Genomic DNA, 56,852 nt, shown 5'->3' with positions numbered 1-56,852 from the left:
GGGCGGCACGCCGTCGAAGGCGGGGCAAAGCGCCTGGAAGGAGCACCAGCCGCACAGCTTGGAGGTCTTGGGCCGGAAGTCGCCGGACTTGCCGTCGCCTTCGATCTTGGCCCACAACTCGCCCAGATCACGCTCGAAGTACTCGAGCTCCTCGCGATGGGGAGCGAGGAACATCGAGTCGAGCACCTTGAGATACATCAGGCGCAGCTGAGAGGGAATGGTGTCAAAAAGACGCCAGTAGACGAGCGCGTAAAAGCGCATCTGGAACTGCGCGTCTTGTGACCACTGAGGCTTGGGCTTTTTGCCCGTCTTGTAGTCGACGACGCGGACCTCGCCCGTGGGCGCGACGTCCACGCGGTCGATGAATCCGCGCACGGGCACGCCGTTAGGCAGGACTGTGTCGACATACATCTCGCATTCGTGGGCGTCGAAGCCCTGTGGGTTTTCCATCTGGAAGTAGCCGCGCAGGAGCGTCCACGCCTCGTTGAGGAAGCGGGAGGTCTCACCCTCGGGTACGACCTCGGCCACCGCAGGGTCTTCGCACATTTTCTCCCACTCCGGCTTTATCCGCGCGACGGCCGCTTCAAACGTGCGCTCCTCACGCGGGGCCTGGTGAGTGTGCTCGAGCACCGCGTGGACGAGCGTGCCTTTGACCTGTGCCTCGGTCTTGGGCTCCGGCAGGCGGTCGATGGCGCGGAAGCGGTAGAGCAGCGGGCACTGCTTGTAGTCGCTCGCGCGCGAGGGGGACAGGGCCAGGGGGCGGGGTGTCGAAGAAGTCATGGTGGATCTCTACTCTAATGCGCTGCCAAACGTGGCAAGCTAGAGGGCATGAGTTACGCAGAGGATTTTATTGATTTCATTGCCGCCTCGCCGTCGAGCTACCACGCCGCCCACGAGGTCGCGCGCCAGCTCGTCGAGGCAGGCTTTACCCAACAGGACGAGGCCGCCGAGTGGTCCGCCGCACCCGGCGGGCACTTCCTCATCCGGGGCGGCGCCGTGATGGCGTGGTTCGTCCCGTCCCATGCCTCCCAAGACAGCGCCTTCAAAATCGTCGGATCCCACACCGACTCGCCGGGCCTGGCGCTCAAGCCCACCCCGGACTTCCAGAACGCCGGTTGGTCCCAGGTCGCCGTGGAGGTCTACGGCGGCGCGCTACTGCACACCTGGTTCGACCGCGAGCTCACCGCCGCGGGCCAGGTCGTCACCAAGGACGGGACGCAGCACCTCGTCACCACCGGCCCGGTCCTGCGCCTGCCCTCGCTGGCCATCCACCTCTACCGCTCCGACGAGTTCAAGCCGGACCGCCAGGCCCACATGCAGCCGGTGCTCACAACGGCTGAGGGGTCCATCCTCGACGTCGTCGCTGCCCAGGCGGGCATCCAGCGCGAGGATATCGCCGCGTTCAACCTCATTACTGCCGATGCCGCCCGCGGCGCCGTCTTCGGTCCCCGCAACGAGTTCATCGCTGCAGGCCGCATGGATAACTTGAGCTCGGTTTACGCCTCGCTCGTCGCGCTGCTGAACGCCGCGACGTCCTATGACGGCACCGACGTGCTCGTCATGGCCGCCTTCGACCACGAGGAGGTTGGCTCGTCGTCGCGCTTCGGTGCGGCGGGCCCCATCCTCGCCGACGTCCTCGACCGCACGGGCCGCGCTTTAGGGGCAGATGAGGAGGTGCTCCACCAGATGTACGCGCGTTCCTCGTGCGTGTCTGCCGATGCCGCCCACTCCGTCCACCCCAACTACGCGGGCAAGCATGACCCGGGCCACCATCCCATCATCGGCGGCGGCCCCGTGACCAAGGTCAACGGCAACCAGCGCTATGCTTCCGATGCCACCACGGTCGCCTTGTGGGAGTCCGCCTGCGCCCGGGCCGGGGTTCCGGTCCAGCGGTTTGTGGGCAATAACGATGTGCCGTGCGGCTCGACCATTGGCCCGATCACGGCGACGCGCCTGGGCATCGACACCGTGGACGTGGGCGTGCCCATGCTGTCCATGCACTCGGCGCGCGAGATGGTCGGCGTCGACGACCAAGTGTGGCTCTCCCAGGGCCTTGAGGCATACTGGGTAGGTTAGTTTCACCCATCTCGAGGAGAGAACCGCCCATGCCTTATTCCGGCCCGTTCCACTACGGCGACCGCGTCCAGCTCACGGACGCCAAGCGCCGCCACTACACCCAGGTCCTGGAAGAGGGCGGGGAGTTCCACTCGCACAAGGGCCTTATCAAGCACTCCGACATCGTCGGATTGGACGAAGGTTCCGTGGTCCGTTCCACGCTGGGCTCGGACTTCCTGCTCTTCCGCCACCTCCTCGTCGACCACGTGCTGTCCATGCCCCGCGGCGCGGCCGTCATCTACCCGAAGGACGCGGCGCAGATCCTCGTCGAGGGCGACATCTTTATGGGCGCCCGCGTCTTCGAGGCTGGCGCTGGCTCCGGCGCGCTGTCGATGTCGCTGCTGCGTGCCGTAGGTCCTGAGGGCCACGTCTACTCCTACGAGATTCGCGAAGACCACCTCGAGTTCGCCGTGAACAACGTGCAGGAATACTTCGGCGAGCAGCCCGAATGGTGGACCCCGCGCTTGGGCGACCTCGGCGACGTGAAGGTCGAAGACTTGGGCGGCCCCGTCGACCGCGTCATCCTCGACATGGTCGAGCCGTGGCACTACCTGGACACCGTGCGCGACATCCTCATCCCGGGCGGCGTGTTCATGACCTACGTGGCGACGGTGCCGCAGCTCATGAACGTCATGGAGGGCATCCGCGAGCTCAAGTGCTTCACCGAGCCGAAGGCGTGGGAGTCCCTCGTGCGCGAGTGGAAGGTCGAGGGCCTGGCCACCCGCCCGGAGCACCGCATGAACGCACACACTGCGTTCCTCGTGTGGACCCGCCGCCTGGCCGACGGCGTCACGCCGCCGCGCCCGCAGCGCCGCGCCCGCAAGTAGTCCGGCACGCCGGACGACGCAGAACCCGTAGAACCGCCGCCTGGTCTGCGGGTTTCGCGATCCTGGGCCGCCGGTCCGCCACGATAGGGGTGCCTTACCAGGGTGACGCAGCCGCGCGCTAGGGTGGAGATATGAATGACGCCACTTCCTCGCATCAGAGTAGACACGTCAGAGAGGCACGCACGGCGACCAACCTGCGCGAGTCCGCCGAGCTTAAGCGCCACATCGAGCAGTTATCCACCCGCAACACCAAACTCGCGGGCCTGCTCCACGAGGCCCGCACGAAACTGGGCGAGCTCGCCGCGGACTTGAACGCGCTGGCCGAGCCCGCTTCCACGTACGGCACGTTCCTGCGTTATTCCAGCGCACCGCGTGGCGAGGACGGCCGCCAGGACGCCGAGGTCTACACCAACGGCCGGCGGATGCGTCTTAAGGTCGCGCCCCAGGTCGAGCCGGGCAGCCTCCAGCCGGGGGAGTCCGTACGCCTGGGCGACGGCTTCATCGTCGTGGAAGCTTGCGGCATCGAGCCGACGGGCACGCTCGTGAGCCTCGTCGAGGTCCTCGACACCGAGCACGCTGTCATCGCCACCCCCTCGGGCGACGAGCACGTCGTGCTGCTTGCCCAGCCACTGCGCGGCGCCGCCCGCGCCGGGGACAACGTCCTCGTGGATCTCAAGGCTGGCGTCGCGTTCCAGGCCATTGAGAAAACCGAGGTCTCCCAGCTCTCGCTGGAGGAAGTCCCGGACGTCCACTTCGAGGACATCGGCGGCCTTGACGCCCAGATTTCCCAGATCCGTGACGCCGTCGAGCTGCCTTTCCTCCACCCGGACCTCTACCGCGAGTTCGACCTCCACCCGCCCAAGGGCGTGCTGCTTTACGGCCCGCCGGGCTGCGGTAAAACGCTCATCGCAAAGGCTGTCGCGAATTCGCTCTCGGCGTCGCTCGGCGCGTCCGCTCCGAGTTATTTCATTAACGTCAAGGGCCCCGAGCTGCTCAACAAGTATGTGGGCGAGACCGAGCGCCGCATTCGCCTCATCTTCGAGCGCGCCCGCGAGCTCGCCAGCGGGGGCGACCGCCCGGTCATCGTCTTCTTCGACGAGATGGAGTCCATCTTCCGCACCCGCGGCACGGGCGTGTCCTCGGACATGGAGACCACCGTCGTCCCGCAGCTGCTCACGGAGCTCGACGGCGTGGAAGACCTGCGCAACGTCATCGTCATCGGCGCGACCAATCGCGAAGAGCTCATTGATCCGGCGATCATGCGCCCGGGCCGTCTCGACATCAAGATTCGCGTCAGCCGCCCGACGCGGCAGGGCGCCCGCGAGATCTTCGCGCGCCACTTCCCGGACACCGTGCCGCATGCCCAGCCCGTGGACGATCTCATCGACGCCGCGGTGGGAGAGCTCTACGCCGACCGTCCCTTCGTCGCCCTGCACTTCGTGGGCGTCGACGAGCCGGGCGTGCTGCACTACCGCGACTTCGTCTCTGGCGCGATGATCGCCAATATCATTTCGCGCGCGAAGAAGCTCGCCATCAAGGAGGCCCTCGGCGCTGGCACGCCCGCCGCCATGTCCAGCGCGCACTTGCACCAGGCCATCGCCGCCGAGCAGGCCGAAAGCGAGCACCTGCCCACCTCCACGAACCCGGACGAGTGGGCGCGCATCGCGGGCAACGGCTCGCGCAGCGGCCGGTCCATTGAACGCGTCGAACTACTCGGATTCAGGAGCCCGACATGGCACAGCAACTAGAGAGCACGCGCGTCCCGCGTTTTATGGGCACGGAGACCGAATACGGCATCTCGTGCCCCACGAACCCGGCGCTGTCACCCATCGTCACCTCAACGCACGCCGTCGTCGCCTACGGCGCGCTGCACACCACCGCGCGCTCGCGCTGGGATTTTGCCGAGGAACACCCGCTGCGCGATCAGCGCGGCTTTGATCTCAAGCGCTACCAGACCGTGCCCGTGGTCGATCCCAACGCCATCGGCGTCGCCAACGTCGTGCCCAGCAATGGCGCACGTTTTTACGTCGACCACGCTCACCCAGAGTATTCCTCGCCGGAATGCCTCGGCGCGTGGGACGCGATGGTCTACGACGCGGCTGGAGACGTGCTTGCGCGGCGCGCTCTGGCCGGAGTGGCCGAGCTCTACGAGGAAAACAACTCCATCCTCCAGGGCCACGAGCCCTGCCCGCCGCTGCGCTTCTACAAGAACAACGTCGACGGCAAGGGCGCCTCGTACGGCGCGCACGAGAACTACCTCTATAACCGGGACACCGACTTTGACCGGCTCGCGCACGCACTCATCCCATTTTTCGTCGCGCGCCAGGTGCTCACCGGCGCCGGCCGCGTGGGCCTAGGCCACGATGGCGACAGGCCGGGTTTCCAGATTTCCCAGCGCGCGGACTACATCGAGCAAGAGATTTCGCTGGAGACGACGCTCAACCGCGGCATCATCAACACCCGCGACGAGCCCCACGCCGAGGCCGGCCGCTTCGGCCGCCTCCACGTCATCATTGGCGACGCGAACTGCTCGCAGACCTCGGCGCTGCTCAAGCTCGGCACGACCTCGCTCGTCCTCGACGCCATCGAGGACGGCGTGGACTTTTCCGACCTTCAGCTTGCCGATGCCGTCTCCGAGGTCGCCGCAGTCTCCCACGACGTCTCCTTGACGCACCGTCTCGTGCTGGGGGATGGCCGCGAACTCACGGCGCTGGAGCTGCTGGGGGAGTACCGCGCCCGCATCACCCCGCGCACCGCGGCGGACGAGAAGGTCATCGCCGCCTGGGACGAGGCAGCGGGCCTACTCGCCGAGGACCCGCTTAAAGCTGCGCACTTGCTCGACTGGGTCGCCAAGTGGCGACTCATCAAGGCCTTCCTCGACCGCGGCATAGACCCGGACAACCCGAAGCTCGCGGCCATCGACATCCAGTACGCGGATATCGACCCGGCGAAGTCGCTCTACCACGCGCTCGTGCGCAAAGGCCAGATGCGCACGCTCGTCACCGACGCCGAACTCGAGCGCGCCTCGGTGACCCCTCCGCGCGAGACTCGCGCCTACTTCCGGGGTCGCGTCACCGAGAAGTTCGGTGACGCCGTCGTCGCGGCCAGCTGGCAAAACGTCACGCTGCGCGCGAAGGACAGCTACGCCCTGTTCCACCTCGACGAGGTCGACGCCGCGACGGGACCTGACATCATCGCGGCCCTCGAGGACACACCCGCCGGCGATGTCCACGCCCTTCTGGGGGCGCTCGCCAAGGCTGGCCTCAACCCCGAGTATCGTCATCTATAACCCAACCTCAAGGAGAAATCATGGCTGACAAGCAATCCCAGATCTCTGGCGGCGGTGCCGGCGAGGACGACGCCCTGGAGGGGGCATCGGCAAGCCAGGCGCAGATTAATACGGCAGGCACGGACGACTTGCTCGACGAGATCGACGGCCTGCTCGAGTCCAACGCCGAGGAATTCGTGCGCTCCTACGTGCAAAAGGGCGGCCAGTAAGCCTCATGAGCGTGCATTACCGCCGGATTATGGGCGTGGAGACGGAGTACGGCATCACGGCGCGCACACCTGCGGGAAGCCGCCAACTTCACCCGGATGAGATCGCGCGCGAGCTCTTTCGCCCGGTCATCGACGAGTATTCTTCGTCGAACGTCTTCGTGCCCAACGCCTCGCGTCTCTACCTCGACGTGGGCTCGCACCCTGAGGTCGCCACGGCCGAGTGCGACTCGCTGAGCCAGCTGCTCGCCTACGAGCGCGCCGGGGACGTCATGGTCGACCGCCTCGCGCGTCAGGCCGAGGACGCCACCGGCGCGCAGGTCTACCTGTTTAAGAACAACGTGGACTCCGCGGGCAATTCCTACGGCTGCCACGAGAATTACCTCGTGGGCCGCGACCTCGTTCTGCGCGACCTGGGTCGTGCGCTCCTGCCGTTTATGATTACCCGCCAGCTCATCTGCGGCGCCGGGCTTATCCAGCCGGCCAAGGGCGACCAGCCTGCGCAGTTCCTGCTCTCGCAGCGCGCGGACCAGGTCTGGGAGGGCGTGTCCTCCGCGACGACACGTTCGCGGCCGATCATCAATACGCGCGACGAGCCCCACGGCGACTCCGCACGCTTCCGCCGCATGCACGTCATCGTTGGTGACTCGAACATGGCCGAGCCCACGTTCGCGCTGAAAGTCGGCACGACGCTGCTCATGCTTGAGATGATCGAAGCCGGCTTCGAGCTGCCTAACCTGGAAATCGTCGAGCCTATCGCCCGGATCCGCGACATTGCGCGCGACACCACGGGCCGCACGGTCCTGGAGCTCGCGTCCGGCGGCACCATCACCGCGCTCGAGGTCCAGCAGGCGCTTCACGCCCGCGCCGTCGAGTGGCTCGCGCAGCGCCCAGACGAGGGCACTCCGCGCACCGAACTCGAGCGCGTGGTTAAGCTGTGGGGCCGCGTCCTCGACGCGCTGGAATCCGGCGACCTGTCCGACGTTGCACAGGACGTCGACTGGATCATCAAACTCCAGCTCCTCGAGCGCTACCGCGATCGCCTGGGCGGGGACTGGGGCCATCCCAAGCTCGCGCAGGTCGACCTCACGTACCACGACATCCGCCCGGGCCGCGGGCTGTACTCCGTCCTGGAATCCCGCGGGCTCATTAACCGCTGGACCACCGATGCCGCCATCACCCGCGCCGTCGACACCGCCCCGCCCACCACGCGCGCGTGGCTGCGTGGGCAATTCCTCGCCAAGGCGAAGGAGACCGGCGCGAACTACACCGTGGACTGGACGCGCATGAAGGTCAACCGGCCCGAAGCGCGGGTGGAGGAATTTAGCGATCCCTTCATTTCGGCGGACGCGCGCCTCGACGCGCTGCTAGAGTACATGGACGTACACGCCCGTTAACTTGCCGAATAACGGATAACCGACGCTCCCCACCACCACTTTTCTTGGAAGGCACTCCATGTCGCGGTACGACGACGCAGTAGAACGCATGACCCGGCTCACCTTCGTGCTTCTTGGCGCGGCTGAGCATAGCCGCAACCCGGAGCGCTCCGCCGCGTGGATTATCGAACACGTCGAAGGCTATAGCGAGTCCAAAGAACCCAGCACCATGCTCAAGCGTGATGCTAAGGACCTGCACCGCGTGGGCGTGCCTATCCATCGCCGTTCTGGCGGCGGCGACGAGAACACGCTCTACCGCATCGACCGGGACAGCTACCGCCTGCCGGAAATTTCGTTTACGGCGGAGGAGGCCCTCGCGCTCTCGCTCATCCGCGGCTTCAACCAGTTTGGCGAGTTGTCCCGCTACTCCGATACCGGCTGGGCCAAGATGGCCGCCGCCGGCGTGACCTCAGCTCCTGGCGCCGAGGAGCACCCGCTTCAGCACGTCCTCGCCACCAACGACCTCAATCGTCTACGCGCCGAAGACTTCTACATGCTCGTCAACGCCGTCGAGCGTTCCTACCGCATCAGCTTCCACTACCGCGCCACGCCCACCACGCCGCTCACCAAGCGCCGGATGGATCTGTGGGGCATGGTGACCCAGGGCGGCCGCGTCTATCTCGTCGGCTTCGACATCGACCGTCAGGCCCCGCGCGCATTCCGCATCACCCGCCTGCGCGAGGTCGCCCTCCAGCGCAAGAGCCCCGAATTTACCCAGCCCACAGCGCCGCTCGACGATATCGTTGCGGACATCTTGCAGCCGCACGACCTCATCGATGCCGTCCTCGAGATCCCCGAAGGCACCGCCCAGGAGCTCGCCGTGCGCGGCACCCGCCGCCCCGACGGCCGCTACGCGCTCACGGGCGTTTCGCTCGACTGGCTTACCCGCACCGCCGTCGGTTTTGCGCCCGAAGTCGATATCCTCGAGCCCGCCGCCGCGCGCGAGCGCGTGCGCGAACTGCTCCAGGCCGCCCCAACCACTACCGAGGAGGACTAATCGCCATGTCCACGAATCTCGATAAGAACCAAACCCTGGTGCGGTGGCTCAACCTCGTGCCGTACTTCCGCAATAAGCCGGAGGCGTCCATCTTCGAAGCAGCCCAAGACCTCAACATGGATGCCAAAGAGGTCAAGAGCGCCCTCGACGCGCTCACGACCACCGGCGTTGGCTCGTACACGGAAGAGATGCTCGACCTCATCGTCGACTACCGCGGCGTCAATATCCTCAATGATCAGGGTCTGGACAAGCCGCTGCGCTTGACCCCCACGGAGGCCGGTACGTTCCTCCTTAGCCTCGAGGCCCTCGAGGCCATCCCGGGCCTCGTCGACGCCGACGCCGTGCGCTCCGCCGCGGCCAAGCTGCGTGCCGTCCTCGACGAGCGCGGCGTGGGCATCTACGACTCCGCCGCGGAGCCCGACCCTGTCGAGTCGCCCCTGCAAGCCCAGCTTGCCGATGCCCTCCGCGACGGCGTCCAAGTTGCCTTCACGTACTGGGCCGCCTCGAGCGATACCACTTCGCACCGCACCGTCTCGCCCGCCCAAATCTATGTCCGGGAGGGGGAGAGCTACCTCATCGCGTGGCAAGAGGACCGCGGCGCTCACCGCACGTTCCGCCTCGACCGCATGCGCGACCTGCAGGTGCTCGACACGCCCGCCACGCCGCACAAGGACGAGCTCGAGTTCGATGCCGAGGATCCTTTCGGCTATGACCGCTACGAAGAGGCTGTCCTCGACATCCACCCGGACGCGACGTGGTTGGCCGAACACTATGACATTGAGTTCCACATCGTCGACTCGGATGACCGCGTTGTCGAGGGTGAGTTCGCACGCGTCGTGGATTCGGCTGCCCTCGATGCCGAGCTCTCCAGCGCTGACGATGACGGTTACGACCCGGACGATCCGGATGACGCGCCCATCGATGACCCGCTGCCGCAGCTGGCTACCGCCTCCGATGGTTGGGTGCGCGCCACGATGCCCGTCGCCTCCGAGGAATGGATGGTGCGTTTTTGCTTGGGGCAAGCTGACAGATTGCGGGTAATTGGCCCCCAAAAGTTGGTTGATGCTGTTGCTCGCGCCGCGTCTGCGGCCCGCGCCCGTTATACTCAATAAACGTTTCACCCCGGTCGTCGACACCGTCATGACGCCGCCGGATTAACTACCACTGAAAGAGGTCTTGCAATGGGCAGGATTGGCGCTCCCGAGATTATCATCATCGTCCTCATCATCGTTTTGCTCTTCGGCGCGAAGAAGCTGCCGGACTTGGCCCGCTCGCTGGGCCGCTCCATGCGCATCATCAAGTCTGAGGTCAACGAGATGAACAACGACAATGATCGTCCCTCGAGCGACCTCGAGCAGAACCAGCTCCCGCAGGGCCAACAGCAGTTCCAGCAGACCGCGCAGCAGAACTTCACGCAGCAGCCCCAGGCCCAGCAACCACTGCCGCCGCAGCAGCCCAACTACGGCTCTACTGGCAATTACCAGGGCGGCGACTACGGCCAGGCGCCGCAGCAACAGCAGAACCCGAACGCCTAAGGCAGGCGTGCTCCAGTTCTCTCGCCTAGAGCTTCAGGCCTAGGCATGCTTAACGGCGCTCATCGTCACCGCGACTCCCGGTGACCGTGGGCGCCTCCTGTGTTGAAGATAAAGGTTGCCCTCCATGACCACAGCCCCGAACCCCGGTTCCGACCCGCAGCGTCCGCAGAGCCCCCGTGGCGCGAAACGCGCGGGTGCCCTCGCGCGTCTGCGCGCGGCGCGTAAGCCGAAGAACCCGACGGGGGACATGACGCTCGTCGAGCATCTCCAGGAACTGCGGCGCCGCCTCTTCTTCGCCGTGCTCTTCATCGGCATCGGCACCATCGTGGGCTTCTACTGGTATGCCCAGGCCCCGTTCGGCTGGCCAAGCCTCGGCGACTTCCTGCGCGGACCCTACTGCGACCTGCCGGCGAACCTTCGCGCCTCGTTTACCAACGACAACGAGTGCCGCCTGCTGGCCACCAAGCCCTTTGAGATGTTCATGCTGCGTCTCAAGGTCGGCGCGCTCGCGGGCCTCGTCATCTCCTCGCCGTTCTGGCTCTACCAGGTTTGGGCCTTCGTCGTGCCCGGCCTGCACAAGAACGAACGCCGCTGGACCTATATCTTCGTCTTCTTCGCCGTCCTGCTCTTCCTCGCCGGCGCCTTCTTGTCCTATTTCGTCATGAGCCAGGGCCTCGAGTTCCTCCTCTCCGTCGGCGACGAATTCCAGACCACCGCGCTCTCCGGCGGCGACTACTACAACTACTTCCTTGCGATGCTGGTCATCTTTGGCATCAGCTTCGAAGTACCGCTCGTCATCGTCATGCTCAACATCCTGGGCATCCTCGCGTACACCGCCATCCAGGGCAAGCGTCGCCTCATCATCGTCATCGTCATGATCTTCGCGGCGGTACTCACCCCGGGCGGCGAACCCATCGCGATGGTCACCATGGGCACCGCCGTGTGCCTCCTCGTCGAAATCGCCTTCCAGTTCTGCCGCATCAACGACAAGCGCCGCAACCGCGAGCGCCCCGAGTGGATGGACCTCGACGACGAGCAGGCTTCCGGCCCCATCAGCGCATCGGGCCCCATTGGCTCCGCGGGACTTGAAGCACCCCAGCCCGTCGATGCCCCCGCGCCTGTCGCTCCCTCCAGCTCCGGCTACTCCCGCGCCCAGGTCCGCCGCGAGCAGGGCCTGCCGCCCCAGTCTCCTCAGCAGATGCAGCAACCGCCGGTACCCGCGCGCCAAGCCAGCACCCAGCGACGCCCGCAGCCCGGCATGATGCCGCCGGCACCGCAGCAGCAAGCGCCGAACCAACAGGCTCCCCACCAGCAGACGCCGCAGGGGAGACAAACGCCGGACGGGGGCGCATCGGCAGGCCCGAGCATCTTTGACGACGTACTCTAAGCCCGCGCGGCGCGGGGCTGCCGTGTAGGGTGAGCAGATATGACTACCACCCACCTTGAGGCTTTCGCCGCTGGACTTTCCCATCCGCTCGATCCGTTCCAGGTGGAGGGCTGCCGCGCCATCGAGGAGGGCCATGGCGTCCTCGTCTGTGCGCCTACCGGCGCTGGCAAGACCATCGTCGGCGAGTTCGCCGTCTCGTTGGCGCTCTCGCAGGGCACGAAGTGCTTCTACACCACGCCGATTAAGGCGCTGAGCAACCAGAAGTATCACGACCTCGTCGCGGAGCACGGCGAGGACGCCGTGGGCCTGCTCACCGGCGATGTCTCCATCAACGGCAGCGCGGAGATCGTCGTCATGACCACCGAGGTTTTGCGCAATATGATTTACGCGGAGTCACCGGCGCTCGATCGACTCACGCACGTGGTCATGGACGAAATCCACTTCCTCGCAGACGCTTCACGCGGCGTCGTGTGGGAGGAGGTCATCCTCAACCTGCACCCCGCGGTCAACGTCGTGGGCTTGTCCGCTACCGTGTCCAACTCTGAGGAATTCGGTGAGTGGCTCTCCGCCGTCCGTGGAGACACGAAGGTCATCGTCTCCGAGCACCGTCCCGTTCCGTTGGATCAGTGGATGCTCGTGGGCCGCAAGATCTACCCGCTCTTCGAGCCCGAGTCCGGCGGCCAGGTCAACCGCGAGCTCGCACACCGCATCCAGCGCCTTGAGGCGGGCGACACGGATGACGGCCGCGCAGATTATCGCTCCGGCGCGTCCTTCCGTTCACGCTCCAAGCACGGCGAGGACCATGCGCCGCGGCGCTCCGGAGCCTCCCGCCAGCAGGACCGTTATCGCCCGCTAGGACGCCCGGAAGTCCTCAAGGTACTCCAAGCACAGAACATGCTGCCGGCGATTACGTTCATCTTCTCCCGCGCGGGCTGCGACGGTGCGCTATATCAGTGCCTACGCTCGCGCATGGTGCTCACCAGCCCGGAGGAGACTGAGGAAATCAAGGCCATCGTCAACTCAGGCGTCGAAGGCATCCCGGAAGAAGACCTCCAGGTCCTCGACTTCAAGCGCTGGCGGGAGGCCCTCTCGCGCGGCTTCGCCGCCCACCACGCCGGCATGCTCCCGGCGTTCCGCCACATCGTGGAAGAGCTCTTCGTCAAGGGGCTCGTCCGCGCCGTCTTCGCTACGGAAACGCTTGCACTGGGCATCAATATGCCGGCGCGCACGGTCGTGCTGGAGAAACTCATTAAGTACAACGGCGAGGCTCACGTCGACCTTACGCCAGGCCAGTACACGCAGCTCACAGGACGCGCGGGCCGCCGCGGCATCGACACACTGGGCAACGCCGTCGTCCAGTGGACCCCAGCCATGGACCCGCACGCCGTCGCCGGCCTGGCCTCCACGCGCACGTACCCGCTCGACTCGACGTTCACGCCCGGCTACAACATGGCCATCAATCTGCTGGGGCTCATGGGCTTCGACGACTCGCTGCGCCTTATCGAGCGCTCCTTCGCCCAGTTCCAGGCAGATGGTTCCGTCGTCGAGGAGGCCGCAGAAATCGAGCGCGCCGAGCAGCGCGTGCGCGAACTCCGTACGGAGCTTGCCAGTGCCGTCTCCGCCCTCGCCCCGCCCACCCGCGACGACGAGGACCCCGCGGAATTACTGGGCGAATACACGGACCTGCGCCATAAACTTACAGGCGAGGAGCGCAAGGCCGCCAAGGATTCCACGGCGCAGCGCAACGTCGAGGTAGTCAAGGTGCTCGCGCGCCTGCAGCTCGGCGACGTCATTGCGATGGCTGGGCGCAAGCACCCCATCCTCGCCGTGGTCAACACGCCAGCGAACCAGGCGCAGGACCCGCGCCCGTGGGTGACGACGGAGCAGGGCTGGTCGGGGCGCATCGATGCCTCTGGCATTGGCAATCCGCCCATCGTCGTGGGCCACATGCGCATTCCGCGCGGCATGAATAAGAACCCGCGCCGCCACACAAAGTTCTTCCAAGACCAGTTCCGCCGCAACCACTACGATCGGCCGCGCAAAATGAAAATGACAACGCGCAACCGGCCCAGCAAAAAGGTGGGGGAGTTGCGCGACGCCATCCGCCAGCACCCCGTGCACGCGTGGCCAGCGGCCGACCGCGAGCAGCTCGCGCGCCTCGCGGCGAAGCTCACCCGCCGCGAGTCCGAGCTCGCCAAGCTCAAGGGCGTTGTCTCCACGGCGCGCGACACCCTAGGCACGACGTTTACGCGCATCGTAGAGCTGCTTGCAGAGATGGACTACGTCGAGTTCGAAGGCTTCGGCGACGACCGCCGCCCGCTCGTCACGGACGAGGGCGACCGCCTGGCACACATCCACTCCGACGCCGACCTCCTCGTCGCGCAGTGTCTCAAGCGCGGCATCTGGAACGACCTGGACCCTGCGGAACTCGCTGGCGTGGCCTCGATGTGCATCTTTGAAAACCGCAAGGCCACCTCCGGCGAGCCCGAGGCCGCCACGGAGCCCATGTCCGACGCCATGAACGCCACTGTGCGCATCTACACCGAGCTCATCGCCGACGAGGAGCGCCACCGCCTGCCGCTCACGCGCCAGCCGGACGCGGGTTTCTCGCTCGCCATCCACCAGTGGACCGCGGGCGCCCCGCTGGGCTACTGCATGGCCGCGGCCAACGAGTCCGGCGCCGAACTCACGCCGGGCGACTTCGTGCGCTGGTGCCGCCAGGTCGTTGATCTTCTCCAGCAGATCGCCAAGACTGGCTACGAGGACGAAATCCGCGCCAACGCCCGGCGCGCCATCGACGCCATCCAGCGCGGCGTCGTCGCCATCGGCGCCTAAGCCGCCGGAAATCCCTCCCACACGGATAAGCCCCTCGCAGCGCTCGACCACGGTCTGAACGGATTTCTTAGGCGTCCTCGCCGGCGATGCCAATCTGGCACGTCACGCCGAAGGGGTCGACCATCCAGCCATGCTGGCCGCGCGCTGGGTCGGCGCTGAGGCACTCGTGCCACGACGCGGCCGCTTGGGCGGCATCGGCAGCCGTGGCGAAGAACGAGGCACCCGGCCGGGCTGTGCAAAGGAACGGGTCACCACGCGAGAGTCGGGGAAGGTCTCCAGGTAATAGTCGAGCGCTGCGGCGGCCTCGTCGACGGTGCGGTTCATCCAGAAGGTGGGAGTAATGATCGGCGTCAGGCATGGGCGCCTTTCATAAGGAGGAGTGCCCGGGCTGCGCGGCGCAGCGACGGAAGATGGGGTGCGACAAGACTCACGGTCGCCAGGCCGAGGTTCGTGCCGAACGGATCGAGGACGAGCGACTGCACGCCCGCCACCGTGTCGCCGAGGAGGACGGGGCCGCCGCTATCGCCTTTGACCGCGCCATGCGCCACGAGCGCGCCGTGGCGCACGCGTGTGAGCCCGTCCCGGGACACGGCCCAAGGCAGCGTCGCGACGAGCAGGCCGCGGTAGTCGTGCACGTCGAGTGCGCGCCCGCCAAAGCCGCGGGTACACGTGGTCTGGCCCAGCCGCACCCGGTCGCGCAGCAGGCCCGGCACCGCGCGCGGACCGGCGGGACGGTCAAGGAGGGCGAGCGCCAGATCCGTGCCGTTGATGACGCGCACGGCGGAAACGCGGGCAGAGACCCCGGCGCGTGTGACGCGGTACGGCCCAGGTTCCCGGAAGAAGTGTGCGCACGTGAGCACAAGCCGCGGCGCCACGTACGCGTGCGGCTGCAGGTCCGGGGCAACCAGGGTGCCCGAGCAGTAGCTCCCGGCGCGCGTGAGCCGCACGACGGGCAGGGGAGAGGTGTTCATTCCCACGACAGTACCGCGATTAAACTAACCAGCATGTCGCATGAGATTAAACCTTTTGCCCCGTCCGTCTACGCCGCGCGCGTGGCACGTGCCCAGGAGGTCCTGCGCGCGCAGGGGCTCGACGCGCTACTTGCTGCGACGGGCCCGGATTTCGCGTACCTCACTGGCTCGTGGATGACCTCCAATGAGCGCCTCACCGCGCTGGTCATCCCGGCCGAGGGGACGCCGCGTCTCGTCGCGCCGCAGACGGATGTGCTCGAGCTGCAGTCCACGGCCGTGCCTGAGATGGGCGTGGAGCTTTCCGGGTGGGCCGATGGCGAGGACCCGTACGGGCTCGCGCTGGGCGAGGCCGGCTACGCGCGGCTCGCGGTCTCGGCGTCGCTCACCGCGGACCACCTCTTTAAGCTCCAGGAACACGCGCCGGACGCGAAGCTCTCACTGGCGTCGACGGCGCTTTCAGAACTATTCATGCGCAAGGATGACGCGGAGCTCAAGCAGCTGCGCGGGGCGGCGGCCGCCATCGACCGCGTCCATGAAGCCGTTCCGGAGTTGCTGCGCGCTGGCCGCACGGAGCGCGAGGTCGCCGCGGATATCGAGGAGCGCATCCTCGCTGAGCACGTCTCCGTCGACTTCATCATCGTCGGCTCTGGGCCCAACGGCGCGAATCCGCACCACAGCTTCTCGGACCGCGTGCTGGCCGAGGGCGAGCCGGTCGTCGTCGACATCGGAGGCACGTTCGGCGCGGGCTACCACTCGGACTGCACCCGCACCTACGTCGTGGGTGGGCCCGAGCTTGCCGATGCCCCCTTCCGCGACGCCTACGCCATCCTCGCCGAGGCACAAGCAGCGGCGCGGGCGCTTGCCGCGCCGGGCGTGCGCGCCCAGGACGTCGATGCCGCCGCACGCTCCGTGATAGCCGAGGCGGGCTTCGGCGACGCCTTCTTTCACCGCACGGGCCACGGCATTGGTCTCTCGGTCCACGAGGAGCCGTTCCTTCTCGCGGGCAATGAGCTCGTGCTTGAGGAGGGCATGACCTTCTCCATCGAGCCAGGCATCTACCTCGAGGGTACGTGGGGCATGCGCCTGGAAGACATCGTGGTGACGACGGCGGACGGCTGTGAGTCGCTTAACGCCTGCCCGCGGGAGCTGCGCTAATGGGAGCGGTGCTGATCCTCGGCGGGCGCAGCGACATTGGCGGGGAGATCGCCCGGCTGCTCGCACTAGGGCGCCCGGTGGTGCTGGCTGCGCGCGGCTCGCATGGACTCGAGGCGCTGCAGCGCGAACTCACGGCGCGCGGCGCCACGGCCGTGTACATTATCGACTTCGATGCAGCGGACCTTGCCGCGCACCGTCGTGTGGTGGAGCAGGCCGTCGAGCTCGCCGGTCCCGTGACGACTGCGGTGGTAGCGTTCGGCATCCTGGGCGACCAGGAGCGGGCGGAACACGACGAGGCGCATGCGGCGGAGATCGCGACCATCGACTACGCAGCGCAGGTATCCATGCTCACGGTGCTCGCCGACATCATGGAGTCGGGCCACATCGCGGCGTTTTCGTCGATTGCAGGCTGGCGCGCCCGACGGGCGAATTACGTCTACGGCTCGACGAAGGCAGGCCTCGACGCGTTCTGTCAGGGGCTCGCGGACCGGCTGCATGGCGGGCCGCTGGCACTCATCACGGCGCGTCCGGGCTTCGTCATCGGCTCGATGACCACGGGCATGAAGCCGGCGCCGCTCTCGGTCACGCCGGACGTCGTGGCACGCGCGGTCGTGCGGGCGATGGATTCGGGGCGCAGCCGCACGCTGTGGATTCCGGGCGCGCTGCGGCTGCTGGCCTGGGTCATGCGCTGCGTTCCGCGCCCACTCTGGCGGCACATGCCCCGCTAGCCGGACCAAACCCCACCGACTCTCGCGAAATTTGTACACGATCGGCGAGTGTGGGTGGGGTTTCGTTCGCTGGGATGGCGAGGAACCTAGAGCAGCGGCGAGTTGATGTCGAAGACGAAGCCGCGTGGGGCGAGGAAGCGGACCACGACGTCTGCGTCAGCGACGGGCAGGTCAGGGAAGACGACGCCGCCCCACGGCGTGAGCACCGTGTCGACGTCCATGCGGCCGATCATCTCGGCGTACTCGGCAGGCATCGAGCCCTCGGGAAGCGCGGCGCCGAGGGCCGCATGACCGTCGGGGAGATGCTCCTCGAACCAGCCGATGGGCGGGTTCTTCGCCTCCTGCACCGGCGGGGTGGCAGGCCCCTGTCCCGCGTCGGCGTCGCCTGCGAGCAACGCGAGGGCTTCCTCGACGAGGTTGTCGAGGAGCATGCGCGCGGTAGCGCCCTGCATCTCCACCGGGGTGCGGTGCTCGCCGCGCGGGGTATAGACCGTCTGGTCCTTCGCCGGTGCGACGAGCAGGTGCGGGCGGTGACGATGCACATCACCTGTGGGGGAGCCGACGCCTACAACGAACGGGTCCGCGGCATCGCGACGTGCCAGCGCGCGGCGTGCCGGGCTGATGAGCGCGATGAGGTCCGCGTACTCAGCGGCGTCCTCATCGTCGGGGTCGGGGCGGACCTTCGGATCGAGGACAAAGCCCGGGGAGGAACCAAAGGCACCACCGTCCGGCTCGAAGTCGATGGCGTAGCGGCCGGCGAAGAGATCGTCCAGCGCCGCGCCAACGTGCTCGGCCATCTCCACGGCGGCGAGATCGAGCGAGTCAAGGAGAACGGGGACTGGGGCCTGGAGGGTCTGCGGGGCGGCGGCGCGGGCGGCATCGGGCTCCTGCACGCCGCGCAGTTCCACGGTGCCACGCGTGCCGAGATAAACCTGGCCGTCGCCATGCGTGCGGGCGAGCTCGGCGAGGGCCAGCCACTCCGGCGAGTGGAGAGCAGCGCCGGTGGGCACGAGGCGGACGGTCGATGGGGTAGAAGTGCTCATAGCGTCCCAGTCTAAGGCGCAGCCGCGCGGGGACGGTATCGGCTCGGGTGCTCGGCCGCACGCTGACAGCGAACGCGCGGGTTGCTATGCGAATTCTCTCGCCTCCAGACGCTAGGCTGGTGGGCACTATGCCAGCACTGTTCTTCTTCGCCTACTTCGTCTTCGAGACGCTCGCCTTCTACGGCGTGGCCAAGCTCCTCGGCGTCGGCTGGGCGCTCATCGCATTGTTCGTCACCATGTTCTTCGGCATGGCCGTGGCCATGTGGGAGGTGCGCCGCCTCATGGCGCGCCAAATCGTCCAGGACAAGGCCTCCGGCGCGCTGTATATGAAGCAAGAAGGCGCGGGTAAGCTCGCGGGCAACGTGGGCCTCACCATCGCCGGAGGCATCCTCCTGTCCATTCCTGGCTTCCTCACGGCCATCGTGGGCATCCTGCTGCTCCTGCCGCCGACGCGTGCACTCACGCGCAAGCTCATGGGCTTTTCTTTCATGCGCGGCGTCGAGCGCATGGGCATGCGTATCTACGAGGCATCGCCCATTCCGGACGCGCAGCACAACTCGTACGGAACGTTCGGCTCCGGCGGCTACGAGGTCATCGACGAAGAAGAAATCCATCGCTGGAGCGAGTCCGTCAATCCCGAGGACTTCGGACGTCCGCAGGATCCTGGCAACTCCAAGGGCACCGCCCAGTGAGACTCCGCGCGGCCCTCTCGGCCACGGCGACGCTGCTCCCGCGCCTGCTGCTTGCGGCGTTGGCCGGCGTCGCCGTCTATTTTTCCTACGAACCGCACGGATTATGGTGGGCGGGGCTAGGGGGCATCGGCATGCTCTGGCTCTCGTGCGTGCCTTGGCGCGGCGTGCCTGTGCGCGCCGGCCGAGCCGCCCTCATCGGCTTTGTCCATGCGCTCACGCAATACCTGCTCATGCTGCCCTGGATTGGCGAGCTGGTGGGCACAATGCCGTACGTCGCGCTCGCGCTGTGGCTGTCCGTCTACGCGCTGCTGCTCACGCCCGGCGCCGTACTGCTCGCGCGCTGGCGCTGGGGCTGGCTCGGCTTCCCGTTCTTCTATCTGGCGATTGAGCTGCTGCGTTCCTCGGTGCCTTTCGGCGGTTTTGCGTGGGTGCGGCTGGCCTGGGGCCAGATGAATGGCCCGCTGGCGAACCTCGCGGCATGGGGCGGCACAGCGCTCGTCTCGCTCGCGGCGGCACTCGTGGGTACGGGCGTAGCGGCGCTCTACCTGGCAGTGCTACGGCACGCCTGGCGCGAGTCGTGGGCTGCGGCGGCCGTCGTCCTGCCGGTGGTGCTGGGGCTCGTGGCGGGGCTGGGTGTCAACGACCCAGGACGCACAGTGGGGACGACGAAGGTCGCGGCCATCCAAGGCAATGTGCCGCGGCTGGGGCTCGACTTCAACGCGCAGCGCCGCGCGGTGCTCGCGAACCATGTTCAGGCCACGGCGAAGGCGGCGAAGGCTGACCCTGACGTGGACCTGTATATTTGGCCCGAGAATTCCTCGGACGTCAATCCTTTCCGCGACGCCGAGGCCATGGCGCTCATCCAATCCGCGGTGCAGGCCGCGGGGGCACCGATTGTGGTGGGCACGCTCACCGTGGACGAGGTAGGCGAGCGCAACACCATGCAGGTCTTCAACGCAGACGGCTCCGTGGGCGAGCACCACTATAAGAAGTACCTCCAGCCCTTCGGCGAGACCATGCCGTGGCGCAGCTTCTTCCGCACAATCACGGACCTGGTGGACCTGGCGGGAGATTTCAAGCCGGGCAACGGGCCGGGTGTCGTGCACATGGGCGGCATCGCCGTGGGACTGGCCACGTGCTACGAGGTGGCGTTCGACGCGGCGTACCGCACGTCGGTGCGTAACGGTGCGCAGATTCTCGCCACGCCGACCAATAACGCGACGTTCGGGTTCTCGGATATGACGTTCCAGCAGCTCGCCATGAGCCGCCTGCGCGCCATCGAGACGGACCGCGCGGTGGTCGTTGCGGCAACCTCGGGCGTATCCGCCATCGTCCATCCAGACGGTCGGGTCTCGCAGGAGTCCGGTATTTTCGAGCAACAATATCTCATTGAGGAACTCCCACTGCGAGAAGGAATCACGCCTGCGGTAAAATATGGCGCGTTACTGCAAGCCGTGGCCGTTCTCATCGGCCTCGCCGCGGTCGCCGCCGCGTGGCGGTCCAACCGCCTCCCGCGCACGCAGAAAACTAACGAGGAGAATTCATGACCACCATTGCACCGGAGCGCCTGGAGAAGACGCTCGTCATCATCCCGACGTACAACGAGCTCGAGAACCTGCCGCTCATTACGGGCCGTGTCCGTAAGGCCCTGCAGCAGGTCCACATCCTCATTGTCGATGACAACTCACCGGACGGCACGGGCAAGGCCGCAGACCAGCTCGCCGCCGAGGACGCGCGCCTGCACGTCCTCCACCGTGAGGGAAAGGGCGGCCTGCTGGGTGCCTACCTCGCCGGTTTCGAGTGGGGTCTCGAGCGCGACTACCAGGTGCTGTGCGAGATGGATGCCGATGGCTCCCACGCGCCGGAGGAACTCCACCTGCTCCTCGAGGAGATCGAGAAGGGCGCCGACCTCGTCATTGGCTCGCGCTACGTGCCGGGCGGCAAGACCGTCAACTGGCCGGTCAACCGCCAGCTACTCTCGCGCCTGGGCAACGTCTACATCTCGATGGCGCTCGGCGCTGGCCTGTCCGATATGACGGCAGGCTACCGCGCCTTCCGCCGTGAGCTGCTTGAGTTCCTCGACTTCGATGATCTGTCCCGCAAGGGCTACATCTTCCAGGTCGACGTCGCCAACCGCGCCATCCGCGCTGGCTACGACGTGCGCGAGGTGCCGATTACCTTCACCGAGCGCGAGCTGGGCGAGTCCAAGCTCGACGGCTCTTTTGTCAAGGATTCCCTCGCCGAGGTCACCAAGTGGGGAGTCGCGCACCGCCGCGACCAGGTCGAGGGCTACGTCAACGATTTCGGCGCCGTGGGCAAGCGCATGATCCAGGACCTGGATCTGGGTACCAAGGTGGGCAAGAAGAAGGACTACCTCGTCGGCTTCTTTGGCGAGATGCGCAAGCTCGTCGAGCACGAACTCAACAAGAAGTAACAGCGCACTGCGCAGAATTCCCCGGGCACTCGTTCGGGGATTTTTTATACCGCCAGGACGGTGAGATATGTGACACCGCGCGATATTCAGGTTGAGCGAGTCACAGTGCTAGGCTCGAGGATAGGTCGTACATCAATCGGAGTGCGACGCCACCCACACTACGGATCGTTCGGCACGTACCTGCCGATGGAGGGACAGAAAACTCATGGCAACCGTTTCATTCAAGAAGGCCTCGCTCACCTACCCGGGGGCCGCGGAGCCCACGGTCAAGGAATTTGACCTGGAAATCGCAGACGGGGAGTTCCTCGTCCTCGTCGGCCCGTCCGGCTGCGGTAAGTCGACCACGCTGCGCATGCTCGCCGGCTTGGAGCAGGTCACCAGCGGCAATATCTACATCGGCGACAAGGACGTCACGAACGTCGCGCCCCGCGACCGCGACATCGCCATGGTCTTCCAGAACTACGCGCTCTACCCGCACATGACGGTCCGCGACAACATGGGCTTCGCCCTGAAGATCGCAGGAAAGTCCAAGGAGGAAATCAACGCCCGCGTCGACGAGGCCGCGAAGACCCTGGGCCTTACGGAGTTCCTCGAGCGCAAGCCCAAGGCCCTGTCCGGTGGTCAGCGCCAGCGTGTGGCCATGGGCCGTGCCATCGTGCGTAACCCGCAAGTCTTCCTCATGGATGAACCGCTGTCCAACCTGGACGCGAAGCTGCGTGTCCAGACCCGTACTCAGATTGCAGCCCTCCAACACAAGCTGGGCGTGACGACGGTCTACGTCACCCACGACCAGACCGAGGCCCTCACCATGGGCGACCGTATCGCGGTGCTCAAGGACGGCTACCTCCAGCAGGTGGGCAGCCCGCGGGAACTCTACGACCGCCCGGACAACGTCTTCGTCGCCGGCTTCATCGGTTCGCCGGCTATGAACCTGGGCACCTTCACCGTGGGCGCCGACGGCGTGGCAACCTCGGGCGAGGCGCACATTAAGCTCTCGCGCGAGACGCTCGATGCCATGGTGCCGGAGGACAACAACAAGATCACCATCGGCTTCCGTCCGGAGGCTCTCCAGATTATCGGCGAGGGCGAGTCCACCGAGCACTCTATTCCGATCCAGCTCGACTTCGTCGAGGAGCTCGGCTCGGACTCGTACCTCTACGGCAAGCTCGTGGGCGATGGCGACCTAGGCTCCAGCGCCGAAGACGTCGCCGAGTCCGGCCAGATCGTCGTGCGCTCGGCACCGAACACCGCGCCGGCGCCGGGCAGCGTCTTCCATGCGCGCATCGTCGAGGGCGGCCAGCACAACTTCTCCGCCTCGACGGGTCGGCGCCTACCGTAAGCAACCCCTGCCCTGAAGCGCAAAGGAGGGCGCCGTGCGCGAATCGATGAATATTACGTCGTCGACCTATGCGGCGGCGCTACTTACCCTGCCCTGGGGCGTGCCGCTGGAGCAGTGGCCAGCCGAGCTCATCACGGCCCTGCCACGCGGCATTTCGCGCCACGTGGTGCGGTTTATCGAGCTCGGCGCCGCGCCGACGCAGGGGGTCGACGCGCGCACCGGCGTCGTGGCTGTTAAGGAGATTGGCGTGCGCACGGCTCACCACGAGTACAAGATGCTGCGCGAACTCCAGCGCGTGGGCGCCCCGGCAGTGGCACCGGTCGCCGTCATCACCGGCCGCCAGCCCGTTAACCCGCGCGATGGCGAGCTCACGGCGGCGCTCATTACGGAACACCTTGAATTCTCGTTGCCCTACCGCGAGCTCTTCTCGCAGGACATGGTGCCGGGCCAGCCGGAGAAACTCATTCAGGCGCTCGCCGTCCTGCTCGTGCGCCTGCACCTCCTGGGGTTCTACTGGGGCGACGTCTCCCTGTCCAACACGCTTTTCCGGCGCGACGCAGACACCTACTCGGCCTACCTCGTCGACGCCGAGACCGGGGAGTTCCAGGCCCAGCTTTCTGATGCCCGCCGTGCCTACGACCTCGACATCGCGCGCGTCAACATCATCGGCGAAATGATGGACCTCCAGGCAGGCGGGTACCTCGCCGAGGACATCGACGTCATCGCGTTGGGCACGCTTGTGGAGTCGTCCTACGAGGACTTATGGCGTGAGCTCACGGCGGAAGAAGCCATTGACGCGGGCGAACCGTGGCGGATTACCGAACGTGTCGAAAGGCTGGCGAGCCTCGGCTTCGACGTGGGGGAGTTGCGCGTCGAGACCGAGGCCGACCGCGCGAACGTCACACTCCGGCCCGTTGTCGTATCGCCTGGGCACCACCATCGCCTGCTCCTCGAGCTCACCGGCCTGTCGGCGGAGGAACACCAGGCACAGCGCCTGCTGGGGGCCATCCGCACCTTCCGCGCCTTGGAATGCGCCGAAACGGCGAGCCTCGAGCAGGCGGCGCACCGTTGGCTCACGGAGGAATACGAGCCGACCATCGCCGCCGTGCCGGAAGACGCACGCTTCAAGCTCGAGCCTGCGCAGCTCTTCCACGAAATTTCGGACCACAGGTGGTTCATGGCCGAGCATCGCGGCGCCGCCGTGCCCTTGGCCGAGGCCACGCAGTCCTATCTCATGACGGTCCTACCCAGCCGCCGTGATGAGGCGCGGCTTCTCCAGCCACCCCTCTCGGAGTGACCCGGAGTGACGACGCCGCCTTAGGATATAGCCTGCAGGAAAGTGGACACTACCGCAGGACGGTGGGATTTGTTCCGGATGGGACCGTTCCGCTCCGTATAAAAGATTTCAGACGCGAATTTACACCGAGCATTGACCGTTTATGCCCGTTCACCCCCCTATATGAGGGGCAGTTAACTGTGTTAACCTATGCAACATGTCACAAAATACCGCGCATGTTACATTCATGTTTGGCCCAGCTCAATAGAATCACTAAGCTGATTGTTGAGGTCAGTAGCACCTTGGACACCAGAAAAGTCCACACTCACGGACACAAGGCTGGGCATCGTCACCATTGGACATGTCCACACCGCGGCAAGGTACTACGACGCCACCCCGGTGGTTAGGACCAGTGACGAGCTTGACTCAGGCTCCCGCGCGACCACCAGGGGATAACTCCACAGGCATTCCGTAGCCTTGCCCGCCGAACATCGGCACCATCAGGGTAGGGCTTCACACCTAGAAAGAGGACCCGATGAAGCGTCTTACTCGCATCGCATCTATCTCCCTGAGCGCTCTGCTCGCCACCACCACCCTCGTTGCCTGCTCGTCGGGCGATTCGGGGGATGACTCCGGCTCCGTCTACTTCCTGAACTTCAAGCCGGAGCAGGACGCCGCCTACCAGGAGATCGCCAAGGAGTACACCGAGAGCACCGGAGTGCCCGTCAAGGTCGTCACGGCGGCATCGGGAAGCTACGAGCAAACGCTCAAGGCAGAAATCGGCAAGGATGAAGCCCCGACTCTCTTCCAGGTCAACGGCCCCGCCGGCTTCATCACGTGGCAGGACTACATGGCTGACATGTCTGACACCAAGATTGCCCAGGAGCTCACCGAGGACGTCCCGGCGCTTCAGGATGACGAGGGCACCACGAAGGGCGTGCCGTTCGCCGTCGAGGGCTTCGGCATCATCATCAACCAGGAGATCTTCGACAAGTACATCGCGCTGCCCGGCGCGAAGATCAAGTCCACGGACGAAATCACGAGCTTCGACAAGCTCAAGGAAGTCGCGGACGACATGCAGGCCAAGAAGGGCGAGCTCGGCATCGAGGGCGCCTTCGCTTCCACCTCGCTTACCCCGGGCGAGGACTGGCGCTGGCAGACCCACCTGGCCAACGCACCGATCTGGCAGGAGTTCCAGGACGACGGCGTCGAGGATAAGACGGAGGTCGAGTTCAAGTACTCCAACGAGTACAAGAACCTCTTCGACCTGTACCTCACCGACTCCACCGTGGAGAAGACCCTGGCCCCGGCGAAGACCGTCTCCGACTCCATGGCCGAGTTCGCACAGGGTAAGGCCGCGATGGTCCAGAACGGTAACTGGGCATGGTCCCAGATTTCCGAGACCAAGGGCAACGTGGTCAAGGAAGACAAGATCAAGTTCCTGCCCATGTACATGGGCCTGCCGAATGAGCAGGACTTCGGACTCAACGTGGGCACGGAGAACTACCTCGGCGTAAACGCCAATGCTTCCGATGCCGACCAGCAGGCCACCAAGGATTTCGTCGATTGGCTGTTTACTTCTGATGAGGGCAAGCAGCACGTCATCAACGACCTGGGCTTCGTCGCGCCGTTCAACTCCTACAGCGAGACCGACACCCCGAATGACCCGCTGGCCAAGCAGATCCAGGAGTCCATCTCCAACAAGGACATTACGACCATCCCGTGGGCATTCCAGTACTTCCCGTCCCAGCAGTTCAAGGACGACTTCGGCCAGGCGCTGAGCCAGTACGCCTCCGGCACCATGAAGTGGGAGGACGTCGTCACCCAGTTCAAGGATGACTGGAAGGCCGAGAAGGAAGCCAACTGGACTGAGTAGGCGAGCAGGCTCACCCGCCCGCATACCTAATACGCCGCGGCCCAAAACCCTACCGGGCCGCCTCCTCGGAACCTACCCGCGTCGCTGACCCCCATTGCCGGCTGGTGGCGCGGCGCAGGGGCGTGTGCTGGTTCCTTCCCGCCACCTACGGCAGGAAAGCACCAGCACATTCTCCTGCGAATGACTCCAGGCTCGCCGCAGAGCCCCTCACATACCAACCAAATTAGGTGAGATATTCATGCAAGCAACACTGAAGAAGTACTTTCCAGTCTTCGTCTTGCCCACCCTCCTCGCGTTCCTCATCGCATTCCTCGTGCCCTTCGTCATCGGCTTCTTCCTGTCGTTCACGAAGTTCACCACCATCACCAACGCCAAGTGGGTCGGCCTGAGCAATTACACCAAGGCCTTCTCTGAACGCGAGGGCTTCATCGACGCGTTCCTCTTCACGGTCCTCGTCGTCATCGTCTCCGTCATCACGGTCAACTTCTTCTCCTTCATGCTCGCGTGGATGCTCACACGCAAGCTCAAGGGCACCAACTTCTTCCGCACGGTCTTCTTCATGCCGAACCTCATCGGCGGCATCGTGCTGGGCTACACCTGGCAGACCATGATTAACGCGGTGCTCTCGCATTACGCCACGACGATCAGCGCGGACTGGAAGTTCGGCTACGCCGGCCTTATCATGCTTCTCAACTGGCAGCTCGTGGGCTACATGATGATCATCTACATCGCGGGCTTGCAGAACGTTCCGCCAGAGCTCATCGAGGCCGCCGAGCTCGACGGCGTGAGCAAATGGGAGATGCTGCGCCACGTCACCATCCCCATGGTCATGCCCTCGATTACCATCTGCCTCTTCCTTACCCTGGCGAACTCCTTCAAACTCTTCGACCAGAACCTGGCGCTCACCAACGGCGCGCCGGGCGGGCAGACCGAGATGGTCGCCCTCAATATCGTCAATACCCTCTTTAACCGCATGAACGTCGAAGGAGTGGGCCAGGCCAAGGCCGTCATCTTCGTCGTCGTCGTGGTCGTCATCGCGTACTTCCAGCTACGCGCGACCCGAAGCAAGGAAGTCGAGGCCTAAACCATGACTGCCCCCGTCACCAACAACCCGCACGAGGCCAAGAAGCCCGCGGCCAAGGTCCACAAGCTGCCCACGGACAACGCAACCAAGATGTCCGGCGGCGCGAAGACCATCATCTACTTTGTCCTCGCGTTCTTCACCGTCGTCTTCCTCGGCCCCATCCTGTTCATCATCATCAACTCGTTTAAGTCGAAGTTCGCCATTTCCTCGGACCCGTTTTCCATTCCGGTAGGAGAGACCTTCGTCGGGTTTGAGAACTTCGCAGTAGGCCTGATGAAGCAGGGCTTCCTCGAAGCCACCCTGTGGTCGTTTGTCATCACCATCCTGTCCGTCGCCGTCATCGTGTTCTTCTCCGCGATGACCGCGTACTACATCACCCGCGTGAAGACGTGGTGGACGAACCTTCTGTACTACCTCTTCGTCGTGTCCATGATTATTCCGTTCCAGATGGTCATGTTCCCCACGGTGAAGATCGCAGATATGCTCCACCTCAACAACCCGCTGGGCATCGTCGTACTTTACTTGGGCTTCGGCTCGGGCCTGTCGGTGTTTATGTTCGCTGGCTTCGTCAAATCCATCCCGGTGGAGATCGAGGAAGCCGCCATGATCGACGGCTGCGGCCCCATCCAGAACTACTTCAAGGTAGTCCTGCCCATGCTCAAGCCCACCGCCGTCACGGTGGCCATCCTCAACGCCATGTGGGTCTGGAACGACTACCTTCTGCCGTACCTCGTCATCGGCCTTTCCACCCGGTACAAGACCATCCCGGTCGTCGTCCAATCCTTCGTCGGCTCCAACGGTAACCGCGACATGGGCGCCATGATGGCCATGCTCGTGCTCGCCATCATCCCCATCGTCATTTTCTACTTCGTGACGCAGAAGCACATCATCGAGGGTGTCGCCGCCGGCGCCGTCAAGGGTTAAACGCCACGCACTCCGCCCCGCACGGCCTGTGCGGGGCGTTTCCATGTCCATCGAATAGGGTAGAGGCTTATGAATAGATTCCTGGGACCCGAATCCAAGTTCTACGAGGTGCTCTCCCTCTTCGCTGATTTGGTCATCGTCAACGTGTTGCTCGTGGTCTCCAGCTTCCCCATCTTCACGGCGGGCATGAGCCTGCGCACCGCGCACGACGTCATCGGGGACATGGTCCGCGAGGAAGGCACCAGCCGCGGCCGGACATTCCTGCGCCGCTTGCTCGTGCGCCCAGGCATCAATTCGGCATGGTGGCTCATCGTCCTCGCCGTAGGTGCATTGGCCGCCTATGAGTTCGCCATCATCGCCCGCGCTGAGTTCGGCACCGCGGGCCTCGTTCTCCGCGCGGGCCTACTCTCAGGCCTCATCGTACTCGCCGGCATTACCGTCTGGTTCTTCCATCTGGACCCCCAGCTTGCCGATGCCCCCTTCGCCCACCGTCTCGCTGCCGCCGCAACGTCCGCCGTGCGCTTCCTTCCGCGCACGCTTCTCGCGCTGGTGCCGTGGGCGCTGCTCCTCGGCTTTCCTTTCTTCGTGCCGAGCGCGTGGGGCGGCTGGCTCTTCTTCGTCGTCGCGGTGGGGCCTGCGCTGGCCATCTACCTGGGCGAGCTCGCGCTGCAGTGGCCGGCGCTGTCCATCAAAGACGACGCGGGGAGCTAGCCCGGAGTCGAGTGCAGCGTAGGGGGAGTATCCAGCAGGAAACTGTCAGGAATTGCCAGCCGACGCGAAGTTGCGCGGAAGCGTCCAAGCAGCTCCGTGCCCCATAATGAATTCATGCGTTTGAGAGAGCGCATACCTTGAGAGAGTTGAGAGCCCCTGGTTCCGGGGCGGCGGCGTAAGACACCGCCGAGAGGGACCGCTTGCGAGAGATAGAGACGCCGCGAGCCCCAACCTTCGGGTTGGGGCTCGCGGTGTTTTCGGCGGCGGACGGGCGCACCGGCACAACACGGAAGCACCCCGCCACCAGCAGCGTGCTGGGACGGGGTGCTTCGGGGAAGTCTCGCGGGGGACTTACTTGGACTGCGCCTCTTCCTGCTCCTTGAGCAAGCGAGCGGCAGTGCGGCGGCGACTGCGCAGGTTCTCGATGCGCTGCTGCAGCAGCTCCTCAAGCTCGTCGATGGAACGACGCTCGAGCAGCATGTCCCAGTGGGTGCGCGGCGGCTTGGCCGGCTTGGACTCGACGCCCTCGCCCTCGACGAGGGTGCCCCACTTGCCGTTCTTGCACAGCCATTCCTCGGGGATTTCGGCCTCGTCCGCGAAGGGAACCTCGAATACGTCGCCATCTTCGGTGCGGTACTTCACCATCTGACGCGGCGCGAGATCGTGGTCGCGGTCGGTTTCATAGCTTACGGCGCCCATACGGCTGCCGCGCAGTACGCGATCTGCCATTGCCTCATCATCCTTTTTCTGCTTCTAGTCCGGCCGTGAACGCACTCGTTCGGCTCTGCCGCGCCGCAGGGGCGAAACAGGGGAGAGCGAGACCGTCCACACAAGGTATATAAGTATAACGGACCACCGGGTGCGTTTGTTCCCAAAGCACGCAAAGTGGGCTAAGATCGCCTAAGTGACTCAAACTTTTGGCCAGCGACAGCGCCCCGCAACGTGCCAATGGTGCGGTCGCGAACTGCACTCAACTGGTCGCGGACGGCCCCGCAAGTTCTGCAGTCCCGCATGCAAGCAACGCGCCTACGAGCAGCGTCATAACGTCTCCGGAACCACCATTCCTTCAGACGCAGTCATCATGACGCGAGCCCGGGCAGACAGCCTGCGCGATGGGCTTTTTGAACTGCGGTGTTCGGCCGAGGACATCGCCACGGCAACGAGCGAGGGCGCCGACGCTCACGAGGTTAAACAACTGTGCGACGAGCTGGTAGAACTCGCTCGCCGTTTGGAGGAATTGAAATAGCAATGAAGAATCTTTTGGCGAACCGCAAGCTCGTTATCACCTTTTTCATCGTGATCATCGTGCTGCTCACGCTCGTTGCGTTCGTGCCGCTGGTTATCTCTCTCGTATCCGGCCGCGGCGTCCAGACCGAGGGAGTCAACGCGAGCCACGCGAAGGCCGCTGAAGTCGAGCTCGATGGCGACTGGACGGTCACGAAGGGCAAGCCGGACAACCACACGTCCGTGGGCTTTACCTTCCACGAGGTGCTGCCTGCCGAGAAGAAAGATACGTCCGGTTCGACGACGGCCGTGAGCGGCGACGCCACAATTGAAAATAATGTCCTTGAGCAGGGCACCATCACGGTGGACATGAACGAGCTGACCACGGACAAGAAGGTCCGCGATCAGAACATGAAGTCCAAGCTCTTTGAGACCACAACGTACCCGGAGGCCACCTTCATGGTCACCAAGCCGGTCGATCTCTCCGCCGTCCCGGACGATGGCACCATTGGCAAGGTCAGCCTCACCGGCGACCTCACCATCAAGGACCAGACGCACGAGGTCACCGAGGACTTCGACGTCCTGCGCGATGGCAAGGAGCTCGTCGTCGGCGGCGATATTCCCATCAACCGCACGGACTACGACGTCAATACGCCGGAACTCATCGCCGCTAAGATCGACGAGGACGGCTTCATCAACATCCGTATCTCGTTCAAGCACGCCAACTAAGCACGCGCCACGCACGCAGCGTCCAAGGGAAACACTCGTATGAACTCTCGCGTCATGATTCCGGTTATCTGGTTCCGGCTCATCATTGTCATCGCGTTTACGATTTTCGTCGCCACGCAAAAGATGTGGATCGTCGCGGGCATCGCGGCGCTGTTGGCGTTGCTCAGCGTCTGGCAGCTCGTCGCCGCGTATCGAAACCGCGACTAAACCCACGATCGCGGCACGCAGACCACCGAACCAACGTCCGGCGCTATAGCGCTAGTTTCGTAACTGTTACGTTAATGGGGTTGCATCGAGCACACGGGGAGAAGGGGAATTTCGCCCCAGCAGCGCAATCGGAACACAGCGACACAACAGTGCCGAAAGACTCGTTCTATACACGCGCCAGACATAAGGGACTGAATAGTTCTGCGGCGGTTTCGAAGTCACGATGAGCCCGGACGTGCCGAAGGAATTTCTGGCGACAGGCTCAGCGAAGGACGCTGAAGCCTAGGCGAGCACAACGGTGCGCCAGCGGACGGTGGACGGGAATGCGGCGGGCGATATTGGGGGCATCGGCAAGCGCTGCACGATAACATGCAGATCGTGATAGATGTCCGATAATGCACATTATGTCAAAACAGCGATGAGGAGACTTCCCCACGTTTGGGCCTGTCTGCCAGATTACTGCGCGCAATCCCCGTGGCACAGACGCCGAAGCCTTACTATTGAGTCCATGACTATTCAGCACATCGTTGACAAGCCGTCGCGCGCCGCCCTGTTCCTCGTTCTCGACGTCACTCCGGGCGGCGAAGTTGCCGTCCGCGACTTCATCGGCGGATTCAAGGGTCTGGTCAAGTCACTGAATTTCCGTTATAGCGCCGAGGATCTTTTCGCGGTCATCGGCATTGGCGCGAAGCTCTGGCCGCGGCTCACGTCCGCACCCGTGCCGGCGGGGCTTAAGGAGTTTGAGGAAATCTCCCAAGGCAAGTACACAGCCCCGTCGACGCCGGGTGATCTCCTCTTCCATTTCCGCGCGGAGTCCTATGACGTATGTCACGAGCTGGCGTCGCAGATTCTCACGAAACTCGGTGACGCGGTGCGCGTGCTCGATGAGACGCAGGGTTTCAAGTACCTGGACGGCCGCGACCTGTTGGGCTTCGTGGATGGCTCGGCTAACCCGACGGATAACGAGGCGCTCGAGACTGTCCTCCTGCCCGAGGACGCGGATTACCCGCGCGGTTCCTATGTCACCGTGCAGAAATACACGCATGACCTCAAGGCGTGGGCGCAGCTCACCGTCGAGGAACAAGAAGACGTCATTGGCCGATCCAAGGTCGACGACATCGAGATGGACGACGACGTCAAGCCGTCTAACTCCCACGTAGCACTCAACGACCTGGACGAGGATATCTACCGCGAGAACATGGCGTTTGGTTCTTTCGCCTCGGGCGAAATGGGCACGTACTTCATCGGCTACGCGCGCGACCCGGAGTTCGTCAACGAGCGCCTGCGCAATATGTTCATCGGCGATCCGGTGGGCAATTACGACCGTATCCTGGACTTTTCCACGGCCGTGACGGGCACGAACTTCTTCGTGCCGAGCCTCACCCTCATGGGCGAGTTCAGTGAGCTGCCACTTCCCTAGCCTGCTGTATTAAATAGTAAAGCGCGGTGCCAGGACGGTCCCGCGCTTTTAGCGTTAGTTAAGCGCGCGGCGATGGATGAGCGCCGCGACGACCGCGCCGGTGATATGGGCGTCCACCCGACATGCTCGATGCACCACATGGGTATCAGTGACTCGCTGCTAGCCCTGGCCAACGCGAGCGGCGAGGCCAAGGTGCCAGAGGGTGCGACGTGCTGTGGCACCGCCGACGACCGCGGGCTGTTCCACCCGGAGCTCGTCGAATCCGCGACCCGCGAGGAGCGCGCCTCCCTCAACGCAGAGCACTTCGACGCGTTTGTCTCGGACAACCGCACGTGCGAGATGGGCTTGGAGATGATGACCGGCCGCACGTACGACTCCATTGCTGTGCTGCTCGAGCGCGCGTCTCGCCCAGTGGTCACACCCTAGCCTGTGCCACATTGCCCACCGCGCCTAAACGCGCGCGTTTCATTCCGTGGAACGATGCGACACGCCGTGGAACCGCTGCCCGCCTTCGTTGTGACGAGGGCGGGCAGTTGCCGTTTTTCGGGTTGACCTCGGAGTCTTGGAGTGCCAACGAAACGCGCGTGAGAAATCGATGGACTAGTTCAAAGAATTCCGTAGAATGGTCTTGCAATTTCATGACATGAGATATTATGCTTGGGCACATTCACCAATTGGGTGATAGAAACTTCATTTCTCTTAATGCACAAGGAGGGTTTTGCCGTGACGACGACCGCACCTGCCACAGCACCCGCCGCCACTACCACGACGGCACAATTGACTAAGCGCGATCGTCGACGCATCGCTTTCGCGTCGACCATCGGCACCACCATCGAGTTCTACGATTTCTATATTTATGCCACGGCTGCCGTCGCCGTGTTCCCCTACCTCTTCTTCCCGAAGACGGAAGACCCCACGATTGCACTGCTCCAGTCCTTCGCCACCTTTGGCCTCGCGTTCGTTGCCCGCCCGCTGGGCTCGGTCGTCTTCGGCCACTTCGGTGACCGCATCGGCCGCAAGGCCACCCTGGTGGGCGCGCTGCTCACCATGGGTATCGCCACCTTCATCATCGGCATCCTTCCCACCTACGCCACCGCGGGCATCCTTGCACCAGCGCTGCTGGCGCTCATGCGCTTCTGCCAGGGCCTGGGCCTGGGCGGCGAGTGGTCCGGAGCGGCCCTGCTGGCCTCCGAGACCGCCGAAGACGGCAAGCGTGCGAAGGCCGCCATGTGGCCGCAGTTCGGCGCCCCGTTCGGCTTCTTTCTCGCTAATGGCTTCTTCCTCACCTTGGTCGCCACCATGGACTACCACCGTGGCGACACGACGGGCACGTTCATGGAGTGGGGCTGGCGCCTGCCGTTCCTGAGCTCTGCGGTGATGGTCCTCATCGGCCTCTACGTCCGCCTGAAGCTGGAAGAAACTCCGGTCTTCCAGCAGGCTGTGGACTCCGGCAAGAAGGCCAAGTCCCCCATCCTCGAGGTTTTCAAGACTGCATGGCTCCCCACCCTCATCGGCACCTTCGTCATGGTGTCCTGCTACACGCTGTTCTACCTGGTCACCACCTGGATCCTGTCCTACGGCATCGGCGATAGCTCCAAAGGCCTGGGCCTGAACATCCCGTACATCCAGTTCCTGGAAATCCAGCTGATCTCCATCTTCGCCTTCATAGTCGGCATCCCTGTCGCCTCGCTGCTGGCTGATAAGTATGGCCGCAAGCCGGTCCTCACGGTGACCTCCGCCATCATGATAGCCTTCGGCTTCACGTTCCCGTTCTTCCTAGACATCGAAACGGCGACCACCGGTTCCGTCCTGGCCTTCCTCACGCTCGGCATGTTCATCATGGGCCTCATCTTCGGTCCGATGTCTGCGGTCCTGCCTGAGCTGTTCCCGACCAACGTCCGCTACACCGGCTCCGGTATCGCGTACAACGTCTCCTCCATCCTGGGCGCTGCGGTTGCGCCATTCATCGCCACCTGGCTGGTGAAGACGCAGGGTGTCGCCGCCGTCGGCTACTACCTCATCATCGTCTCCGCCCTCTCCCTGGTCGCTATCATCGCGATGCGCGAGATGAGCAAGGTCGACCTCACCGAGGTCTAAACCCCACACTCCGCACAGACCAATCCCCCGCGAACAGGAGCGCGGGGGATTTCTCGTGTGCGAGCTCGGCTGGCCTAACGGCGGCCGCCGCGATTGCGGTGGACGAGCGTGAACTGGACGGAGTCCGCCATGCCGAGCGCGAAGAGCGCCTCGCGCAGCGCGAATTGATAGGTCCACAGGCGGCGGTAGACCGGGTCGAAGCCGGCGGCGGCGGCCTCGCGGAGGTGGCCCACGAAGAAGGAGCGCTCCTGCTCGAGAGACTCTCGGTAGTGCGGTCCGGTGTGGGTCTGGGCCACAATGCGCAGGCCGGTGCTACGCTCGACCAACTTGTTGATCTCGGGGACGGTGAGCAGGCCAAGACCGGGCCACACGTAGGCCTTGAGCGCCTGCAGCGCGTCGCGACCGGGGCCGGTCATCTGCTCCGTGGCGACGGTCGTTTGGATCACGGCGCGGCCGCTGGCATCGAGAAGCCGGTCGATGGCCTGCACGTAGCGTCCACGCTCCCGACTGCCCAGGGATTCCAGGGCCTCGATGGAGATGATCGCGTCATACCGACCGCGCCATTCCTGCGGGCTCGGCACGAGGTGCTCGATATCTTGGCAGGCCACGTTGTCAGAGACACCAGCGAGCACGAGATGCTCGCGGACGGCCTCGGCACGCTCGGGGTCAGCCGTAAGAATATCGACGACAGCGCGGCGCTCGGCCGCCTGAACGGCGGCCTGGAGACCCGTCGCCGGGAAAACCAGGACGTGGGAGCCGGCGCCGACACGGGTGGCATCGGCAAGCCAGGCTGCGGCGCGCTCTTGGGCGGAGCGCAAATCCTCGCGGTCGACGGCGGTGGGCTCCGACAGATGGGTGACGTCGACGAAGTGCTCCTTGGCGCCGGAGCGCTCATAGGCCGGCACTGACTCGCGAACCGTCGTCGGCACGCCCGTGGAAAAAATTCCGCCCTGGTGGCTCACGCGATCCCCGGCGTAGAGCTTTACCAGCTCTGTGGGCAGCTCCCCGCCCGTCGCGGGCGATTCGGGCACTGCGGGGGTCTTGGGTGCGTACCCAGCACCGAGCAGGCGCTTGAGGACACGCACGAGATGCGCGGAGTCCGGCGTCGTCCACTCTCCGGCGAGATAGGACTCCGCGAAGCCTACCCAGCCGCCGTGCGCGAGGCGGTCGAAGAGCGCGTCATGCGCGACCCGCAGGTCAGCGTCAGCGCCCTCTAGTACCAGTCCCGCCGCGTCGCAGGCCTGCGCAAACTGAGCCTCCGCGCGCCGGGCACGCCACGCGCCAAAGCGAGGAACGGGCACCTCCGCCACGCCTGGCCACAGCTGCGCATCAATGGCGTCAAGATGGGAATGGCTCACGGTGCCCCTTACTCATTAGAACCGGCGAACGACGGACAATACCCGCCAGTTTAAGCGGCGCAGAGCGCCACAGCGCCCAGGCGGGGCCGCGCGCCCGGAGTATTTTGTGACCTAAACTATGCCGACCAAGGAGCAACCTATTACACTAGCCGGGTAGCTAAAAACACGGCTGTATATCTTTACAAGAGAGGTTTTACTCACACATGGCTGAGAACGCTTTCCGTCCCAACGGCGGCCGCCACCACGTCGTCGTTATTGGTGCAGGCTTCGGCGGCTTAAACGCCGTCAAGTCCTTGAAGAACGCTGATGTTGACGTCACGCTCATCGACAAGAAGAACCACCACCTGTTCCAGCCGATGCTCTACCAGGTAGCCACCGGCCTCGTCTCCTCCGGCGAGATCGCTCCGTCCACCCGCCAGATTCTGCGCGACCAGGACAACGCCCACTTCGTCAACGGCAACGTGACGGACATCGACATCAAAGCCCAGACCGTCACCGCGGCTCTGGACAACACCGAGCGCACCTTCGAGTACGACTCCCTCATCGTCGCCGCTGGCGCTGGCCAGTCCTACTTCGGCAACGACCACTTCGCCGAGTTCGCGCCGGGCATGAAGACCCTGGATGACGCGCTCGAGCTGCGCGCCAACATCATTGCCGCCTTCGAGAAGGCAGAGCTGACCGATGACCCGGCTGAGCGCGAGAAGCTCCTCACCTTCGTCATCGTCGGTGCTGGCCCGACCGGCGTCGAGCTCACCGGCCAGATCGCAGAGATGGCCAAGCGCTCCTTCAACGGCCAGTTCTCCAACTTCTCGCCGTCGTCTGCGAAGATTTACCTCCTCGACGGTGCACCGCAGGTCCTGCCGCCGTTCGGCAAGCGCTTGGGCCGCAAAGCACAGCGCACGCTGGAGAAGCTGGGCGTCGACGTACGCCTCAACGCCATGGTCACCAACGTGGACGAGAAGTCCGTGACCTACAAGGACATGAAGACCGAACAGGAGACCACCATCGAGGCTGGCGTCAAGATCTGGTCCGCCGGTGTTGCCGCTTCCCCGCTGGGCAAGATGGTTGCCGAACAAGCTGGCGTCGAGACCGACCGCGCAGGCCGCGTCCCGGTTAACGAGGACCTCACCCTGGGCGAGTACTCCAACGTCTACGTCATCGGCGACATGATGGGTCTTAACCGTCTGCCGGGCCTGGCACAGGTCGCCATGCAGGGTGGCGCACACGCTGCCAAGCTCATCGAGGCCAAGCTGGATGAGGAGTCCACTGCCAACGAAAAGGAGGCCTTCGACTACTTCGATAAGGGCTCCATGGCCGTCATCTCCCGCTTCAACGCTGTGGTGAAGATGGGCAAGACCGAAATGACCGGCTTCCCGGCATGGATCGCCTGGCTGGCTCTCCACGTCGCATACCTCGTCGGCTTCCGTTCCCGCGCCATCGTGGCCCTCAACTGGCTCATCAATGCCGTCTCCCCGGTCCGCGGCAACCTCGCAATCACGGACCAGCAGCGTTTGGCCCGCAACAAGATGGGCAAGGACGCGTAAGTCTTCTCTTCCCCATCATTCCCCCGTCTCGCTGTATCGCGAACGGGGGATTTTTATGCCCAAAACCGCGCACACACCTACGGTCCTTTGTTAGTGTCGAGAGCGCAACATGGGGTGCCAAGGCTCGAAGCCGCGGCTGAGATAACACCCATCGAACCTGCACTGAGTTAGAACTAGCGAAGGGATCGTTGTGAACGACGCCGTTATTGGCGCGCCTGCTTCGGCGCGCATTCCTGCAGTACCCCGCGTACTCTCCATCGCCGGAACGGACCCCACGGGCGGGGCCGGCATCCAGGCAGACCTCAAATCCATCGCCGCGGCAGGCGGCTACGGCATGTCCGCCGTGACCGCCCTCGTCGCACAGAATACCCAGGGCGTGCGCGAGGTCCACACCCCGCCGGTCGAGTTCCTCCGCGCGCAGCTTACCGCCGTGGCCTCAGACGTCACCATTGACGCGGTGAAGATTGGCATGTTGGGCAGCGCCGCCATCGTGGCGGAGGTCTCACGCTTTCTCGCCCAACTCTCGGACGTGCCCGTGGTCCTCGACCCCGTCATGGTGGCCACGAGCGGCGACCGCCTCCTCGACCGCGACGCGGAGGCCGCCGTGCGCGAGCTGTGCGCACGTGCCACCGTAGTCACGCCCAACCTCAAGGAGCTCGCCGTGCTCACGCAGACGGCCGAGGCCACCACGCTCGAGGAAGCCATCGCCCACGCCACCGCATGGTCCGCCGACACCCGCACCACGGTCATCGTCAAGGGCGGGCACCTGCGCGGCGACCTCGCCGATAACGCCGTCGTCACCCCGGACGGCGCCGTCCACCGCATCTCCTGTCCGCGCGTGGACACCCCGCACACCCACGGCACGGGGTGTTCCCTCTCCTCGGCGTTGGCCACCCGGCTCGGCGCCGGCGCCTCGCTTTCCGATGCCCTCTCCTGGTCCACCCGCTGGCTCCACGAGGCCATCTCCCACGCGGCCGCCCTTGAGGTCGGCCAGGGCCACGGCCCCGTCGACCATGGGCACCGCGCCCGCCGCCTCGCGGCGGCAGCTTCCACCGTCCCGGCGCGCTTCTACAGCGATGTCACGAGCACTGCGGCCGCCCCCGCGCCCCACGTTTCCGCTGCGGGCCCGGAGACGGCCCGTCTCTGGGAACTCACCGGCGACGCCTGGCAGTCCATTACGCAGCTGCCTTTCATCCAGGCGCTAGGTACCGGCACGCTGCGCGAAGAGGACTTCGCCTTTTACCTGGCGCAGGACGCGCAGTACCTCAACCAGTATTCGAAGGCGCTGGCGCGCTTAGCCGCCCTCGCACCGGACGCCGGCGCGCAGCTTCATTGGGCCTCGGGTGCCGCCGAGTGCCTCGCCATTGAGATGTCCCTTCACAAGGATTGGATTGCGCACCACACCACGACGGTCCCCTCCACAGCGCTCACCGCCCCTTCACGGGTGACAAGCGCCTACACCGACTTCCTTGTCGCCACGACGCACACCGACGACTACGTCGTCGCTGCTGCCGCGGTCCTGCCCTGCTACTGGCTCTACGCTGAGGTCGGCCTCCACCTTGCGGCCCAGAACTCGCCCGAGCATCCCTACAACGCCTGGATCACGCAATACGGCGGCGAGGAATTCCTCACCGGCGTGCGTGCCGCCATCGCGCTCGTCGAAGAAGCGCTCACTGCCGCAGACCCCGCCACGCGCTCGCGTGCCACCCGCGCCTACCTTGCGGCATGTTGGCACGAGGTGGACTTCTTCGACCAGGCTGACCGCCGCTGGTAGCTTCGTGCGGCGGCGTGAGCGTGCCGGTGACACTGAGGTGCTCGTGAGAAGCATTATTCTCTGTGGATAACTGGGCCGATTTTGCCCACTGCATGTGGAAACCGGCGCAGGTTGTCCAGAACAAAATATGTTCCCCTAGCTTCTTTTGGCGCGTGCCTTGAGCTTCTGGGGCATGACAGTTTCTCTCTTCGCAGCTCTTAGCATAGGCGTCTCCTCGCTTCCCGAAGCCGCCGGCACGTCGCTTACTGACATCCTCACCCGCGGTGTCTCCCGCCCCGACGCGCCCACACGAAAACCCCATCGACAGGGCCGATGGGGCTAGACGTCGTGGGCTCCTCGCAGTTCTATGCGAGCAAGCTGCTCGCGTTGGGGCGACGGAAGACGACCACGAGGAACGTCGAATTGGGTCCGAAGGGCTTGAGGTCCCACGACGAGAACGTGTAGTCGGTAACGAAGCCCACGGCCTCGGCGAGTGCAATCATGTCATCGAATTCCCAACCGCGTCCCGCACCCAACGCGACGACGAAGCGGCCGCCTGGCTTGAGCGCGTTGTAGATATTGCGGTACGCGGCCTCGCGGCCGTCCGGCGCGAAGAAGCCCACCACATTGCCAGCGGCTACCGCGATATCAAAGTCATGCTCGTCGATCGCGTCCTCAGAGAGGTCACCCACACGCCAATCCCCCTCCGGGAAGTCATGCACAGCGTGTTCAATGAGGATGGGGTCGACGTCGACGCCCACCACGTCGTGGCCGAGCGCCGCCAGACGCCCGCCAAGGCGGCCGGTGCCGCAGCCAGCGTCGAGGACGCGCGAACCGCGCTCCGCCATCGCGTCAATGAGGCGCGACTCGCCGTGGATGTCTTGGCCCTGCGCCTCTAGCATCTTCCACTTGCGTGCAAAATTATGGGAATGTGCAGGGTTAGCGGCGGTGACTTCTTTCCAGGTAGGCATGCCGTTCAGTATAGGTCGCAAAACGCGCTACTATTAAGCCCGCACTGCGGTGCGTCCGTGTCAGATTGACCACGGCGTGTAGCCCGCACCGTCCAGGCCCCGCCGCGGACGGCCACACCTTACTGCGCAAGGGAGGCAGATTATGGCAGGAGTACCATCTCCGTTCAGGTCGCGTAAGCCGAAGGACCCTGCACCTGCGCACGCCCGCATTCGTGTCCCCGTCGAGCGCGCCATTGAACACTGCCGCGTCTTCGTCGACGGCGAGTCCCTCCCCGGCGAATTCACGCCTGCCACTGCGCAGGACACCGTGGATGAGTACGGCCGCGGCTTTATTTGGGTCGGTCTCCACGAGCCGGACGAGCACCAGATGACCTCCGTCGCCGAGGAATTCCGCATCCACGAACTCATCGTGGAAGACGCCGTCCAGGCACACCAGCGCCCCAAGCTGGAGCGCTACGATGATCAGCTCTTCGTCGTCGCCCGCTCCGTCAACTACCGCGACCACGACGAGGTTATCGATAAGCGCCAAATCATTTCCACCGGTGAGGTGCAGATGATTATCGGCCATAACTTCATCATCACCGTCCGCCACCGCGCGAAGCTGCCCAACCTTGCCTACACTATCGGCGACGACCAGGACCTCGTGGAGCTGGGTCCCGTCGCCATGGCGTGGAAGGTGCTCGATATGCTCGTGGACCGCTATGGCGAGATTGGCAAGCTGCTGGCCATCGAGGTCGACGAACTCGAAGAGATGGTCTTTACGCCCGGCTCCAACTTTGAGATCGACCGTATCTACATGTTCAAGCGCGAGGTCCTCGAGATGAAGCACGCCATCGCACCGCTCTCCGACGCATTGAGCGCCATGATCAGCAACCACAAGGACCTCATCTCAAAGCAGCTGCGCTCCTACCTGCGCGACGTCAACGATCACGAGCTCGTGGTCAAGGACGAGGTCGCACACTTCGACGAGCGCCTTACCTCGCTTATCGATGCCTCCGTTGCCAAGGTCTCCATGCAGCAAAACGCCGATATGCGCACCATCTCCGCCATCGTTGGCATGTGGGCCGCACCCACCATGATCGCTGGCGTCTACGGCATGAACTTCGACAAGATGCCGGAGCTCCACTGGGCGTGGGGCTACCCCTTCGCCGTCTTCCTCATGGTGCTCGTCGTCGCCGTGCTGTGGTTCTGGTTCCGCAAGAATAAGTGGCTCTAAGCCGCCCAACTCCCCCAGCGACTACGCGCCCACAACGATGGTGCGCAGCGTCGACTTCGCCACGAGCTCTCCGCCGTGCGACATCTCGGCTTCCCACAGCTGGGTCCGACGTCCTGTCTGCAGCGGGCGCGCCACGCCCTCGATCGGCCCTTGTTCAACCGAGCGGATGAAGTCGGTCGAGTTGTTCACGCCCACCACGGGTCCGCCGGCCACGATGACGCCGGCGATGGACCCAAGCGACTCCGCAAAAGAAGCGTACACGCCGCCGTTGACGAGCCCCCACGGCTGATGGTGCTGCGGCCCCGCATGAATGACGCCGCGGACCTCGCCGCGGGAAAGGTGCGTATAAAGAATGCCGACCTGGGCATCGAAACCGGTATTCGACTCATTGAGCTCCGCGAGTTCCTCCTGCGTGAGTGGGCGCTGCGCGGCCGTAACAATGAGTCGGTTGAGCAAGTCCTGGCGCGCGTCGGCCGAGGAGTCCTGGTTGGTGTGGTGGCGTGTCATAAGCGTCAAGCTTAGCGCCCAACCTGCCCGACCTCGCCCACTGTGGCTGGCAACGGGCTCCCCGCCCGCGACTCCACACACTCCTACGACAGCACGCACGCAGCCACTACAGATATTCACCACACAATCCCACGCAGACGGGCATCGGCACCGCTCGGTGACGTAGGATAGACCCCATGACTGAAACGAAGAATCTCGCATCGATCGGCGTTGTGGGCCTGGCCGTGATGGGCTCCAACCTGGCACGAAACTTTGCACACAACGGCAACACCGTCGCCGTGTACAACCGCAGCCCGGAAAAGACCCGCGCACTCATCGCGGACCACGGTGATGAGGGCTCGTTCATCCCTTCCGAGACCATCGAAGACTTCGTTGCGTCCCTCGAGCGCCCGCGCAAGGCCATCATCATGGTCCAGGCTGGCAAGGCCACCGATGCCGTCATCAGCCAGCTCGTCGAGGCCATGGACGAGGGCGACATCATCATCGACGGCGGCAACTCGCTCTACACGGACACCATCCGTCGTGAGAAGGAAGTCGCCGCCAAGGGCCGCCACTTCGTCGGCGCCGGCATCTCCGGCGGCGAGGAGGGCGCGCTCAACGGCCCGTCCATCATGCCGGGCGGCCCGAAGGAGTCCTGGGAGACCCTCGGCCCCATCCTCGAGTCCATCGCCGCGAACGTGGATGGCACCCCGTGCGTGACCCACATCGGACCCGACGGTGCCGGCCACTTCGTGAAGATGGTCCACAACGGCATCGAGTACGCAGACATGCAGGTTATCGGCGAGGCCTACCAGCTCCTGCGCTACGGTTTGAACCTTGAGCCCGCCGCCATCGCGGACATCTTCCGCGAGTGGAACCAGGGTGACCTCGACTCCTACCTCATCGAAATCACCGCTGAGGTTCTCGCACAGAAGGATCCGGCCACCGGCGCCCCGCTCGTCGACGTCATCCTCGACGCCGCGGGCCAGAAGGGCACGGGCCGTTGGACCGCCATCAACGGCCTGGAGCTGGGCACCCCGGTTACCGCCATCGCCGAGGCCGTCTTCGCCCGTGGCCTCTCCTCCGCCACCGCGCAGCGCGCCGCCGCTCAGGAAGGCGGCCTGCCCGCGGGCATCATCGACGACGGCGGAGTCGACCCGGACGAGTTCGTTGAGGACGTACGCCGCGCTCTCTATGCTTCCAAGCTCATCGCCTACTCCCAGGGCTTCGACGAAATCAAGGCTGGCTCAGACCAGTACGGCTGGGACGTCGACCCGCGCGATCTCGCCACCATCTGGCGTGGCGGCTGCATCATCCGCGCGAAGTTCTTGAACCGCATCCGCGAGGCCTACGACACCAACCCGGAGCTTCCGGCCCTCATTCTCGACCCGTACTTCAAGGGCGAGCTGGAGGACCTCATTCAGCCCTGGCGCCGCGTAGTCGCTGCTGCCACGCACATGGGCCTGCCGGTGCCGGTGTTCGCCTCGTCGCTGTCCTACTACGATTCCCTGCGCGCCGAGCGCCTGCCCGCCGCCCTCATCCAGGGCCAGCGCGACTTCTTCGGTGCCCACACCTTCAAGCGCACGGACCGTGAAGGCACGTTCCACATCGAGTGGTCCACGGACCGCTCCCTGACGCAGACCGACGCCTAAGCCTACTAACTGCCTAGGCGCAACCAGCGCACAGGCCAACGCCCCGACCACCTCTTTCAATGAGGCGGCTGGGGCGTTTCCTGTGTCCGCGATCCACTGCTAGAAAGTGGCTTAAACCAAGCCCATCCACTTCCAGTACGTCGCGGAGAAGAGAAGCACAAGCAGGTAGCCCACGATGGTGAGCGGAACACCCGTCTTGAGGAACTGCTTGGTGGAAAACGCGCCGGTACCGTAGGCCAGCATGTTCTGCGGTGCGGAAACCGGCAGCAGGAAGCCGAAGCAGATAACGAACTGCTGGATGACGACGAAGCCAATGCCGTCGTTGGGCAGAGACAGCGTCGAGGCGAGCGCAATGAAGACCGGGATAAGGGCCGAAGCCAACGAGGTCGCGGACGCGAAGCCTAGGTGGATGAAGATATTGAACAGTGCCACGAGCGCAATCGTTGCGAGGATGGGCAGGGAGTCAAGGCCCATGAGACCGAAAGTCTTCTCCGACAGCCAGGTCGCAGCACCCGTGTCCAAAAGGAAGGAGCCGAGCGAGATACCGATGGCGAAGACGATGAGCGTACCCCAGCTCACCTTGGCCTGAGCTTCCTTCCAGGTAAATACGCCCACGCCCGGAAGCAGCATGATGGCCACAGCCACGGCTGTGACGACAGCGGAGCTGATCGGGTGGAGAAGATCCTCCGTCGCCCAGAAGCACAGCAGCAGAACGGAGATGACCACGAGTCGTTTCTCAGCACCGGACATGGGACCCAAGTCACGAAGCTGCTTGGCGACGAGTTCTTTGCCACCCTCAATCCGGTCGGTCTCGGGCTTGATAACTGCGCGCATGATGAAGTACAACGCAACGGACATGAGCACTGACCACGGTGCGGCCCAGAGGAGCCACTGGCCCCAGCTCACGGACTGGTCCATCTGCTTTTCAATGAAGCCAACCGCTACGAGATTCTGCGCAGCTGCGGTCTTAATGCCCACGTTCCAGATGGACACGGCCTGCGCCGCAGTGATGACCAGGAGCGCACCAAGCTTCGAATTATTCGACAAGCCGAAGGCCGCGACCATGCCCAGCAGAATCGGGACCACTGCACCAGCACGCGCAGTTGCGGACGGTACGAAGAAAGCCAGGATAATGGCGATGACGATGGCGCCGGCCACGATATGCGACGTCTTCTCCCCCGCTACTTTGAGCACGACGAGCGCAATGCGCTTGTGCAAGCCCGTGACCTGCATGGCACCGGCAAGGATAAGCGCCGCCGCGACGAGCGCGACCGCCGAGGACGAAAAGCCGTCCATGGCCACGCCGAGCGCCTTCGAGGTACCGATGATCTCACCGGGATTTTCAGGATCGGGCGTGAGTCCCAGGATCACCGAAATAAGGCCCACGAAAAGTAGGGCACTCACCGGATACGACACGGCTTCCGTCACCCACATGATGACAGCGAACGCAAGCATCGCCAAGGCCACTTGACCCGGCTGGTTCAAGGACTCGATGGGAAGCACAAGCACGGTGACCAACGCCGCGACAGCGACGAAGAACCAGGCCGCGTTAATATCGAACGCACGCTTCTTCACAGGGGCTGCTGCGCTGTCCGCTCGCTTTTCGTGCACGGCAGCGGCGCCGCCTGACGTGTTTTCTTGAGACATTCGTCTCACTCCTTTAGTGCTCTCACCGCACGGTGCCACACATGCCCCGGCGGCCGCAGGAACTCCCACGGGGTGATGCGCGCCAGCCCCCCGCGGGACCACCTCATAGGCCCACTTTGGCGAATACTCGCCCATGCATGCCATATAGTCGCGCCCTTGTCCTCTGGGCTTTCGCGCCGTACCCCTTTAGGTTATAATCTCTTGTGGATATCTTCTAACCAAGCAGTCCCTCACGCCTATGGGATTTCTCACGTCACGGTCACAAAAGCGAATAAAACACCCATTTCACCGGCGATCCGTGTTTTCATCCATCCCGGCTATAGACTGGATAAACAATGACTACTTTCGCCGATCTTGGCCTGCCTCGCGACATCGTTTACATCCTCTCCCGCCAAGGGATCGAGTCCCCCTTCCCCATCCAAGAAGCCGCCATTCCGGACGCGCTCGCGGGCAAGGACGTCCTCGGCCGCGGCCCCACGGGCTCCGGCAAGACCTTTACTTTTGGTCTGCCCATCATCACCCGCCTGGCGGACTCCGGCGCGTCCAAGCCACAGCGCCCGCGCGGCCTCATCCTCGCGCCCACCCGCGAGCTCGCCATCCAAATCCAGGAACGCCTCGACGAGCCCGCTAATGCGCTGGGCCTGCGCACCCTCGCCGTCGTCGGCGGCGTCAACATCAACCACCACATCCGCGCACTCGCCCGCCCCGTCGACATCCTCGTCGCCACCCCAGGCCGCGCACAGGACCTCATCAACCAGAAGAAGCTCTCCCTCGCCGACGTGCAGATCACAGCCCTCGACGAGGCCGACCACATGGCTGACATGGGCTTCCTACCTCAGGTGCGCAAGCTCCTCGACCTCACGTCGAACACTGGCCAGCGCCTGCTCTTCTCCGCCACGCTTGATGGCGACGTCAACAAGCTGGTCAAGCAGTACATGCACAACCCGGTGACGCACTCCACCGCGCCGGTCGAGGCCGCCGTGGGCACCATGGAGCACTTCGTCGCCTTCGTCGGCGACCGCGACACCCGCAACGACGTCGTGCTCACCCTCGGCGCACGCGAGGGCAAGACCATCATGTTTATGCGCACCAAGCACGGCGTCGATCGCCAGGCGAAGAAACTGCGTCGCGCCGGCATCAACGCGATGCCGCTGCACGGTGATAAGGGTCAGGGTGCACGCACCCGCGCCATCGAGGGCTTTGGCGACGGCTCCGTGCCGGTCCTCGTCGCCACCGATATCGCTGCTCGCGGCATCGACATCGACGATGTCTCGCTCGTCGTCCACGTCGATCCGCCCGCGGAACACAAGGCTTACCTCCACCGTGCGGGACGTACGGCCCGCGGTGGCCACTCCGGCACCGTGCTCACTCTCGTCATGGACCAGCAGCGCGACGAGGTCGCCGCGCTGCTGAAGAAGGCCGGCGTCGAGGCCCGCAAGCTCGAGCTTGCCGATGCCCCCTCGCCCGCCCTCGACCCCGAGCTCGTCCGCATCACGGGGGCGCGCAAGCCTACCGGCGCTCCGTTGCCGCCTCCGGGCCAGGCCGTGCAGGGCGGCCAGTCCTCGGCGAAGAAGTCAGGCGCACCGAAGTCGTCGGGCGAGGGCCGCAGGTCCCGCTCACGTCGCGGAAAGTCCTCGAACGGCGGCGCACGCGAGGACTCCGCAGGCGGCTCACGTTCTGGCTCGCGCCGTCGTTCCACACGTCGCAGCAATGGCGGTCAGAATGGCCAAGGCGGCGGCAACTCCCACAGGGGTGGCCAAGGACGAGGTGGTCAAGGTCGCGGCGGACGACAGGGTCGCCAGGGGCGCTCGTGATGGCGAGCTTGTCCGCACTCACATACCTCACCCCGGAGGAGTGGAAGCCGCGCCATGCGGCTCACGTCGCCGCGGCCGAGGAACGCCTTGCGCGGTTCCGGCACCCCGGCGGCTATCACCCGGTCTACGACTTCCTCTTCGAGTACTACCCGGTCCGCCCGTCCCACCTCACGCGCTGGCACCCGGGCTTCGGCACGGCGCTGCTCGGCGAGCCGACGGATATACCGCAGGCGGAATATCGCGACTATCGCGTCGTCGACACCCCGCGCGGTCCGGCCGTCACCGTAGACCTCGACGCATTGTGGGCACGCCGCGGCGAGTCTTTTACGTATATACGCGACCTCATGGCGAAATCGACGGTCAACCCCACGAGCTTCGATTGCTTTGGCTTGCACGAGTGGGCGATGGTCTACAAAACGGACACTCCGCGCCACGACCTTCCGCTGCGCCTTGGCGCGGAGGGAACGAATACCGTGGTCGAAGCCAATCGCATCAAGTGCACACACTATGACGCGTTTCGCTTCTTCACCGAACCGGCCCGGCCGCTCAACCTCACAGTCTTGACGCGCGAGAGTCAGCCCGACCACGACCAGGCCGGCTGCGTCCACGCGACGATGGACCTCTACAAGTGGGCCTGGAAACTCGGCCCGCTCGTCCCCGGCGAACTCTTCCTTGAGGCGTTCGACCTCGCGGTGAAGGCACGTACGCTCGACATGGAGGCATCGCCCTACGATTGCCGTGAGTGGGGCTTTGGCGTCGTGCCCATCGAGACCTCTGAAGGCAAGGCAGAATACGTCCATCGCCAGCGTGCACTCGCGGCGGAGGGGAATCCGCTTTGTCAACGGCTTGTCGCACTCGTTGACGCCGCGCGCGCCGCTACACTTTAGCCATTGTGTAATGGGTCGCACATGCGGCCAGACCTCAGGCGGGAAGGACAGCACTCACTCATGGCACGTCATTCAAACGGTAAAGGTACGTATTCGGTGGCCTGGTGGATCATTGTGCTGGCCATCCTCATCGTCGCCGCCCTCGTCTTCGGCATCGGTTGGCTGCTGCGCGGGGGCTCCGATGAAGGGTCCACCTCCGCCGCACCCGCCGCAGCTTCCTCCAGCGCAGGGCCCGCAGACGACAACGCTTCTCAAGCACCTGCCAGCGAGAAGGAAGCACAGGACTCCCCTGATTCTTCGTCTGCGGCGGAGTCCAAGGACGCCTCCGAGTCCTCGGCAGCTCCTTCCAGCGCCGCCCCGGCGAGTGAGAAGCCCAGCGCCGCACACGCACCTGCAGCGCCGGCCGACACGCTCTTCCTCCTCGACACGTCCGACCAGATGGCACCGAACTATGGTGCCGTCGCTGGCGCACTCGCCGACACCGCGCAAGCGCTCGGCGCCGCTGGCCAATCCGTCGCGTTGTGGAACTACTCCTCGCCGCTCTCGCCCACCGCAACAGTCGGCTACCGCGACAATGTCGGATTCGGTGCCGCTGGTGACGTAGCTGCCGCCGCAACACAGTTCGGAACCGGTGGCGTCCCGCAAACGCGAAGCGCTGTCATCGCAGCACTCGCCACCGCCCGCGATCAAGCCAACGCCACTGGCAAGGGCGCCCGCGTCGTCCTGGTCACCACCGGCACCGCCCAGGACATGGACGACGCCGCCTTCACCGCGGCACTCGACGACGTCCGCAGCGACAATGTGAAGCTCTCCGTAGTCCAGATCAGCGGTGACAAGGATGAGGCCTTGGCTAAGGCAGCAGCCTCCTACGCCACAGCATCCCCGAACGACGCCGCCAAGGCTCTCGCCACCGCCTCCGGCGTTTAACCACGTGCCTACGTGGCTTCCCAGCCTCCGTTCCTTTCACCGGCCCCGCTCACGCGGGGCCGGTGCCCTTCTTGGTCGTCGATGAATCGACGTTGCCGAACGCACGCGCTGGCGGCGCGCGTCGATCACACTGTTGCCCTCTACCTTCCTGCGACGTGGAGCGGGTTCCCGATTCATGCCCATGCACGAACGAGACCGCTGTACACAACACCGTCGCACAAGACAGCACGAACCCCGTCGTCTATCCCGTGAGCGTGGATAGACGGCGGGGTTACGCTTGAAGCGCTGCCTTAGGAGGTCTTGCGCTGGCGGCGAGCAGCGAGCTCGTCGAGACCAACAACCTCGGCCACTGGGGCATCGACAGGCTCGACGCGCTCGGACGGGAAGTTGGAGATGGTACCGGTAAGTTCCTTGACAATGCCCGGCACGGCAATGCCGAAGACGCCCTGGCCACCGGCGAGAAGGTCGATGACCTCTTCGTTGGAGCGGCACTCGTAAACGGTCGTGCCGTCGGAGACGAGGGTGAGTTCAGCGAGGTCGTTCACGCCGCGGTCACGCAGGCCCTCGACGGCCAAACGGATATTCTGCAGCGAAATACCAGTGTCAAGCAGGCGCTTGACGATCTTGAGGACGAGGACGTCCTTGAAAGAGTACAGACGCTGCGAACCGGAGCCGCGTGCGGTGCGGATGGACGGGTTGACCAGGTCCGTGCGTGCCCAGTAATCAAGCTGACGGTAGGTGATGCCGGCGACCTGGCAGGCGATCGGGACGCGGTAGCCCACTTCCTCGTCCGGGCCGAGGTCGAAGAGGGACTCTTGCACTGCCCGTTCCTTCAGCTGATTGTCTTCGGTATTGCTCACGGTATTCTCCACTGGTCTAGGCCTAGCGATCCTTGTCTCAGCCAGAATTGCAGCTGGCGAGTCAAGTCCTAGGACTTATTAAATTCCACTCACGCCGCCTAGTCAACCGTTCTTCGTCGACTGGGCGGCGTCTAACTCTTAAGTAGAACTTTAGACCTTGGAATAAACCTCTGCACCACGAGTCACAGGCGTGTCATTACATCGGCGAAATTTCTTTCACAGATTACCCCCAGGTGTTACCCCCGTGGCGCGTGTGACTGGTGTGAATAGTGTGCGCGTCGGCTTCCTGACGCGATTCGGACCAGTGCTTTCGCCCTTTGATTGGCCTTCGGCGCGTTTAATCGGTCTCGCCGAAGTCCTCGTCTTCCATACCGAGGGAGCGCATCATCGCTTCGAAGTCGGCGTCGGCTTGCGGGTCCCCCGAAGCCGAGGTGCTCTTGGCGTCCCCCTGCGTCGCAGGCTGGTCCGCTTGAATCTCGAGTGGGTAGGACGAGCTTAAGTATTCATCGAGTGCCTCAAGCGTGGTAAAGATAGCGACCTGAGCCAAGTCCTCCTCGTCCATGGTGAGGTCGACGCCAAAGCGGTCCGCCAGGATAATGGCGTCGCAGGCTGACACCTCGACGCTGCTGCCGCTGGCAGAGACGACATCGAAGAGGAAGACTCCCTCGTTATATGTCGACAGGGAGATGGCCTCGACGCCGCCCTGGTCGTCGAAGACGTCAATGAGAGCATCGATGGCGCGGCGGCGCTGACCTTCATAGCCCTTGACATACGCGGCGGCGAGACGCGGCTCCTGGCCCGTGGTCCAGATGGGCACGACACGCTGCTGGCCTTCAGGCTGCAGAGCGATGCAGCTGAAGTCCTCGGTGACGTCCAACACGATGTCGATGAGCGCAAGTGCGACGGTGGCCATGATTCCTCCCTAAAGGAAAGCGGGTACGACGAACAGCGGCGAGAGCGAGCGTTTAGGCGTTGAACTCGTTGCGCAGGTCCGTCTTCACCAGCGTGCCGTGCAGAGACACCACGAGCGCGGTCATCTGCTGAGAGAGTTCTTCGGCCTTCTGGCGCGCGGTATCCGACTTGCCGTTGGCGACGGGAGTGGCGGCCTGGGCGATGAGGTCAGCCTGACGACGTGCGTTGTTGCGCAGCGTCTTGAGCGAACGCTCATCAAAACCGAAAGCCTTGAGTGCGAGCGCCGTGGATACGACGGCGGCGTCATCCGCGGTGAAGAAGCCGGACTCGTCCGGCGTGATGAGGCCCAGTTTGGCGAGGGAGGCGACCTCTTCTTCGGTGCAGCCGGCCTGCGCGGCGACATCGGCGTCGGTAAGCCGCGTCAGGGCCGGGGCGCGGAACTGGTCGGCGCGCACGAGGGTCTCGCCGAGGCTGGCGCCCACGATGGCGGTCACCTGGCCGGAATCCATAGCTTCAAGCTGCTCACGAATGACCTTGAGCGGCGTGTAGTTGTCACGCTGGGTCTGCAGAATAAAGCGCAGACGGTCAACGTCGGACTCCGTGAAGCGGCGGTAACCCGAGGCCGTGCGCTGCGGTGTGATAAGCCCCTCGGACTCCAGGAAGCGGATCTTAGACACGGTGACGTCAGGGAACTGCTGATTAAGTGTCTGCAACACCACGCCAATAGACATGGTCTTAGCCTTCTTCACTCCTGCCTTGGGCTGCGTGCGGAATGCCGCGGAGCCTTGGTCGCGTGCTACTGCGTTCACTGGTTTATAACTCGCCGTATCTCTCGGGATTGTCTACTTCACTAAGGGGTATGACTTCGCGCCGCTACTATGCGGTGGCGCTACGCCGAGCCGGTGGTACAAGCACGGGCGACGCAGTGCGCGGGAAGCCGAATACGCCGCGCGACGGCCAAGTGTGCCGGACCGCCGCGCTACGCGTTTTTGTCTAGATTAGTTCTTGCCGGCGATGAAGACCAGACGGAACTTACCAATCTGGATTTCGTCACCCACCTCGAGAACCTGTGAGTTGCGCGGCTCGCGGTTCACGTAGGTGCCGTTGAGGGATCCCACGTCGACGACCTCGAACTGGCCGTCTTTGATGCGGAACTCCGCGTGGCGGCGGGAAACGGTGACATCGTCGAGGAAGATGTCTGCCTCCGGGTGGCGGCCCACGGTGGTGGTCTCCTGGTCCAAGAGGAAGCGCGCACCCGCGTTGGGACCACGCTTGACAACAAGCAGGCCCTGGCCGGCGGGCAGGTTGTCCGCACCCGTCACGGTGTTATCGGTGGCGGCGCCGGATTCCATCTCCTTTAGAAGGTCTGCGCGGAAGACAGAAGTGGTTTCCACCTGCGGTTCCGGGGTTCCAGTATGTTCGCTCATTATTACCTCCGATGTTTCGGACCAAAAGTTAACTGCTTTCAATCATAGCGATCCGCCTCGCTCGGCGGCGCCGTTGGAGTTATTTAATTTAACGGAAGATGTTTCCGATGCTGCTCATGACGGAGTTTCCAGAACCGGACAGCGGGTTATCGGAAACCATGTACGTCCACGTCGCACTCGGACGCGACAAACCCAAATCGTTAAGGTGTGCGCCGTCCTCGTCGATGAGGACGTCGTTAAAGGTCTCCACCGCCTGATCCACCGCGCGTTGAGCCAGCTGCTTGAACTCGCGCACAGCAATGCGGTGATACTCGTCGATGGGCGTCTGGCGCGCGATGGCACGCAGGTGGATGGACTCGCGGACATCGTCCATGAGCTCGAGGTGGTCGGCCCACGCGAGGTCGAGGTGATAGAGCATGATCTCGCGCGCGGCAGCGACGCGGGTTTCCTCCGGCAGGGCTTCCAGCGCGGCGGCCTTCTGCGGCGCGCGCTGCTGGAATTCTTTCCACGCTTGGTCCGTGTCGAGAAGCACGGCGCGGCGCTCATCGATGATGATGCGCTGATCCGCGAGCAGCTGGTTGTACTTCCACGTCTGGGCGTGGATTTCCAGCAACTGGCCTTCCGTCACGCGCTGGCAATGAGCGATGAAGTCGGAGACGCGCTTGGACTCGATGCGCCCGTCCGGCCCGGGCTGCGCGGATAGCGACTCATCCTCGCCGCCCTGACGGACCACGTCATCCTCGAGGGAGACGAAGAAGATGCTCAAACCGGGATCGCCCTGGCGCCCGGCACGGCCACGCAGCTGGTTGTCGAGACGCGCCGTGCGGTGGCGGGTCGTGCCAATGACGGCGAGGCCGCCGAGGTCCGCGACCGTGTCGTGATCGCCCTCATCCGCGCCGCCGAGCTTGATGTCGGTGCCGCGGCCTGCCATCTGCGTGGAGACCGTCACGCGGCCGATATCGCCGGCTTCGGCGACGATGCGTGCTTCCTCCGCGTCGTTCTTTGCGTTGAGGACATTGACGTCGATTCCGCGCTCGCGCAGGACCTCGGCCAAATCCTCAGACTCGGCGACATCGTGGGTGCCCACGAGCACCGGCTGGCCAGTGGAGTGGATGGCGATGATCTCTTCGACGATCGCCTTGTTCTTCTCCTCGGCTGTGGCGTAGATGCGGTCCGCCTCGTCGAAGCGGCGCAGCTCCTTGTTGCGGTCGATGACGGAGACGTGAAGGTCATAGAACTGACGCAGCTGGTCGGTCGCCTCGACGGCGGTACCAGTCATGCCGCACACGAGCGGGTAACGGCGCATCAGCTCCTGGAGCGTGACAGTGTCGAGGATGCGGCCGCCCTCGGAGACCTCAAGGCCTTCTTTGGCCTCGACGGCGGCCTGCAGGCCGTCTGGCCACCGTTGGAGGTCTGCGACGCGGCCGCGGGAGGCATCGATAAGCTGCAGCTTGCCGTCGGTGACGATGTAGTGAATGTCGCGGATGAGCAGGGCCTTGGCGTGGAGCGCCAAGTTGACCTTGACCAGGATCGTGCCGATGTTCTCCTCCGAGTAGAGGGAGTCGATGCCCAGCTCGCGCTCGACTCGCGCGGCACCGTCGTCGGTGAGCGCCACGGTGCGGCCATCCTCGGCGATGGTGTAGTCCAGGTCCTCGCGCAAGCGAGAGACGACATTCGTGATGTGGCCTGTGGGGGCCTCGCCCGGGCGGTTACCGGCGAGCACGAGCGGGACGAGAGCCTCGTCGACGAGCACGGAGTCTGCCTCGTCGACGAGCGCGACATCCGCGCGCGCTTGGACGGTCTGGGAGCGGTCCGTGATTTGGTTATCGCGCAGCACGTCGAAGCCCAGCTCGTTGACCGGGGCGTAGATAATGTCGCTGCGGTAGGCCGCGCGGCGGGAGTCCTGGTCCAACTTCTCGGTAACCGAGGCAACTGTGAGGCCAAAGAATTCGACGAGCGGGCGCATCCACTCCGCGTCGCGCTCGGCCAAGTAGTTGTTCACGGTGACGAGGTGAACGCGCTTGCCTGTAAGTGCGAACCCGGTGGCGGCCATGGCACCCACGAGGGTCTTGCCCTCACCTGTGGCCATCTGGATGACGTCGCCCTCGAGCAGACGCAGCACGGCCTGGGACTGGACGTTGAAGGGGTGCATGCCCAGGCGGCGCTCGCTCGCGACGGCAAGCGCGGCGAGGAAGGCTGACTTATCGGCGATCGCGCCGTCACGCACGGCGTCGCGCGCGTGCTGCGCGACCTCGGCGTCGCTGAGCTGCGCCAGAGACTGCGTCGCCGCAGCCGAATCGTTGACGATGGCTTTGGACTTCTTATCGTTGCGCTCGGATTGCGCACCCATCGCTTTCCAGAACCAGCCAAATGCACCCATGCGGGGCCTCCTTCATGCTTGACGTCGCCGCTCACCGCGCGGCCGCTGCGATCGCACGGGCGGCCCATTCACGGGAAAGATGAATTAGTATCTCTCCTACTCTAGCCGCCGCAGCCCACGGCTTGGGCGGAAGCATGGGGCGAGCGTGCTATGAGTTACATCTACGCGCACACTTCGTGTGCCGCACGCTCGCTCGCACGAGTTCGCTCGTGCCCGCTATTGTGGAATCCATGCAATCCGTGAATGTGACTGTCCCTTCGAGTGCCGGCACCGCGATGGCGGGAACCATCGACTTCCCTGATTCAGCGCCCAAGGCTTTCGCCATCTTCGCGCACTGCTTTGCAGGCTCGCGCCACACCCCGGGTGCGGCGCGCACAGCCAAGCAGCTCACCAACTTCGGCATCGCCACGCTGCGCTTCGACTTCCCGGGTCTCGGCCAGTCCGAGGGCAACTTCGCAGAGACGAGCTTTAGTCAAAATGTCGCGGATATCGTCGCGGCCGCCGAGTGGCTCACGGAGAACTACCGCGCCCCGCAGCTACTCATGGGTCACTCCCTCGGCGGCGCCGCATCCCTGGCCGCCGGCAGCAAGATCGACTCGCTACGTGCCATCGCCACGCTCGGCGCACCGTTTGACCCGGCACACTCGGTGCTTCACTATGCAGACAAGATCGGCGAAGTCGACGCCAACGGTGAAGTCGAGGTCACTCTCGGCGGCCGCGCGCTTACCATTTCCCGCCACTTCCTCGAGGACCTCGCAGATACCAACCCGGTGACCTACCTCTCGCGACTACGCAAGCCTCTCATGGTGCTGCACTCGCCCATCGACCAGACCGTGGGCATTGATAACGCGCAGAACATCTTCCTGTCCACGCGCTACCCCAAGTCCCTCGTGGCGCTCGATAAGGCGGACCACCTGCTCACCAAGCAAGACGCCGCCGCGCGCGCTGCCGATCTCATTGGCGGCTGGGCCGAGCAGTTCATCATCCCGGACAGCGAGCCCGAAGACGTCTCCCCGGACTCCGCCGTCACGCACACCGCGATCGGCACCAAGGTGGGCGTGGTCGTGCGTTCCAATAACCAGTCCGTCTTTGCAGACCGTTCGCGCAAGAACGGCGGCAAGGGCAAGGGCATCACGGCTGAGGGCCTGCTCATGTCCGCCATCGCCACAGGCACCCACCAGTCGCTCATCGACGCGGCCAAGGCAGCCAAGGTCGACAAGGCGATCGAAGATATCTCGGTGACGGTCACGCACGTGCACGACTCAACCTTCGAGCGCCGCATTGAGATCACCGGCGATATCAGCGAAGGACAGTGCGCCCAGCTGCGCTCTACTGCCCGTGGCGCCGGGATTGACACCCTCATTGGCCATACTCATATCGTCGACGTGGAGCCCTAAACCACTCCGCGTCCCCACGCCCCTGTCCCGCACCACATGTCGGCGCGCCGGGCAGGGGCGTCTACTATTTTCCTCATGGCTTCCACTCCCCTCGTCCTGCACCCGCTTGCCGATGCCGCCCGCTGCCCCTGCGGCACAGGCCTCACCTTCGGCGAGTGTTGCGGCAAGTACCACAAGGGCGCCGACGCCCCCACGGCTGAGACCCTCATGCGTTCACGCTTTAGCGCCTTCGTCACCGGCGACGAGGAGTACCTGTTACGCACGTGGGACCCGGACACGCGCCCTTATGATCTCCAGCTCAAGGAGACCACCATCCGCTTCTACCGCCTTGACGTCCTCGACACGGAGGGCGGCGGACTCCTTGACGACACCGGCGTCGTCGAGTTCGAGGCCTTCTACAAGGGCTCCGCCAAGGGCTCGCAGCGGGAGCGCTCGCGCTTTTTTAAGCGCGATGGCCAGTGGTTCTACTCCACCGGCGAGGTATCCTAGCGGCACTTTTGTGTCAGCGAACTACCGTGGTGTAATCTAGACCAGTCGCTAACACCAGCGACGGACGGGCTATGGCGCAGTTTGGTAGCGCACTACACTGGGGGTGTAGGGGTCGCAGGTTCAAATCCTGTTAGCCCGACAGCACTAGACGACGGTTTTGCGAATCTAGCTTAAATCATTTGTGAAACCGTCTCCGACAGATAAACCCACCGCTTAGATGCGGTGGGTTTAGTCGTTTTCGCTCTGTTCCAGTCGTTGACTAATAAGGAACACAACATGGTTCGTCCCCTCTAAAACGACTTCTAGCCCGGAGCCCTTTATCGGTTTTCCGAGCTAGATGGATAAAAGTATTCAGTTGGTCTTAAGCCGCCTCGCGCGCAGGCGGTGCGTTCGGGCTTGCCTTCTCGCGCGCCGGATCGCGCGGCGGTACAGGTTTACCAGAGTCAGGAGGCGGAGTCTTTTCATCCCGATCCACCCGGCCAAGAAAACGCCGAATCATAGATACATTGGCCGCGACCACATCAAGAGCTGTATAGAAGAAGGCCGCAGCAAAACCGCGTACTGAAGCGTCCTGGGTTTAGTTCCGCTTCTTTTA

51 protein-coding genes, 1 tRNA gene and 1 riboswitch (1 of these 53 running past the window's edge) are annotated in these 56,852 nt (G+C 64.4%); of the genes, 38 read left to right on the top strand and 14 right to left on the bottom strand.

What is annotated here, in order from left to right; all coding sequences use genetic code 11:
• On the bottom strand, window positions 1-780 hold the 5' portion of the coding sequence (locus HMPREF3227_RS08885) for a RecB family exonuclease (RefSeq protein ID WP_066512283.1). The gene continues 36 nt to the left of window position 1, outside the view; 780 of the gene's 816 nt are visible here — the first part of the coding sequence; its start codon is at window positions 778-780; its stop codon lies off the left edge, out of view.
• A 48-nt stretch (window positions 781-828) separates the two neighbouring features.
• On the opposite strand from HMPREF3227_RS08885, the gene HMPREF3227_RS08880 reads away from it, so the two are divergent.
• The 11 genes from HMPREF3227_RS08880 (at window position 829) to HMPREF3227_RS08830 (ending at window position 14,627) form a co-directional block, all read left to right on the top strand.
• Window positions 829-2,076, top strand: coding sequence for a M18 family aminopeptidase (locus HMPREF3227_RS08880; protein ID WP_066512280.1), 1,248 nt, complete (start codon window positions 829-831; stop codon window positions 2,074-2,076).
• A 29-nt stretch (window positions 2,077-2,105) separates the two neighbouring features.
• Complete coding sequence (locus tag HMPREF3227_RS08875) at window positions 2,106-2,942, top strand: tRNA (adenine-N1)-methyltransferase (RefSeq protein WP_066488184.1); 837 nt, start codon at window positions 2,106-2,108, stop codon at window positions 2,940-2,942.
• Between the two features lie 131 nt (window positions 2,943-3,073).
• Window positions 3,074-4,690, top strand: a complete 1,617-nt coding sequence (arc, locus tag HMPREF3227_RS08870) for a proteasome ATPase (protein ID WP_082723231.1) — start codon at window positions 3,074-3,076, stop codon at window positions 4,688-4,690.
• Window positions 4,675-6,231 (top strand): depupylase/deamidase Dop, encoded by a 1,557-nt coding sequence (gene dop / locus HMPREF3227_RS08865; protein ID WP_066512277.1) that lies wholly within the window; start codon window positions 4,675-4,677, stop codon window positions 6,229-6,231. The genes arc and dop overlap by 16 nt, the downstream gene beginning before the upstream one ends.
• Window positions 6,232-6,251: 20 nt before the next feature.
• Entirely contained in the window at window positions 6,252-6,440 is a 189-nt protein-coding gene (locus tag HMPREF3227_RS08860) for a ubiquitin-like protein Pup (RefSeq protein ID WP_066488174.1), read from the top strand.
• 5 nt (window positions 6,441-6,445) lie between these two features.
• Window positions 6,446-7,834 (top strand): Pup--protein ligase, encoded by a 1,389-nt coding sequence (pafA, locus tag HMPREF3227_RS08855; protein ID WP_066512275.1) that lies wholly within the window; start codon window positions 6,446-6,448, stop codon window positions 7,832-7,834.
• Between the two features lie 58 nt (window positions 7,835-7,892).
• Window positions 7,893-8,870: a helix-turn-helix transcriptional regulator gene (locus HMPREF3227_RS08850; RefSeq protein ID WP_066488171.1), complete on the top strand. Its 978-nt coding sequence runs from the start codon at window positions 7,893-7,895 to the stop codon at window positions 8,868-8,870.
• 5 nt (window positions 8,871-8,875) lie between these two features.
• Window positions 8,876-9,982: a helix-turn-helix transcriptional regulator gene (locus HMPREF3227_RS08845; protein WP_066512270.1), complete on the top strand. Its 1,107-nt coding sequence runs from the start codon at window positions 8,876-8,878 to the stop codon at window positions 9,980-9,982.
• 69 nt (window positions 9,983-10,051) lie between these two features.
• A complete protein-coding gene (gene tatA / locus HMPREF3227_RS08840) occupies window positions 10,052-10,405 on the top strand; it encodes a Sec-independent protein translocase subunit TatA (RefSeq protein ID WP_066488161.1) in 354 nt (117 codons plus the stop codon).
• A gap of 247 nt (window positions 10,406-10,652) precedes the next feature.
• Window positions 10,653-11,792 carry a twin-arginine translocase subunit TatC gene (gene tatC / locus HMPREF3227_RS08835; RefSeq protein ID WP_082723233.1) on the top strand — a complete coding sequence of 380 codons (1,140 nt, stop codon included), beginning with the start codon at window positions 10,653-10,655 and terminating at the stop codon, window positions 11,790-11,792.
• A 39-nt stretch (window positions 11,793-11,831) separates the two neighbouring features.
• The gene (locus tag HMPREF3227_RS08830; RefSeq protein WP_066512268.1) at window positions 11,832-14,627 is read left to right on the top strand and encodes a DEAD/DEAH box helicase; all 2,796 of its coding nucleotides are present in this window, start codon (window positions 11,832-11,834) and stop codon (window positions 14,625-14,627) included.
• A gap of 67 nt (window positions 14,628-14,694) precedes the next feature.
• Here the strand turns inward: HMPREF3227_RS08830 and HMPREF3227_RS08825 are convergent, their stop codons facing one another.
• Together HMPREF3227_RS08825 and HMPREF3227_RS08820 are read right to left on the bottom strand one after the other, a co-directional pair.
• Window positions 14,695-14,985 carry a VOC family protein gene (locus tag HMPREF3227_RS08825; protein WP_066488152.1) on the bottom strand — a complete coding sequence of 97 codons (291 nt, stop codon included), beginning with the start codon at window positions 14,983-14,985 and terminating at the stop codon, window positions 14,695-14,697.
• Window positions 14,978-15,598, bottom strand: coding sequence for a trypsin-like peptidase domain-containing protein (locus HMPREF3227_RS08820; protein WP_066488149.1), 621 nt, complete (start codon window positions 15,596-15,598; stop codon window positions 14,978-14,980). Before HMPREF3227_RS08820 ends, HMPREF3227_RS08825 begins: the two co-directional genes overlap by 8 nt.
• Window positions 15,599-15,631: 33 nt before the next feature.
• Here HMPREF3227_RS08820 and HMPREF3227_RS08815 point away from each other — a divergent pair, with 33 nt between their 5' ends.
• Window positions 15,632-16,753: a M24 family metallopeptidase gene (locus tag HMPREF3227_RS08815; protein WP_066488146.1), complete on the top strand. Its 1,122-nt coding sequence runs from the start codon at window positions 15,632-15,634 to the stop codon at window positions 16,751-16,753.
• Entirely contained in the window at window positions 16,753-17,481 is a 729-nt protein-coding gene (locus HMPREF3227_RS08810) for an SDR family oxidoreductase (RefSeq protein WP_066488143.1), read from the top strand. Before HMPREF3227_RS08815 ends, HMPREF3227_RS08810 begins: the two co-directional genes overlap by 1 nt.
• Window positions 17,482-17,567: 86 nt before the next feature.
• Here the strand turns inward: HMPREF3227_RS08810 and HMPREF3227_RS08805 are convergent, their stop codons facing one another.
• Complete coding sequence (locus HMPREF3227_RS08805) at window positions 17,568-18,524, bottom strand: hypothetical protein (RefSeq protein ID WP_066488137.1); 957 nt, start codon at window positions 18,522-18,524, stop codon at window positions 17,568-17,570.
• A gap of 128 nt (window positions 18,525-18,652) precedes the next feature.
• Between HMPREF3227_RS08805 and HMPREF3227_RS08800 the strand changes: the two genes are divergently transcribed.
• From HMPREF3227_RS08800 to HMPREF3227_RS08760, 9 genes are all read left to right on the top strand, one after another.
• The gene (locus HMPREF3227_RS08800; protein ID WP_066488127.1) at window positions 18,653-19,216 is read left to right on the top strand and encodes an FxsA family protein; all 564 of its coding nucleotides are present in this window, start codon (window positions 18,653-18,655) and stop codon (window positions 19,214-19,216) included.
• Window positions 19,213-20,763 (top strand): apolipoprotein N-acyltransferase, encoded by a 1,551-nt coding sequence (gene lnt / locus HMPREF3227_RS08795; protein ID WP_231725049.1) that lies wholly within the window; start codon window positions 19,213-19,215, stop codon window positions 20,761-20,763. Before HMPREF3227_RS08800 ends, lnt begins: the two co-directional genes overlap by 4 nt.
• Window positions 20,760-21,650 carry a polyprenol monophosphomannose synthase gene (locus tag HMPREF3227_RS08790; protein ID WP_066488120.1) on the top strand — a complete coding sequence of 297 codons (891 nt, stop codon included), beginning with the start codon at window positions 20,760-20,762 and terminating at the stop codon, window positions 21,648-21,650. The genes lnt and HMPREF3227_RS08790 overlap by 4 nt, the downstream gene beginning before the upstream one ends.
• A gap of 205 nt (window positions 21,651-21,855) precedes the next feature.
• Window positions 21,856-22,989 carry an ABC transporter ATP-binding protein gene (locus HMPREF3227_RS08785; RefSeq protein ID WP_066512266.1) on the top strand — a complete coding sequence of 378 codons (1,134 nt, stop codon included), beginning with the start codon at window positions 21,856-21,858 and terminating at the stop codon, window positions 22,987-22,989.
• A gap of 34 nt (window positions 22,990-23,023) precedes the next feature.
• Window positions 23,024-24,286: a DUF4032 domain-containing protein gene (locus HMPREF3227_RS08780; protein ID WP_066488093.1), complete on the top strand. Its 1,263-nt coding sequence runs from the start codon at window positions 23,024-23,026 to the stop codon at window positions 24,284-24,286.
• Between the two features lie 514 nt (window positions 24,287-24,800).
• Window positions 24,801-26,141 carry an ABC transporter substrate-binding protein gene (locus HMPREF3227_RS08775; protein ID WP_066488091.1) on the top strand — a complete coding sequence of 447 codons (1,341 nt, stop codon included), beginning with the start codon at window positions 24,801-24,803 and terminating at the stop codon, window positions 26,139-26,141.
• A gap of 238 nt (window positions 26,142-26,379) precedes the next feature.
• Window positions 26,380-27,225 carry a carbohydrate ABC transporter permease gene (locus HMPREF3227_RS08770; RefSeq protein ID WP_066488087.1) on the top strand — a complete coding sequence of 282 codons (846 nt, stop codon included), beginning with the start codon at window positions 26,380-26,382 and terminating at the stop codon, window positions 27,223-27,225.
• Window positions 27,226-27,228: 3 nt separating this feature from the next.
• Window positions 27,229-28,149 carry a carbohydrate ABC transporter permease gene (locus HMPREF3227_RS08765; protein ID WP_066488082.1) on the top strand — a complete coding sequence of 307 codons (921 nt, stop codon included), beginning with the start codon at window positions 27,229-27,231 and terminating at the stop codon, window positions 28,147-28,149.
• A gap of 69 nt (window positions 28,150-28,218) precedes the next feature.
• On the top strand, window positions 28,219-28,860 hold the full coding sequence (locus tag HMPREF3227_RS08760) for a MusI family membrane protein (RefSeq protein WP_066512259.1): 642 nt from the start codon (window positions 28,219-28,221) through the stop codon (window positions 28,858-28,860).
• A gap of 351 nt (window positions 28,861-29,211) precedes the next feature.
• Here HMPREF3227_RS08760 and HMPREF3227_RS08755 read toward each other — a convergent pair whose 3' ends face one another.
• Window positions 29,212-29,589 carry an RNA polymerase-binding protein RbpA gene (locus HMPREF3227_RS08755; RefSeq protein WP_066488077.1) on the bottom strand — a complete coding sequence of 126 codons (378 nt, stop codon included), beginning with the start codon at window positions 29,587-29,589 and terminating at the stop codon, window positions 29,212-29,214.
• A gap of 175 nt (window positions 29,590-29,764) precedes the next feature.
• Here HMPREF3227_RS08755 and HMPREF3227_RS13795 point away from each other — a divergent pair, with 175 nt between their 5' ends.
• From HMPREF3227_RS13795 to HMPREF3227_RS08735, 6 genes are all read left to right on the top strand, one after another.
• A complete protein-coding gene (locus HMPREF3227_RS13795) occupies window positions 29,765-30,106 on the top strand; it encodes a hypothetical protein (RefSeq protein WP_077210065.1) in 342 nt (113 codons plus the stop codon).
• A 2-nt stretch (window positions 30,107-30,108) separates the two neighbouring features.
• Entirely contained in the window at window positions 30,109-30,813 is a 705-nt protein-coding gene (locus tag HMPREF3227_RS08750; protein WP_066488069.1) for a YceI family protein, read from the top strand.
• A gap of 39 nt (window positions 30,814-30,852) precedes the next feature.
• On the top strand, window positions 30,853-31,020 hold the full coding sequence (locus HMPREF3227_RS13595; RefSeq protein WP_168162224.1) for a hypothetical protein: 168 nt from the start codon (window positions 30,853-30,855) through the stop codon (window positions 31,018-31,020).
• 508 nt (window positions 31,021-31,528) lie between these two features.
• The gene (locus HMPREF3227_RS08745; RefSeq protein WP_066488056.1) at window positions 31,529-32,440 is read left to right on the top strand and encodes a Dyp-type peroxidase; all 912 of its coding nucleotides are present in this window, start codon (window positions 31,529-31,531) and stop codon (window positions 32,438-32,440) included.
• Between the two features lie 72 nt (window positions 32,441-32,512).
• Entirely contained in the window at window positions 32,513-32,866 is a 354-nt protein-coding gene (locus tag HMPREF3227_RS08740) for a heterodisulfide reductase-related iron-sulfur binding cluster (RefSeq protein ID WP_066512258.1), read from the top strand.
• Between the two features lie 276 nt (window positions 32,867-33,142).
• Window positions 33,143-34,537 carry an MFS transporter gene (locus tag HMPREF3227_RS08735; RefSeq protein WP_066488050.1) on the top strand — a complete coding sequence of 465 codons (1,395 nt, stop codon included), beginning with the start codon at window positions 33,143-33,145 and terminating at the stop codon, window positions 34,535-34,537.
• Between the two features lie 74 nt (window positions 34,538-34,611).
• Here the strand turns inward: HMPREF3227_RS08735 and HMPREF3227_RS08730 are convergent, their stop codons facing one another.
• Entirely contained in the window at window positions 34,612-35,895 is a 1,284-nt protein-coding gene (locus HMPREF3227_RS08730) for an SAM-dependent methyltransferase (protein WP_066512257.1), read from the bottom strand.
• Window positions 35,896-36,098: 203 nt separating this feature from the next.
• On the opposite strand from HMPREF3227_RS08730, the gene HMPREF3227_RS08725 reads away from it, so the two are divergent.
• Window positions 36,099-37,439, top strand: a complete 1,341-nt coding sequence (locus HMPREF3227_RS08725) for an NAD(P)/FAD-dependent oxidoreductase (RefSeq protein WP_066512256.1) — start codon at window positions 36,099-36,101, stop codon at window positions 37,437-37,439.
• Window positions 37,440-37,539: 100 nt separating this feature from the next.
• Window positions 37,540-37,642: riboswitch (TPP riboswitch) on the top strand.
• A complete protein-coding gene (locus HMPREF3227_RS08720) occupies window positions 37,630-39,213 on the top strand; it encodes a bifunctional hydroxymethylpyrimidine kinase/phosphomethylpyrimidine kinase (RefSeq protein ID WP_231732347.1) in 1,584 nt (527 codons plus the stop codon). It overlaps the preceding riboswitch by 13 nt.
• A 344-nt stretch (window positions 39,214-39,557) precedes the next feature.
• On the opposite strand, the gene HMPREF3227_RS08715 is transcribed toward HMPREF3227_RS08720, so the two are convergent.
• Window positions 39,558-40,163: a class I SAM-dependent methyltransferase gene (locus HMPREF3227_RS08715; RefSeq protein WP_066488044.1), complete on the bottom strand. Its 606-nt coding sequence runs from the start codon at window positions 40,161-40,163 to the stop codon at window positions 39,558-39,560.
• Between the two features lie 142 nt (window positions 40,164-40,305).
• Here HMPREF3227_RS08715 and corA point away from each other — a divergent pair, with 142 nt between their 5' ends.
• A complete protein-coding gene (corA, locus tag HMPREF3227_RS08710; RefSeq protein ID WP_066512253.1) occupies window positions 40,306-41,379 on the top strand; it encodes a magnesium/cobalt transporter CorA in 1,074 nt (357 codons plus the stop codon).
• Between the two features lie 21 nt (window positions 41,380-41,400).
• On the opposite strand, the gene HMPREF3227_RS08705 is transcribed toward corA, so the two are convergent.
• Window positions 41,401-41,886 (bottom strand): PaaI family thioesterase, encoded by a 486-nt coding sequence (locus tag HMPREF3227_RS08705; RefSeq protein WP_066512250.1) that lies wholly within the window; start codon window positions 41,884-41,886, stop codon window positions 41,401-41,403.
• 176 nt (window positions 41,887-42,062) lie between these two features.
• Between HMPREF3227_RS08705 and gndA the strand changes: the two genes are divergently transcribed.
• The gene (gene gndA, locus HMPREF3227_RS08700; protein ID WP_066488038.1) at window positions 42,063-43,517 is read left to right on the top strand and encodes an NADP-dependent phosphogluconate dehydrogenase; all 1,455 of its coding nucleotides are present in this window, start codon (window positions 42,063-42,065) and stop codon (window positions 43,515-43,517) included.
• 111 nt (window positions 43,518-43,628) lie between these two features.
• Here gndA and HMPREF3227_RS08695 read toward each other — a convergent pair whose 3' ends face one another.
• The gene (locus tag HMPREF3227_RS08695; RefSeq protein ID WP_066512245.1) at window positions 43,629-45,164 is read right to left on the bottom strand and encodes an SLC13 family permease; all 1,536 of its coding nucleotides are present in this window, start codon (window positions 45,162-45,164) and stop codon (window positions 43,629-43,631) included.
• Between the two features lie 335 nt (window positions 45,165-45,499).
• Here HMPREF3227_RS08695 and HMPREF3227_RS08690 point away from each other — a divergent pair, with 335 nt between their 5' ends.
• The 3 genes from HMPREF3227_RS08690 to HMPREF3227_RS08680 are packed head-to-tail and all read left to right on the top strand — an operon-like array spanning window position 45,500 to window position 48,792.
• Window positions 45,500-46,978 carry a DEAD/DEAH box helicase gene (locus HMPREF3227_RS08690; protein WP_066488034.1) on the top strand — a complete coding sequence of 493 codons (1,479 nt, stop codon included), beginning with the start codon at window positions 45,500-45,502 and terminating at the stop codon, window positions 46,976-46,978.
• The gene (locus HMPREF3227_RS08685; protein WP_066512294.1) at window positions 46,978-47,865 is read left to right on the top strand and encodes a 3-methyladenine DNA glycosylase; all 888 of its coding nucleotides are present in this window, start codon (window positions 46,978-46,980) and stop codon (window positions 47,863-47,865) included. Before HMPREF3227_RS08690 ends, HMPREF3227_RS08685 begins: the two co-directional genes overlap by 1 nt.
• A 60-nt stretch (window positions 47,866-47,925) precedes the next feature.
• Window positions 47,926-48,792, top strand: coding sequence for a vWA domain-containing protein (locus HMPREF3227_RS08680; RefSeq protein WP_066512242.1), 867 nt, complete (start codon window positions 47,926-47,928; stop codon window positions 48,790-48,792).
• 290 nt (window positions 48,793-49,082) lie between these two features.
• On the opposite strand, the gene HMPREF3227_RS08675 is transcribed toward HMPREF3227_RS08680, so the two are convergent.
• From HMPREF3227_RS08675 to secA2, 5 genes are all read right to left on the bottom strand, one after another.
• Window positions 49,083-49,652 carry a MerR family transcriptional regulator gene (locus HMPREF3227_RS08675; protein WP_066488192.1) on the bottom strand — a complete coding sequence of 190 codons (570 nt, stop codon included), beginning with the start codon at window positions 49,650-49,652 and terminating at the stop codon, window positions 49,083-49,085.
• 337 nt (window positions 49,653-49,989) lie between these two features.
• A complete protein-coding gene (locus HMPREF3227_RS08670; protein WP_066512239.1) occupies window positions 49,990-50,565 on the bottom strand; it encodes a bifunctional nuclease domain-containing protein in 576 nt (191 codons plus the stop codon).
• A gap of 52 nt (window positions 50,566-50,617) precedes the next feature.
• Complete coding sequence (locus HMPREF3227_RS08665; RefSeq protein WP_082723232.1) at window positions 50,618-51,295, bottom strand: transcriptional regulator FtsR; 678 nt, start codon at window positions 51,293-51,295, stop codon at window positions 50,618-50,620.
• 267 nt (window positions 51,296-51,562) lie between these two features.
• Window positions 51,563-51,991: an oxoglutarate dehydrogenase inhibitor Odhl gene (odhI, locus tag HMPREF3227_RS08660; RefSeq protein ID WP_066488016.1), complete on the bottom strand. Its 429-nt coding sequence runs from the start codon at window positions 51,989-51,991 to the stop codon at window positions 51,563-51,565.
• Window positions 51,992-52,079: 88 nt separating this feature from the next.
• Window positions 52,080-54,371, bottom strand: coding sequence for an accessory Sec system translocase SecA2 (secA2, locus tag HMPREF3227_RS08655; protein ID WP_066512233.1), 2,292 nt, complete (start codon window positions 54,369-54,371; stop codon window positions 52,080-52,082).
• A 230-nt stretch (window positions 54,372-54,601) separates the two neighbouring features.
• Here secA2 and HMPREF3227_RS08650 point away from each other — a divergent pair, with 230 nt between their 5' ends.
• From HMPREF3227_RS08650 to HMPREF3227_RS08640, 3 genes are all read left to right on the top strand, one after another.
• Window positions 54,602-55,768, top strand: coding sequence for an alpha/beta hydrolase family protein (locus HMPREF3227_RS08650; protein ID WP_066512230.1), 1,167 nt, complete (start codon window positions 54,602-54,604; stop codon window positions 55,766-55,768).
• Between the two features lie 75 nt (window positions 55,769-55,843).
• Window positions 55,844-56,257, top strand: coding sequence for a YchJ family protein (locus tag HMPREF3227_RS08645; protein ID WP_066487997.1), 414 nt, complete (start codon window positions 55,844-55,846; stop codon window positions 56,255-56,257).
• A gap of 65 nt (window positions 56,258-56,322) precedes the next feature.
• Window positions 56,323-56,396, top strand: a tRNA-Pro gene (locus tag HMPREF3227_RS08640).
• The last annotated feature ends 456 nt before the right edge of the window (window positions 56,397-56,852 follow it).

Source organism: Corynebacterium sp. CMW7794 (assembly GCF_001563605.1).
GTDB classification, from domain to species: domain Bacteria; phylum Actinomycetota; class Actinomycetes; order Mycobacteriales; family Mycobacteriaceae; genus Corynebacterium; species Corynebacterium phoceense.
The sequence above is the reverse complement of the archived record's forward strand: the minus strand, read 5'-3'. Positions and strand labels throughout refer to the sequence as shown.

Excerpts from the sequence above, each read along its gene's own strand:
- HMPREF3227_RS08880 (WP_066512280.1), top strand. The coding sequence starts at position 829 with ATGAGTTACGCAGAGGATTTTATTGATTTCATTGCCGCCTCGCCGTCG.
- HMPREF3227_RS08875 (WP_066488184.1), top strand. The coding sequence starts at position 2,106 with ATGCCTTATTCCGGCCCGTTCCACTACGGCGACCGCGTCCAGCTCACG.
- arc (WP_082723231.1), top strand. The coding sequence starts at position 3,074 with ATGAATGACGCCACTTCCTCGCATCAGAGTAGACACGTCAGAGAGGCA.
- dop (WP_066512277.1), top strand. The coding sequence starts at position 4,675 with ATGGCACAGCAACTAGAGAGCACGCGCGTCCCGCGTTTTATGGGCACG.
- HMPREF3227_RS08860 (WP_066488174.1), top strand. The coding sequence starts at position 6,252 with ATGGCTGACAAGCAATCCCAGATCTCTGGCGGCGGTGCCGGCGAGGAC.
- pafA (WP_066512275.1), top strand. The coding sequence starts at position 6,446 with ATGAGCGTGCATTACCGCCGGATTATGGGCGTGGAGACGGAGTACGGC.
- HMPREF3227_RS08850 (WP_066488171.1), top strand. The coding sequence starts at position 7,893 with ATGTCGCGGTACGACGACGCAGTAGAACGCATGACCCGGCTCACCTTC.
- HMPREF3227_RS08845 (WP_066512270.1), top strand. The coding sequence starts at position 8,876 with ATGTCCACGAATCTCGATAAGAACCAAACCCTGGTGCGGTGGCTCAAC.
- tatA (WP_066488161.1), top strand. The coding sequence starts at position 10,052 with ATGGGCAGGATTGGCGCTCCCGAGATTATCATCATCGTCCTCATCATC.
- tatC (WP_082723233.1), top strand. The coding sequence starts at position 10,653 with ATGACGCTCGTCGAGCATCTCCAGGAACTGCGGCGCCGCCTCTTCTTC.
- HMPREF3227_RS08830 (WP_066512268.1), top strand. The coding sequence starts at position 11,832 with ATGACTACCACCCACCTTGAGGCTTTCGCCGCTGGACTTTCCCATCCG.
- HMPREF3227_RS08825 (WP_066488152.1), bottom strand. The coding sequence starts at position 14,985 with ATGCCTGACGCCGATCATTACTCCCACCTTCTGGATGAACCGCACCGT.
- HMPREF3227_RS08820 (WP_066488149.1), bottom strand. The coding sequence starts at position 15,598 with ATGAACACCTCTCCCCTGCCCGTCGTGCGGCTCACGCGCGCCGGGAGC.
- HMPREF3227_RS08815 (WP_066488146.1), top strand. The coding sequence starts at position 15,632 with ATGTCGCATGAGATTAAACCTTTTGCCCCGTCCGTCTACGCCGCGCGC.
- HMPREF3227_RS08810 (WP_066488143.1), top strand. The coding sequence starts at position 16,753 with ATGGGAGCGGTGCTGATCCTCGGCGGGCGCAGCGACATTGGCGGGGAG.
- HMPREF3227_RS08805 (WP_066488137.1), bottom strand. The coding sequence starts at position 18,524 with ATGAGCACTTCTACCCCATCGACCGTCCGCCTCGTGCCCACCGGCGCT.
- HMPREF3227_RS08800 (WP_066488127.1), top strand. The coding sequence starts at position 18,653 with ATGCCAGCACTGTTCTTCTTCGCCTACTTCGTCTTCGAGACGCTCGCC.
- HMPREF3227_RS08790 (WP_066488120.1), top strand. The coding sequence starts at position 20,760 with ATGACCACCATTGCACCGGAGCGCCTGGAGAAGACGCTCGTCATCATC.
- HMPREF3227_RS08785 (WP_066512266.1), top strand. The coding sequence starts at position 21,856 with ATGGCAACCGTTTCATTCAAGAAGGCCTCGCTCACCTACCCGGGGGCC.
- HMPREF3227_RS08775 (WP_066488091.1), top strand. The coding sequence starts at position 24,801 with ATGAAGCGTCTTACTCGCATCGCATCTATCTCCCTGAGCGCTCTGCTC.
- HMPREF3227_RS08770 (WP_066488087.1), top strand. The coding sequence starts at position 26,380 with ATGCAAGCAACACTGAAGAAGTACTTTCCAGTCTTCGTCTTGCCCACC.
- HMPREF3227_RS08765 (WP_066488082.1), top strand. The coding sequence starts at position 27,229 with ATGACTGCCCCCGTCACCAACAACCCGCACGAGGCCAAGAAGCCCGCG.
- HMPREF3227_RS08760 (WP_066512259.1), top strand. The coding sequence starts at position 28,219 with ATGAATAGATTCCTGGGACCCGAATCCAAGTTCTACGAGGTGCTCTCC.
- HMPREF3227_RS08755 (WP_066488077.1), bottom strand. The coding sequence starts at position 29,589 with ATGGCAGATCGCGTACTGCGCGGCAGCCGTATGGGCGCCGTAAGCTAT.
- HMPREF3227_RS08750 (WP_066488069.1), top strand. The coding sequence starts at position 30,109 with ATGAAGAATCTTTTGGCGAACCGCAAGCTCGTTATCACCTTTTTCATC.
- HMPREF3227_RS13595 (WP_168162224.1), top strand. The coding sequence starts at position 30,853 with ATGAACTCTCGCGTCATGATTCCGGTTATCTGGTTCCGGCTCATCATT.
- HMPREF3227_RS08745 (WP_066488056.1), top strand. The coding sequence starts at position 31,529 with ATGACTATTCAGCACATCGTTGACAAGCCGTCGCGCGCCGCCCTGTTC.
- HMPREF3227_RS08740 (WP_066512258.1), top strand. The coding sequence starts at position 32,513 with ATGGATGAGCGCCGCGACGACCGCGCCGGTGATATGGGCGTCCACCCG.
- HMPREF3227_RS08735 (WP_066488050.1), top strand. The coding sequence starts at position 33,143 with ATGCACAAGGAGGGTTTTGCCGTGACGACGACCGCACCTGCCACAGCA.
- HMPREF3227_RS08725 (WP_066512256.1), top strand. The coding sequence starts at position 36,099 with ATGGCTGAGAACGCTTTCCGTCCCAACGGCGGCCGCCACCACGTCGTC.
- HMPREF3227_RS08715 (WP_066488044.1), bottom strand. The coding sequence starts at position 40,163 with ATGCCTACCTGGAAAGAAGTCACCGCCGCTAACCCTGCACATTCCCAT.
- corA (WP_066512253.1), top strand. The coding sequence starts at position 40,306 with ATGGCAGGAGTACCATCTCCGTTCAGGTCGCGTAAGCCGAAGGACCCT.
- HMPREF3227_RS08705 (WP_066512250.1), bottom strand. The coding sequence starts at position 41,886 with ATGACACGCCACCACACCAACCAGGACTCCTCGGCCGACGCGCGCCAG.
- gndA (WP_066488038.1), top strand. The coding sequence starts at position 42,063 with ATGACTGAAACGAAGAATCTCGCATCGATCGGCGTTGTGGGCCTGGCC.
- HMPREF3227_RS08695 (WP_066512245.1), bottom strand. The coding sequence starts at position 45,164 with ATGTCTCAAGAAAACACGTCAGGCGGCGCCGCTGCCGTGCACGAAAAG.
- HMPREF3227_RS08690 (WP_066488034.1), top strand. The coding sequence starts at position 45,500 with ATGACTACTTTCGCCGATCTTGGCCTGCCTCGCGACATCGTTTACATC.
- HMPREF3227_RS08685 (WP_066512294.1), top strand. The coding sequence starts at position 46,978 with ATGGCGAGCTTGTCCGCACTCACATACCTCACCCCGGAGGAGTGGAAG.
- HMPREF3227_RS08680 (WP_066512242.1), top strand. The coding sequence starts at position 47,926 with ATGGCACGTCATTCAAACGGTAAAGGTACGTATTCGGTGGCCTGGTGG.
- HMPREF3227_RS08670 (WP_066512239.1), bottom strand. The coding sequence starts at position 50,565 with ATGGCCACCGTCGCACTTGCGCTCATCGACATCGTGTTGGACGTCACC.
- HMPREF3227_RS08665 (WP_082723232.1), bottom strand. The coding sequence starts at position 51,295 with ATGTCTATTGGCGTGGTGTTGCAGACACTTAATCAGCAGTTCCCTGAC.
- odhI (WP_066488016.1), bottom strand. The coding sequence starts at position 51,991 with ATGAGCGAACATACTGGAACCCCGGAACCGCAGGTGGAAACCACTTCT.
- secA2 (WP_066512233.1), bottom strand. The coding sequence starts at position 54,371 with ATGGGTGCATTTGGCTGGTTCTGGAAAGCGATGGGTGCGCAATCCGAG.
- HMPREF3227_RS08650 (WP_066512230.1), top strand. The coding sequence starts at position 54,602 with ATGCAATCCGTGAATGTGACTGTCCCTTCGAGTGCCGGCACCGCGATG.
- HMPREF3227_RS08645 (WP_066487997.1), top strand. The coding sequence starts at position 55,844 with ATGGCTTCCACTCCCCTCGTCCTGCACCCGCTTGCCGATGCCGCCCGC.